This is a genomic window from Arthrobacter sp. NPDC057013, from assembly GCF_042674585.1.
Lineage (GTDB): Bacteria > Actinomycetota > Actinomycetes > Actinomycetales > Micrococcaceae > Arthrobacter.
The window spans coordinates 229,418-286,823 of sequence record NZ_JBHUSE010000004.1 but is presented as its reverse complement, the minus strand read 5'-3'; the positions used below and the strand labels follow the sequence as shown (position 1 = coordinate 286,823).

The window sequence follows — 57,406 nt, the reverse complement described above, 5'->3', positions numbered from 1 at the left end:
GAGAGTGCTGCCTCTTCTATTTCGAGCCGCGTGACTTTCCGTGTGAGCTCATCCAGCTCCGCCGGCATCGAATCAATTTCTGTCCGCAGCCTGGCGCACGCCTCATCCACAAGGTCAATGGCCTTGTCCGGAAGGAACCGGTCAGTGATGTACCGGTGGGAAAGGGTGGCCGCAGCCACCAAAGCGCTGTCCTGGATCCGGACGCCGTGGAAGACCTCAAGCCGCTCCCGCAGCCCGCGAAGAATGGAAATGGCGTCCTCGACGTCGGGCTCGTCAACCGTGACCGGCTGGAAGCGGCGTTCCAAAGCCGCATCCGACTCAATGTGCTTGCGGTATTCGTCGAGGGTGGTGGCGCCGATCATGTGCAGTTCCCCGCGGGCCAGCATGGGCTTGAGCATGTTGCCGGCGTCCATCGATCCCTCGGACGCGCCTGCCCCGACGACCGTGTGCAGTTCGTCCACGAAGAGCAGGATCCTGCCTTCTGCCGCCAGCACCTCGGCCAGCACTGCCTTCAGCCGCTCCTCGAACTCGCCGCGGTACTTGGCACCGGCCACGAGGGCGCTCAGGTCGAGCGAGAAGATGGTCTTGTTCTTCAGCCCTTCCGGCACATCCTGCCGGACGATCCTCTGGGCCAGTCCCTCGACAATGGCGGTCTTGCCGACTCCAGGCTCGCCGATAAGCACCGGATTGTTTTTGGTCTTGCGGGAAAGTATCTGGACGACCCGCCGGATTTCCGCATCGCGGCCGATGACCGGATCCAGCTTTCCGGTGCGGGCGTCCGCCACCAGATCGCGGCCATACTTCTCAAGCGCTTCGTAGGTCTGCTCCGGTGTTGCCGATGTGACGCGCTGATTTCCCCGTACTTGGGTCAGTACCGACAGAAATGCCTCGCGGGTGATCCGGTGATCAGCCAGCACCCTTCCGGCCGCAGTGGACCGTCCCTCCTCCGCCAGGGCAACCAGCAGGTGCTCCACTGAGACATACTCGTCTTTGAGGCGCTTGGCTTCACGTTCGGCGGCGTCCAGGAGTGCGCCCAGCCTGCGGCTCACGTACACCTGGCCCGGTGCCGCTCCAGGACCCGTGACCTTTGGCTTGCGCCTCAGCTCGGCTTCGACTGCGGCCTTCAGCTCATCCACATCCACCTGCATGGCCACGAGCAGGCGCGGGACAAGGCCACTTTCCTGCTCCAGCAAGGCCAGCAGCAGGTGTTCGCCGTCGGTCTCAGTGTGCCCATTGCGTTGGGCTATCCGTTGAGCCTCTGACAAGGCCTCCTGCGACTTTTGCGTCAAACTCTCCATGTTCATTGTGAAGCAGTCCCTTCCACCTGCGTGATTTCAACCAACCGTCGTTCAAGCGAGTCGACCCGCACCAACAGATCGAGTACCAACGGGATTGCCGCGTAGTTCAGCGACAGCTCCGAATGGAGTCTCATGACGCGCGCTATGAGTTCCGGGGCCCGCGGGCTGAACCATGGTCCGCCCGCGGCATCGCCCAGCGGCCGGATCAGATCCAGATCCACGAACCGCATGACGACGTCTGGGTGGACGCCGCTGCTGCGCGCCACCGCCTCGAGATTCAGGCGCCACGGATAGGCGAGCGGATATTCTCGGCTCATAAGAGCCCCTCTCTCGGGTGAAAGTCGGACACAGCGGCAAGCTGCTCGTATAGCTTGCGCACCTCACTGCTCAACCGCGGGGGCACCATGACACGGATCTCCGCGTAGAGGTTCCCGGGCTGGCCCTTCGGGTCGGGCACACCTTGGCCGCGAAGCCGAAGTCTGCGCCCGCTGGAAGACCCGCCGGGAACGGTGATGGTGACCGGCCCCGCAGGCGCGTTGACCTTGATCTTGGTCCCGAGAGCGGCTTCCGACGGCGTGACGGGAAGGTCGAAGTGAATGTCCCGGCCCTTGAGCCGGTATCTGGCGTCCGGCTGGATGCGTACGGTCAGGAACAGATCCCCCGGCGGACCCCCGCCGCGGCTAGCGGCGCCCTCCCCCGCGAGGCGGATGCGCTGGCCGTCCAGCACGCCGGGGGGCACGTCGACGTCATAGTTCCGGGCATCGCCGCCCGGCTGGGCCAGGCGGACGGTGCGGCGTCCGCCACGGATCGCTTCGTCGAGGGTCAGCCGAAGCTCGGCTTCGTGGTCCGCTCCCTGTACCGGACCTGCTCCCTGCTGACGGAACCAGCCACCCAGCAGGTCCTCCCAATCCACGTCGCCACCCAAATCGACGTCGACATTTCCGTACCCGCCGCGTCCCGGCCGCGGACCCGGCCGAGGGCCGCCGGGCCCCCACCGCGGACCGCCTCCGGCCGGTCCGCCACCGCTGCCGGCGTACTGCCGGAAATCGGCACCGAAGCGATCGTAACGGGCCCTCGTTTCGGCATCCGAAAGAGTGCTGTAGGCCTCGCCGATTTCCTTGAACCGCTCAGCGGCGTCCGGATCACGATTGACGTCCGGATGATATTTCCGCGCCAGTTTGCGGTAGGCGCGCTGGATCTCGTCAGCGTCCGCCGTCCGGGAGACGCCGAGAACGGTATATGGGTCCTTAGCCACGGTCAGCGTTCACCGCCCGGCTGACAACGACCGCCGCTGGCCTGAGGATGGTGTCCGTGCCGCCGTAGCCCGGGCGCAGTACGCTCAGGACCGTCCCTGGGGGAACCTCGTCCGTTTCCGACACACTGACCACCTCATGAATCCGCGGGTCGAAGGGAACGTTCTCGGCGTCGATCCGCGGGTAGCCAAGGCGGGACAGGGTATCGATGGCCTGGGATCGGATTGCGGCTATGCCATCGACGAGCGGGTCCCCGGCAGCCGGGGCGTGAGCCAAGGCCAATTCCAGATTGTCGAGGACGGGCAGCCACGCCAAAGAGACCGCTGCCCGCTCTTGTGCCCTTACCTGTGCGCCGTCCCGGGCGGCGCGCTTTCGGACGTTGTCTGCGTCAGCCAGCGCACGGCGCCACAGATCCTCCATTTTGGCCAGCGCGTCCGCCTGTTCCGTTGCTTTGATTTCCCTTTCACCGAGTGTGGCGGCCTCTGCCTCGTTACTTCCTGGAGCCGGCCCTGCCTGGTCGCTCATGGCCGTTCCTAGCCACGGTCGAATTCCGCGTCGACGATGTCATCCTCATCTACATCGTTGGACGCTGCGGGCTGAGATGCGGATTCCTGACCCGCCCCTGCGGTGGCCGCGGAGGCAGCCGAGGCGCTCAGCGCTGACTGCAGCTGCTGAAGCTCGGAAATCAGTTCCCTGGCGGTGCCAACGTCTGCCTGGTTGCTGACGGCGTCGCGCGCCTGACCAACGAGCAGTTCCGCTCGGGCCTTGTCGTGCACCGGAACTGCGTCACCCAGCTCATTGACGGCCCGCTCAACGCGGTAGGCCACTGCATCGAGTTCGTTGAGGGTGTCGATCCGCTCCCGGTTCTGCAGGTCCTCGCTTCTGTGGGACTCAGCCTCCGCAATCATGCGCTCGACTTCCTTGGTGTCGAGGTTGGAGCCTTCGCTGATGGTGATGCCCTGTTCCTTGCCCGTGTCCTTGTCGCGGGCGGTAACGTTCAAAATGCCATTGGCATCTACATCGAACGTGACTTCGATCTGCGGTTCTCCGCGGGGCGCTGGCCGGATATCAGTCAGCTGGAACCGGCCCAGCACCCGATTATCCGCCGCCAGTTCCCGCTCCCCCTGCAAGACCACCACGTCCACGGCGGGCTGGTTGTCGTCCGCGGTAGAGAACACTTCGCTGCGCCGTGCGGGGATGGTCGTGTTGCGCTCGATGATCTTTGTCATGACACCGCCGCGGGTCTCGACCCCCAGGGAAAGCGGCACAACGTCCAGAAGCAGGACGTCCGAGACCTCTCCTTTAAGCACACCGGCCTGGATCGCCGCACCGATAGCCACGACTTCATCCGGATTGACGCTCATGTTGGGATCTTTGCCGCCGGTCAGGCGCCGGACGACGTTCTGCACAGCGGGAATGCGGGTGGAGCCACCGACCAAAATGACTTCATCGATGTCGTTGGCGGTGACCTTGGCGTCCGTCATGGCCTGCTTGACAGGATCCATGGTGCGTTCCACCAGGTCATGGGTGATGTCTTCAAATACGGAGCGCCTAACGGTGGTCGTCAGATGCTTGGGGCCCGTGGCGTCGGCAGTGATGAAGGGAAGGTTCACCTGGGTCTGGGTCACAGAACTTAGCTCGACCTTCGCTTTCTCGGCAGCCTCGAACAGGCGCTGCAACGCCTGGGGGTCCGACCGGAGGTCGATGCCCGCCTCCTTCTGGAAGTCGTCGGCCAGGTAATCGACAAGCCGGCGGTCAAAATCGTCTCCGCCGAGATGCGTGTCCCCCGCCGTGGAGCGGACCTCAACAACCCCGTCCCCCACGTCCAGCAGGCTCACATCAAAAGTTCCGCCGCCAAGATCGAAAACCAAAACCGTCTCATGCTGACGTTTATCGATGCCGTAGGCCAGGGCCGCTGCAGTAGGTTCGTTGATGATGCGCAGGACTTCCAGCCCGGCAATCCTGCCCGCGTCCTTGGTCGCAGTGCGCTGTGCGTCGTTAAAGTACGCGGGAACCGTAATGACGGCCTCCGTCACCTTTTCGCCCAACTGCTTCGCGGCGTCGTCCACTAACTTGCGGAGAACGAGGGCGCTCACCTCTTCGGGTGCGACTTTCTTGCCCTGAACCTGAAAACGCGCCACGCCGTTGTCGTCCGCGACGACGTCGAAACTCACGGCCTTGGCCTCATCCGTGATCTCGTCAAAGTGTCGGCCGATGAACCGTTTGGCCGACGTGATGGTTCCCTTGGGATTGAGAATCGCCTGGCGTCGGGCCAATTGCCCCACAAGCCGTTCCCCGTTGTCCGTATACGCGACAACCGACGGAGTGGTCCGGGCTCCTTCGGCGTTGGGTATAACGCGGGCTTCCCCTCCTTCCCAGACGGCGATCACCGAGTTGGTTGTTCCAAGATCAATTCCCACTGCTTTGGCCATGACTAACTCCGGTCCTAGAGGGCGCGCGACTGGTCCTGTGGCGACGTCCGCCCGAGGTTTCACCACATGACTCCACGCCCTGTCCTGCTGGGCCGGGCGGCTCACAGGGATTTTGTCACGGGGCCTTATAGGGTTGAGTCTGCCCCTTGCACGGGAGCGACGGCATGCCCTCGAGGGTCCAAATATGCTCCCGGGAATTGCCCTATCGGGATAGATTGCACAGGCGTAGTCTGGAGATCGCTGGGATGATTGGGGTTCCGCCGCCACGCATCTCGCCCACGAACGAGGCCCTCAGCCGCGGACAGAGAGACCGGCAGGTAACGTGGAATGTTCGATCGATTAAGGGCCGAGGAGACTCTCCTCAAGGCCGCACAATCTGTTTCTTCACTGGAATTTTGCCATGTGGCAGCTTGCTTTCTAGTGGTGGACGGTCATCTGCTTCCGCGCCCGAACCGGGCGCCGACGGCCCAGGACCCCGATGTCCGCCGGTCCGACGCCAGGGATGCCGAACTTCCCTCCACGGGGCCGGGGTGGCGATACGCACTCTCGACCTATGACGGCAGTGGAGAACTGAACGGGTGCCTTGTCCTGCAGGCCCGCACAGCTCCGAGTCCGGCGCAGATGATCGAGCTACACGCAACGGCGGCAACTCCCCCCGGCGAAGTCGAGGAAGCGGCAAGAGCACACCAGCAGGAGCACGCGGCCCCGCTCTCCAATGCCGCCGACGTGGACAATCGCCTGCGTATCCTCACGGCAACGGTACTGCAGCTCGAAACCCGGACGTCGATCCAGAACGCCCTCAATGGCACTCTTACAGCCCCCCTCGGACAAATGAGCTCCCGGGAGTCCCTTCTGGCGGAAGTGCTGTCAGTGCTGACGGGGCACCCGGTCTGCATCGAGGACGCGTTCGGCAACATCCGCGCCGCGGCCGGTACCAAATCCGGGCGTCCGTATCTCCGGCCCAGTGCGGCCGACAGGTCCCGGACGGTGCAGCTCTGGCACGCCTTCGGATTGCCGGTCCAAGAACCCCGAGGGCTCGTGGCGCTGGTTCTGCCGGACCGGGACGTGCTCGGAGCAATGTGCTTGCTCGAGAACGGCAGGCCCTACACGGCCGATGACGTCTTCGCTTTGGAGTATGGAACGCGGCTCTTGCAGATCGAGTTGTCGCACCGCCGCATCATTGCCCAGCTGGAACTGAAACTGGGGCGCGACCTGGTGGATGAACTGGTGTCGGGAATGGATGAAGACACCGCAGCCATGCGTGCCGAGGCGATGGGATATGACATCACGGGCCCGCAGCACGTCATCGTTGCTCAGTGGCAACCGCCAAGAACCGACGATACGGTCGTGGTCGCCCTGCGCAGAACGCTGCGGGAACTGCAGACGCCTGCCCTCGTTTCACGGCGCTCGGACATAACACTTGCCGTGGCTACGGGAGATCCGCTCGATACAAAGCTCTTTACCGTTGCGGCAAGGACTCTGCGCAGCGCCACCGGAGCCGTGGGCATCGGAGGTCCAAGCCACGATGTCACCCAGCTCCCACGCTCTTACGCGCAGGCCCTGCGTGCGCTGCACATCCGGGTACATTCCATCGACCCCTACGGACTCACGCGCTACGACCAGCTGGGGATCTACCGCATCCTTGACATGCCCGGCAGCGAAACTGACCTCTCCGGCTACGTCGCGGAGTGGCTAGGTGCACTGCTGAGTAACGACGCCCGCAGGGGATCCGATCTGGTGCACACCTTAGCGCAGTATCTGGATCATGGCGGCAACTACGACGACACGGCCGACAGCCTTGCCATTCACCGGAGCACGCTGCGATACCGGCTGAAGTCAATCCGGCAGGTCACCGGTTTAGACCTTGCTGACCCCGAGACCCGCCTCAACCTGCACGTTGCCACGCGAGCCTGGCGCCTACGTCCGCACGAACGCGATGAGCCATTGCACGGCTCAGATCAAGCGCGAAATAAAAGCGCGCACCAGTTGCCTCGGATTTGATCTGGGGGACTCAAATTCGGGCCGTTTTTAGGCGTCTCGGGGCCATGCGGGCGCCACGGCGGCGGAGGAGACTCAGACTGGTATATGTCGCCATAGACGTCCAGAGAAGGCAACGGGAATCCAATGAGCATGAGCAGACGAACGGCCGCCGAGGGCAAGGCCCCGCTCCCGTCGCCAGGACGCATGAGGGCGGGGACCGCCATTCTCGGCGCGGGGCTACTCATATTCGGGTCGGCGTGCACAGCGTCGCCTCCGGCTCCGCCATCACAGTCCGTCAGCGCTGGGGGTTCCAGTTCCACAGGGGACCTTTCAGCCGTTCCTGGGATCGTCAGAGAAGTTGAGCCCTCTGTGGTCACGATTCAGACATCAGGGGGCATCGGCAGCGGAGTGGTCTACCGCAGCGATGGCACCATCGTCACGGACGCCCACGTGGTGGAGGACCAGCAAAAGAAGCCGTTCAAGAGCGTCAGGATCCACTTCGCAGACGGATCCCAGGCACCGGCCACCGTCGTCGGTGTTGACGACCCAACCGATGTGGCAGTGGTGAAGGCTGACCGGGGCAACCTTCCGGCAGCCAAGTTCTCGACGACGCTTCCCGAAGTTGGGCAGCTGGCAGTTGTTCTTGGCAGTCCGCTGGGGCTGGAGCAGACCGTCACGGCCGGCATCGTTTCCGCACTTCACCGTAATATGCCACCGTCAGAGGGATCGCCGCAGGGGCTTATCGACCTCATCCAGACGGACGCGCCCATCTCCCCCGGCAATTCCGGTGGAGCCGTGGTCAACAGCAGCTCTGAGATCATCGGGCTCTCAGAAGCGTATCTCCCGCCCAGTTCGGGGGCCGTGTCCATCGGGTTCGTGACTCCCGCGGCGACGGTGACCGACGTAGCGGACCAGATTCTGAAGAGCGGGGTGGCCACGCACGCGGTCCTGGGAATTATTCCGACCGACATCTCTCCTGAGGTCGCAAGCCGCTTTGGCCTCCCCACCACGTCGGGCGCGCTGGTCATCGAAGTTGCCCGCGGAGGACCGGCAGCCAAAGCGGGATTGCAACCAGGAGACATCATCACGCAGTTCGATGGGCAGAAGATCGCGAGTGTGACCGACCTCCTGGCCGCTATCCGCAAGAAAGAGCCGGGGCAGCAGTCCGATGTCGAGTTCCAGCGCGGGCAAGACACGAAAACATCGAAAGTCACACTGGGGAGCACCGCCAAGGAATAGACCCTGTTCGAAGGCGCTGGGCCGGCAAGTTTACGAATGAACCATTTCCAGAAACAGAGGTTTGGCTATGTCTGACGTACTGGCACAGCAATTGTTTAAAGGATCAGGAACTGCGCTGATTGTCCGGGGCATTGCTGCCATTCTGTTCGGTATCTTAGTAGTCGTCTGGCCCGGTGTTTCCCTACTCGCACTGGTGATCCTCTTCGGAATCTACGCTGTCTTTGACGGCGTCACCAACATCGTGCACTACGTCAGGCGCATGAGGCGCCGGTCCGCCGTCTGGCAACTAGTAGGCGGCATCATCTCCGTGCTGGCGGGTCTCGTCGCGTTCATCTGGCCGGGCACCACCGCCCTTTCGCTGGCGCTCGTAATCGGTGTGTGGGCAGTTATTCTCGGTATCTCCCAGATGGCTCTCGCCTTTGAAACCAGAAAGACCGTCGGGCTGTGGTGGCTCTGGCTGATCACAGGCATCGTCACCACTCTTTTCGGCCTCTTCCTGGTCTTCTTTCCCGGCCCGGGCATACTGAGTCTCCTGGGTCTGCTCTCGTCCTTCGCAGTTCTCTTCGGAATACTTCTGATCGCCTCCGGAGTCGGACTGCGCAGGCTGGGCGAAAACCCGAATACAAGGCTCTCGATGGGCTAAGAGCCTGCAACCGGCCGGACTGACGTAGGAGCCAACATGATTCCTGGAATTCGTGATCCGCATCTGGCGCGGACTCGTCCCGTTCGGGTGCGCACACCCCAAGGCTGCGAGGAATGCCTGTCGTTGGGCACGGCATGGGTTCATTTGCGTTTATGTCTCACCTGCGGCCATGTCGGGTGTTGTGACTCCTCACCCATGCGGCACGCCCGAGCCCATGCCACCGAGTTGCATCCAATCGTTCGTTCTCTGGAGCCCGGCGAGGACTGGCGCTGGTGCTATCCCCATGAGGCATTCGTCTAGGCTACCGGCGGGCGCAACCAACTGATGCAACCCGTCGCAGGATCGACGCCGATGGAAACGCCGGATGTCGCCGGCGCCTACCCGCGGCTCAGCCAGGCCCAGACCGAATTGTTGGGCCGCGCCGGCACCCGCCGGGCTACCGCGGCCGGAGAAGTCCTCATCCAGGAGGGGACGGTTGCGGCTGATTTCTTCGTCGTACTGCAGGGTACGGTACTGGTCGTCGAGGGGCTACACGCCGCCGGTGGTAGACAGCCTGCTGAGCTTGGCCCTGGCACGCGGATCCTCGAAGTTCACGGTCCGGGACGCTTCCTCGGGGAACTGGGCCTGGTGGAGGGGCAACCGGCCTTTGTCAGCACTGTGTCCGCCGAGGCGGGTGAAGTGCTTCAGATCAGCGGGGATGACCTGCGCCGTGCCGTGCTGACGGACGCCGCGGTGGGCGAGACCATCCTGCGAGCATTTCTTCAGCGCCGGATCCTGCTGATCAGCGCGGGCGCGGGCACCCGCATCGTGGGATCCCGCTTCAGCCGTGACACCCTTCGCCTCCTGGAATTTGCAGCCGCCAACCGTCTGCCTCACCGCCTGGTTGATCTGGAGGATGATGAGCAGGCGCAGGGCATCCTGGACAGGGCCGGGATACTCGCAGATGAGCTGCCGGCGGTGGTGCTAAACGCCTCGCAGGTCCTCAAGAACCCGTCAAACGCAGACTTGGCCCTTGCCATGGGTCTACGGGCGGTGAAGGAGCATTCGGCTTCGTACGATCTCATGGTGATCGGAGCCGGTCCCGCCGGCCTGGCGGCCGCCGTCTACGCGGCTTCGGACGGATTGTCAGTCGTCCTTAAGGAAGGCTTCGCGATAGGTGGGCAGGCCGGCACGTCGCCGCGGATCGAGAACTTTCTCGGCTTTCCCGCGGGAATCTCAGGCGGTGAGCTCACTGAAAGAGCAATCGTTCAGGCCCGCAAGTTCAGAGTCCAGATCAACGTCGCCTGCCGGGCACGCACCATCGAATTGAAGGACGGCGAGATCCGCGCCGGGTTCCACGAGAGCGGCCCTGCCTCCTCACGGGCAGCGCTGCTCGCAACCGGGGTTCACTACCGCCGGCTGCCAGTCCCCGGGCTGGAGAAATTCGAGGGGATCAGTGTCTTCTACGCCGCCACTGTCCATGAAGCCAGGCTCTGCGGATTGCAGCCGGTGGCCGTCGTCGGAGGTGGAAACTCCGCAGCACAGGCCGCCCTTTTCCTGGCCGGAATGGGAGCACCAGTGCGGCTGGTGGTGCGCGGGGCAGACCTCCGAGCGGACATGTCGGGGTACCTCGCGGAACGGATCGAAGAACACCCTGGCATAGAGGTGCTGCTGGGAGCCAACATCGTGGGCGTGGACGGTTCTGGCGCCCTTGAGCGGATCGTCGTCCATCTGGCGGCCACAGGCGAACAGCGCATCTTCGACTCCAGGTATCTCTTCATTTTCATCGGGGCCAAGCCGCACACAGAATGGCTGCAGGGTAAGCTCGCACTGGATGGCCACGGCTTTGTTCTCACCGGGGCTGACCTCCAGGACCTTCCTCCTGAGTTCAGCCATCTGGGCCGCAGCCGGCTGCCCTTGGAAACCAGCATCCCGGGGATGTTCGCGGCCGGTGATGTTCGGCATGGGTCGGTGAAACGCGTAACGGCTGCCGCCGGTGAAGGCTCAACGGCAGTCGCAATGATCCACGAGCACCTGCGCCTCCTTCGGGATGGACCAGCCAGTGCGCGTCAGGGCAATGGACATTGAAAGTCCAAGAAGACAGTCCCAATCCCCTAAGAAGCCGACAAGCCCGGGCAACGGGGAGGGATGCTAATCAAGGTCGACATAGGTTCCCCGACGTCCGCCCGCCATGGGTGATTTCTGGGCGGGCGGGGCCATACGGCATCCATGGCGGTCAGAGCAACTCCCGGATGAGGCTGTCGCCGGTAGATCCTGGCCGAACGAGCACGGGAAGCCGGCAGGGTCACGAGCCGCGGCGGCCCGGATCAGACCCCACGGAATCAGGCATCGGTAACCTGTGTCCACGCGGCGGTCAAATCCGATTTCTGGCCACGGACACTGAACCATAGGAGGGTTGGCATGCCGAAAATTTCGGGCGACGTGAACCCAGCGAGTGCACGTACGCTGGGAGTGCTCGCCGAACCGGAGGTCACCGCCGAGTTTGCCGAGCGAAACGGCCGCGAAGTGGGCCATCTGCTCAACCTTGCCGATGAGCGCCACGACTGGTCCGTGATGATCGAGTACCAGGATTTTACGGCTGGCAACGGCTTGGCGCCGATGCTGGACTCCTTGGCAACGCACCGGGTCCGCCGAGCATGGGATGTCATGGTCTGCCTGACCGATCTTCCGATTCGTCTCGAAGGCCGCACTGTGGTCGCGGAAGTCGCGCTCGGGGAGTCAATTTCCCTGGTTTCCTTGCCCGCGCTCGGCGCTGTCAACATCGACCGCCGGGTCCGCACTGCCGTCGCCGACCTCGCATGGGCGATACACCGCCACTTCGATCCCGACGATGACATCAGCGAATTCGGTCCGCCCTCACTGCACCAATCGCGGCATATCGAGACCGCCGTTCTTGACGACGGGCCAATTGGGTTCCGCTACGTCTCAGCAACCCGCCTAGGCCGCGGACGGTTGCTGGCGGGTATGCTGCGGGCGAACCGTCCGTGGCGGCTGGTCTTCGGGTTGAGGAGCGCAATGGCCGCTGCCATCGCCACAGGCGCCTTCGCGCTGGTCACGAACACAATCTGGCAACTCGCAGACCTGCTGGGTGCGCCGAGGCTGACGTTGCTGACGGTCCTTGCTATCAGTTCGATGGTGTTCTGGATCATCACCCAACACGATCTATGGGAAAGGCCCCGGCGCGACGATCTCGTCGAACGATATAAGGCTTCCTTGTATAACACTTCTACAGTGTGGTCGTTGATGATCGGCGTCGTGATCAGCTACGTCCTGCTGTTCGTGGCTGTGCTGTTGGCCGCGGCGTTCGCTATCGACGACGGCCTATTGGCGCTGACCCTGCAACATCCGGTGGCTGTTTGGGATTTTGTGGAAGTCGCCTGGATGACGACATCAGCGGCGCTCATCGGTGGAGCGTTGGGCTCGGGATTCGAGTCAAAGGACGACATTCTTCGGGCGGCGTACGGCCAGCGGGAACGTCATCGTCGCCAGTCGGTCGCCGAGGGCGAATAATCCCGCATTGCCGGAGGCAGCCCAGCCTATCCTTGTTTCGTACTCGGCAGATGTGCGACGGCATTTGGCCCGGGGCAGCGTTGCTGCGCCAGGGCCCTTTCCATCAGCGCGAGCAATCTCTGTCAATCTTCCAAGGCCCACGACCAGGTCCCAAGGGTTCCGTGCCGGGTCTGCCTACTTGGGGATTGTGATCCCCAGTCTGGCCATGCGGCGGTAGATGGTCGCCCTGCTGATGCCCAATTCGGCTGCCGCCCCGCTTACTGTAGCCCCGTGCTTGGAGAGACAGCGGACGATCTCATCACGTTCCATCGCCTCGATCCGAGTCAGGTGCGGGCTGCTCCCCCCGCCCAGAAGGTGGGCAGGCAGATGGCTGACGTCGATGGTCTCCGTCTGGACAGCGGCGGCGTGGATGACGTTGAAAAGTTCGTCAATGTTCTCCGGCCAGCTATGGGCAATCAATGCTTTTTCTGCGGCGGGAGTGAAGTTGATTTCCCGCAGGCGGGTTTGGCGGGCACCGTATCTGGCCAAGTGCAGGACATCCTCGCCGCGTTCCCGCAGGGCGGGAACGGAAATCACGGTATCGACCATGCCTGCCAAGGGCTGCGGGATGCCGTCGTGCGTCGCAGCTGTAACGGCCCACGCTAGCGTTGGCGTGCTCCCGCTCTGGGAGACGGGAAGCGCCCGAATTGCGCTGTCGGCTTGGGCGTGGAGTTCTTGTGCTGCCCACGCGGGCAACAGGTCTACGTTTTCGACTATGACAGCGGTTGCTGGTTTGCCCAGTTCGGGGGCCCACAAGGACAGCCAGGCGTCGACGTCGCCGGGCGCGGGGGCGGCCGCCGAGATGATACGGCTCCCGGGGTGAATTCGCCGCAAGGCCTGCGCCAGCAGAGTTGCGCGCCCCGTACCCTGCTCGCCTACGGCGGCAACAACCCGTCCTGCTGCCAAGGCCTGAGTCGCCTGATCGAGGGCGTTTGTCCAAACTGACGACATTTTCCGCACTGTTCCGGCTGCTGGCTCGAGTTTGCCTCGCTGGATGCGAAAGACGCCGCCCTTTGGTCCGGCCTTTTCTTTGCGGCCCTGTGACCTTGCGAGCATCAGGGCCGAGGTGTTGCCCGCAGCTGATTCCGCCAACGCCAGGAGCAATTGCGGGGATGACCGGGACCAGGTGGTGATGTTGACGCTCCCTTCCAGCAATCCGCTGACCGGATCGAAGACAGGAACTGCCGCGCAGGTGTAAGTCCGGAGGCTGGCACTGTAGTGTTCTTCAGCGCGGACAAGGGTCGGGATGCGGTCCGCCAGTGCTAATCCCATGCCGTTGGTCCCGGCTTCCCTTTCGGAGAATGCGAACCCCGGCGCCAGATGGACCTTGTCGAGCGCCCGCAAGAGGGAGGTGTCTCCGCTGAAGCGGTTGAGGAGCAAGCCGTTGGCATCGGTGAGCATCAGGCTCAAGGGTTCGTTCGCCAGAGTGCTGTAGAGGCCGGTGAGCACTTCCTGACCGCACTGGAAAAACAGGGAGTCAGTCCCTGCGGAGCCAGCCCATGTCGGATCCACTACTTCGGCGGAAACGCCGTACGCCTCGCTCCGCTGCCAGGAAGCGAGGAGGCGTTTGGCAGGAGTGGCGAGCTTGCCGGCGTAATCTTGCGCCAGGCCGAGAATCCCCTCGTCCTTGTTCGGCATCATCGCCGTCCTCCTCGTCCTCGTCTCCATACTTCGAAGTTACTTTGTCTCGCGATCCCGATCGGAAGAGGACCGTCTCAAAATGAGACACACGCCACATATTGACAGCTCTCCCACCAGTCTAGTCTCGATGGTGTGGCGACTACGGCAGTCGCCAGAAGGAGACCGCACATGTACAGCAAGGACGGCGAGAACTACTTCATCGTCGATGCCCACATCGCATTGTGGGACGCCCGCCCGGAGAACCAGCGGAATATCCAGGCCAAGCAGTTCATCGATTGCTTCTACGACTATCACCGCAACCTCGGTCCGGACGAGGAACACTGGTCCTACGAGGAATTCCTTTACCAGGGCGGCGAACGCCTCATGAAGGATCTGTTCATCGACGGCCACGTGGACCACGCGATCTTTCAGCCGGCCTATCTCGGGGCGTTCTACAAGAACGGGTTCGCCCAGGTAGAGGAGGCATACGGCCTGGCCGCGGCGAATCCGGACAAGCTCACGTACAACCACTGCTATGACCCCCGCCAAGGCGAGGCCGGCCTTGACCGGCTCCGCGCCGACCACGAAAAGATGGGCTTCAAAGGGGTAAAGCTCTACACCGCCGAGTGGCACGGCGAGTCCCGCGGATACAAGCTCTCGGATCCCTGGTCGTACAGGTATTTCGAGGAGTGCCGCAAGCTCGGCATCAAGAACATCCACATCCACAAGGGGCCTACTGTCCGCCCACTGGACCGGGACGCTTTCGACGTCGCCGACGTCGACCACGCCGCCTCCGACTTCACCGACCTGAACTTCGTGGTCGAGCACGTCGGCCTGCCCCGGCTCGAAGACTTTTGCTGGATCGCCACCCAGGAACCCAACGTCCACGGCGGCCTCGCGGTCGCGATGCCCTTCATGCACACCCGGCCGCGGTACTTCGCCCAGATTATGGGCGAGCTCATCTACTGGATAGGCGAGGACCGGATCCAGTTCTCCAGCGACTACGCCATCTGGTCACCCCGCTGGCTGATTGAGCGGTTCGTTGACTTCCAGATCCCGGAGGACATGACCGAATACGCCCCGCTCACCACCGCCCAGAAGAAAAAGATCCTGGGACTGAACGCCGCGAAGATGTACGACATCCCTGTGCCCGCAGAGCTCCAACTCCCCAACGCGGGCGAGACTAAGACGGGACCGCGGCAGCCGGAACGCGCCGACCTGGCGGCGGCGGTATGACGGCGGCACTGACGGAGCGCACCCTCCGGCACAGGGATGTGGCGGTGACAGCAGAGGACATCCGCCAGGCGCTGGGGGCCGTGCTGGATCCCGAGCTGGACGAGCCCATCACCGATCTGGGCTTCGTCCGTTCCCTCGAGATCACCGGCTCCCCGGCCGGTGCCGTGGTGACCGTGCACCTGCGCCTGCCCACGTCATTCTGCTCGCCGAACTTCGCCTACCTGATGGCGTCCGACAGCAAGGACGTGATCACGGCGCTGCACGGGGTGGCGGCGGTGGTGGTTGAGCTCGATGACCACCACGACTCCGACCTCATCAACGCCGGCCTCGCGGCCGACGCAGGATACCGCGGCACCTTCGGGTACGAAGCCGAGGACAGCCTGGAGGAGCTCCGGTGGACATTCCGCCGCAAAGCGCACACCGCAGCGATGGAGCGCTGCCTCACCGAACTGCTGCGGGCCGATCCCACACTGGCAGAAGAGAGCGTCGGAACGGTACGGCTTGGTGACCTGACCGCCGGCCGGACCAAAGACGCTCTACTACGACGGCGGACGGCGCTTGGGCTGCCGACGCAACCTTCCGCCGTCGTCCTCGTTGACCATAACGGCGTACCCTACCCGCCCGACAACGTCCCGATGGCCCTGCGTCGGGCCCGTTCCACCCGCATTTCCATTGACGGCAATGCGCACTTCTGCCGCGGCCTGCTCCGGACACGCTACGCCGGCTCCGGCGCGGACCAGACAGACCGGCCCGAAGGAGCCGAGCCTGCCGACCATCACCACCTGCTTCCATTCACAGTCAAGGAGATCCACCCATGAACACCATGCGAGCCGTCCAGGTCGTCGGCTACCACGAAGGCCTGAAGATGACCGAGGCGCCCATTCCGGAAGTGGCCGGGGCCTGGGACGTCGTGGTCAAGATCGGCGGAGCGGGCGTGTGCCGGACGGACCTGCACATTCTCGAGGGCCAGTGGGCCGAAAAGTCGCAGGTCCACCTGCCGTACACCATCGGCCACGAGAACGCCGGGTGGGTGCACGCAGTCGGTAGCGCCGTCACCAATGTGAAGGAAGGCGATAAAGTCATCCTGCACCCCCTCATCACGTGCGGTCTGTGCCGCGCCTGCCGCTCCGGCGACGACGTTCACTGCGAAAACAGCGGGTTCCCGGGCATCGACACCCACGGCGGGTACGCCGAGTACCTCCTCACCTCCGCCCGGTCCGTGGTGAAGATCGACGACTCCCTGGAACCCTCGGACGTGGCGGCCTTGGCCGACGCCGGGCTGACCGCCTACCACGCCGCGGCGAAGGCGGCCAAGAGGCTGACTCCACGGGACAACTGCGTGGTGATCGGCGCCGGCGGGCTGGGCCACATCGGGATTCAGGTGCTGAAGGCCCTCACGCCGAGCCGGATCATCGTGGTGGACCGCAACGCGGCTGCCCTTGAGCTGGCGAAGTCGATCGGGGCCGATGAAGGGGTCCTTGCGGACGGCACGCAGGTGGAACAGGTGCGGGCCCTCACCGGCGGCAACGGTGCCGAGGTGCTGATCGACTTCGTGGGCGAAGGCGGCGCGACGTCCGAGGGCGTTGCGATGCTGCGGGAGGCCGGCGATTACTTCGTGGTGGGCTACGGCGAGAACATCAGCGTGCCCACCATCGACATCGTTTCCGCGGAGATCAACATCATCGGCAACCTCGTCGGCTCCTACAACGACCTTCAGGACCTGATGGCCTTGGCGGCACGGGGCGCCGTCACCCTTCATACCCAGAAATACGCCCTCGACGACTTCCAAGAGGCGATCAACGACCTCGACGCGGGCAAAGTGCGCGGGCGGGCCATCCTGGTGCCCTGACGAACAGCCGGAGAGCTCGCGCATCAACAGGTAGAGAGAATCGACATGAAATCATACGTTCGGCGCCGAACGCGTACTTGTTACAGGAGACCATCATGAGGGTGGAAGACTTTCAGACCACAGCAGCGCGCCCGGGCACCGCGTGCCCTGAGGACGCAGCGTTCGGAACAGCAGTCCTGGAGACTATCGCCCAGCGGGTGCGCTGGACCGCCGCCGCCATCGTGGATGCCGCCAACCGCGGACGGGCCAACACCAGCGGCATCAAGGTCGGCGGCCATCAGGCCTCCAGCGCCTCCATGGTGGAAATCATGACCTCCCTCTGGTTCTCCGAGCTGACCGCGGCGGACCGCGTATCAGTCAAGCCCCACGCCTCCCCTGTCCTGCACGCCATCAATTACCTCCTGGGCGACCTGGACGAAAGCAAACTCAGCACACTTCGGCAGAAGGGCGGCCTGCAGAGCTACCCCAGCCGGTCAAAGGATCCTGACACGGTGGACTTCTCCACCGGGAGTGTGGGTATCGGGGCCACGGCCACCATCTGGGCGGCCATGTCACACCGCTTCGTCAGCGACAGGTACGCTGAATCCCGCAAGTCCGGGCGCTTTATCGGACTTCTGGGTGACGCCGAACTGGACGAAGGCGCCATCTGGGAAGCTGTCGCCGACCCCGCGGTGGCGCAACTCGGCGAATTGCTTTGGATCGTCGATCTGAACCGGCAGTCATTGGACCGGGTGGTACCCGATTCCCAGATCATGCGCCTGCGGGGCATGTTTGAAGCCGCCGGCTGGCAGGTCCTAACCCGGAAGTGGGGAACCCGTGTGCAGGAACTCTTCACCCGTTCCGGCGGTGTGGATCTACGCCGCCGGCTGGAGACCATGCCCAACGAGGAATACCAGCGGCTGCTCCGCTCCCCCGACTCGGAGATCTTCGACCGTCTGCGCGCCAGCGGTTCAACCCCGGCCATGGAAACCCTGCTCAGTTCGCTCACCGCCAGGGAACAGGCTGTGGCGGTACGTGATCTCGGCGGACACGACATCGGACTGCTGCTCGACACTTACAACCAGGTCGACCCCACCCGTCCCACCGTCATCTTTGCCTACACGATTAAGGGCCGCGGCCTTGCCACCGAAGGACATCCGAACAACCACTCAGCGCTGCTGTCCAAAGATCAGATGGAAACACTGGCGGGGATCTCCGGGATGGCTCTTGACGATCCATGGCGCAAATTCCTGCAGGGCACCGTCGAAGAACGGGCCTGCGCCCAGGCATCCCTCCGCCTCAAGCGCAGGCAACCCGCACTGGCACCGTCCCTCCAGATCCCCGCTTCCCTGCCATGGGGCTACGGCGACAGAATTTCCACCCAAGCCGCACTGGGACGGTTCCTGTCCGACCTGAAAAGGGCAGCGCCTGAGGTGGCCCACCGTGTCGTCACCTGCAGCCCCGACGTTGCCTCCTCCACCAACCTCGGCGGCTGGATCAACAAAACCGGAGTCTGGTCCGTCGGTGAACGCCAGGACTGGTTCGCGGACGACCCGGAACGGGTCCTCCGCTGGATTGAAAACTCCCACGGCCAACACATCGAACTCGGCATCGCCGAAACCAACCTCGTGGGCCTCGTCTCCGAACTCGGAACGACCTGGAGCCGCTGGGGCCAGCCGCTGATTCCTCTCGCCACCATCTACGACCCGTTCGTGGCCCGCGCCCTCGAACCGTGGTCCTTTGGCATGTACGCCGGAGGCCAGTCCATCCTGATCGGGACGCCGTCAGGGGTGACCCTGGCCCCGGAGGGCGGCGCGCACCAGTCCCTCACCACTCCGTCCATCGGATTGGAACAACCAGAGTGCACAGCCTGGGAGCCAGCCTTCGCCCAGGATCTGGAATGGTGCATGCTCGAAGCCATGAGCCGGATCGGCATTCCCGGAGGACGCTCAGCCTACTTCCGGCTCACCACCCGTCCGCTGGATCAGGCTCAGTCCGCCATGCCGACGGACGCGCTGCTGCTGGAGCGGCGTCGCAGGCAGGCGGTGGCCGGCGGTTACCGGCTGAGCGACCACGACCCGGTGGAGGACAGGGTCACTCTGGTCGGCGTCGGAGCGATCATGCCCGAGGTCATCGCCTCGGCCACACGGCTGAAGGCACTTGGCATCATGGCCGGCGTCGTCTGCCTCACCAGCCCTGACCTGGTCTTTGAATCCCTCCAGCGCCGAAACTCAGTAAACCAAGGAACCAAGGCGATTGGATTCGACATCATCGACGGCCTCTTTCCACGACACGCACCCGCGCCCCTCGTCACGGTCCAGGACGGACACCCTCACACTTTGTCCTTCCTGGCCGGAGCCCGAGGCGACCGCACAGTCTCCCTGGGAGTAAAGGATTTCGGGCAGTCCTCTGATCTGCACGACGCATATCGGATCCACGGCATCGACCAAGCATCCATCGTCAACGCGGCGCTGAACCTGGTGCGCTAGCATCGGCCGTCAACGGTACGGGGGGCCGGGAGACATTCGTCTGTCGGGTCAGGAAGAGGGGCCACGTCACGCTGAACTGGTCCCCCGGAAGTTGGACTGGCTAATTAAGCCGAAGGTGCGAGGGCTTGGGCCCGGTATTCCAGCGGCCAAGTCCTTGAGTCAGCGGATCGGCCGCTCAAGGGTGCGCTACTGATGCAGACGCGGGTCTGCGATAACCGCACGTTCCGCGCGAAGGAGGACCGGCTGCTGGCGGACCGCCACGTCAAGGCCGAAGTCAATCCGCGGCCGTTGAACCTGTCAAGAGGCCGCGGCAGCGTGTACCGGCTCCATGACGCCACCGGACCGTGCACGCACCGTTCCACCTCTCTGCCAAGTTCCCCTTGACTTCTCTGCTGACCGTCGTCAGTCTTTCGACCATAGGAGGGGGCATCCGTCTGCCCCTAGCCCAGTGGAGGTTACTGATGTTCCGTGCCAGGTCGCTGATGCGTTCCCCGACCTCCCGAGACCGGGTTACAAGCCTTGAGCTATTCTTCGATCTGGTCTTTGTCTTCGCGCTGTCGCAGCTATCCCATCATTTGCTGGAGTATCCCTCGTGGGTGGGGGCCGGTGAGACATTTGTGCTTCTTCTTGCGGTCTACAAGGTGTGGGTGTACACGACCTGGGCTGCCACATTGCTGAACACTTCGCACCCTGAGGTGCAGTGGATGCTGCTGATCGTCATGCTTGTCACACTGTTCATGAACGCCTCTATCGGCTCAGCTTTTGGCGCCTTCGGCTGGCTCTTTGCTGCGAGCTATCTCCTCGCACAGCTGGGCCGGGGTGCGTGGATGCTTACTGTCGGACTTGTCCGGACCACCCACGACCATTTCGTGCGCACGCTGATCTGGGGGTGTATGAGCGCGCCGTTTTGGATTGTCGGCGTCTTTTTCGGTCCGGGTCCGCGTTTGATGTTCTGGGGCGTCGCTGCCGCGATCGATCTGGGCGGCCATATGCTGGCGCACCGGTTGCCCGGCCGGAAAACCGAAGGGAGACGGGTCCCGCTCCCGGGAGAGAGGATCTTTGAGCGGTTCGGGTTGTTCTACCTGATCGCGCTCGGCGAGACGATCCTTTCAACTGGCCTGGCGATTGCAGGCAATCTGGAGGACCCCTTGATATTTCTGACCGGGACCGTCAGTTTGGCCGGAAGCGTCGCGATCTGGTGGTGCTACTTCCATGGCCTCGAACAGGACATTCTGGAAAAGCTTGCTTCTGTCGATGATCAGTTCCGGCCCGGCATTTTGGCGGGCAACACCTTGGTCGTGTTACTGGCAGGACTTATCCTGGTGGCGGTTGGCGATCAGCTCGTGATCAGCGACCCGGGCGCCCGCCCCGATTTGGCTACCGTTCTGCTTCTTTTTGGTGGGCCGGCTCTCTTCCTTGCCGGCCGGGGCTTTTTTATTCGACAGGTACTGGGCCAACGCCAGCCATCTGACCTGGCCGGCATCGGAGCCTTGGTGGTGCTGGCAAATGTGAGCGTTCTCCTTCCTGCCTTCGTTGCCGCTTTGGGGGCCGTTCTTCCACTCGTAGGCGTAGCAGTTTCCGACGCCGGGCACCGCCGCCGAGCGCAACTGGGAGCCCGCTGACGGCCTATTGAATGCCAGGGCACGTATCCTGGGCCGGCTTGACAGCCTAGGACGGCTTTTGCCTGTTCCCTCCCCCGCTGTCCCGCCTTGCACCGTTACATCATTCGCAGCCCGGGTCCCGTTGCGGGCTGAGAGGGTGTTGTCAGCGGGACCGATCAGGCGGCAGGTAATTGCTGATACAGGCACGACGGCGGGTCCTTCTTAACGTGGATTCCGTCAACTTAACGTGGATTCCGTCAACTACCGCCCCTTGACCGCGGCCGTTGTGGCCATAATTGTGCACCACTGTGAGGTTCGATGAGGAAGGTCAGCACCGTGATGGCTCCCACACGCCACAGTGCGTGCGGATGGGTGCTGGCATTGCAGCGGCCCAGCCCGGCCTGTGTTCCGTCAGTTGTTCCAGTCCACGCCACATGGTGCGGGGCGGAGCTAGCTCCTGGCGCAGGATAGGTGGAGTTGGCCGTGTTGGCATGCTCTAATCCGAACAACCCGCCGAGCGTGCCCGTCAGGAGGGCTGCCGTTCCCCGGGACGATGACAGAACTGATATCGCTCGCGGTTGCGCCCAGAGCGTGAGCAGCGTCCAGGCACCGGGGCCCCCGATTTCCCCGGGCCCGCACCCCGCGCACTGCTGCACCCGGGAATAAATCCGTTTTCCCAACGTTGAGTCAAGTACACTCAACTCTCTGACGGAGGCTTCATGGCTGCATTTTTTGGACCGGCCGAGTCCGGCCACGGCTCGTTCGACGAATTCCTTGCCCGTTACCTGAAGGGCCAGCGCGCGGCCGGCCCCGGGCACCCGATGGACATCACCCGGCTGCTGAGCCGGCGGACCCATGATGTGCTCGCGCGTGCCGCACAGTTCGCGGCGCAGCATGGTCACATCCATGTGGACGCGCTGCACATCCTGCGTGTCATGGTCGAGAGGGAACCGGCCGCTGACTACATCCGCCACGCAGGCGCGGCACCTGCTGCCATCGCCACGGCGGCCGAGGAGCGTCTACCAGAGCAGGCAACCGCCAGGGCGGAAACGACGCCGGCCCTGACGCCGTCAGCCCAGCGAGCCCTACTCGACGCCTACCAGGTTGCCCGGGCTTTCGGCTCAACCTACATCGATCCCGAACACGTGTTCTTCGCACTCGTCGTCAACCAGGAGGCCCCGGCCGGGCAGGTGCTCGCCGCGGCCGGGGTGACGCCGGAGTCCCTGCAGTCCGGTCCGCGCGAGCAATCCGCTCGGCGCGGGACGACGCCGACCGGCGCGGAGCCCGGACTGTCGGAGGCAGCTCCCGCCGGGTCTGACACCCCAACCCTGGACACCTACGGCCGCGACCTCACGGCACATGCTCGCGAAGGCAGCCTGGACCCGGTGATCGGCCGGGGCGCCGAGATCGAGCAGGCCATCGAGATCCTAGCCAGGCGCACCAAGAACAACCCTGTGCTGGTCGGGGAAGCCGGCGTGGGCAAGACCGCAATCATCGAAGGGCTGGCCCAGGCGATCATCGCAGGCGCCGTGCCCGAACAGCTCCGCGGCAAGCGCGTCATTGCCCTGGATTTGCCGGCTATGTTGGCCGGAACGCGGTACCGCGGGGACTTCGAGGAGCGCCTGACCAAGGCGATGGACGAGGTCGGTTCACACGCCGGGGAAATCATCCTGTTCATTGACGAACTTCACACGGTCGTCGGAGCCGGCGGCGCGGGGGAAGGCGGCATGGACGCAGGGAACATCCTGAAGCCGCGGCTGGCCCGTGGTGAACTTCATCTCGTCGGCGCCACCACCCTGAGCGAATACCGCACGGTGGAGAAGGACGCGGCACTCGAACGCCGCTTCCAGCCCGTACAGGTCGGCGAGCCGAGCATCGAGGACGCCGTACAGATCCTCGACGGCCTCCGCGGACGGTACGAGGAACACCACGGCGTCCGCTACACCGACGAGGCGATCCGCGCCGCCGTCGAACTCTCCGCACGCTATGTGAGGGACCGTTTCCTGCCCGACAAAGCCATCGACCTCATCGACCAGGCGGGTGCACGGCTGAGCCTCAAACTCGGCTCACAGACCGACGTGGCTGTCCTCCGCGAGCAGCTCGCAACCTTGGAAAAGTCCAAGGACGATGCCGTCGCCGCGGAACGCTATGAAGAGGCCTCGCGGCTGCGGGATGAGATCGAAGCAGTGAATGGAAAGCTTTCCGCTACGATTTCCAATGCACCTGAAGCGTCCGACGTTGCCGAGGCGGTCGTCGGTGAAGCGGAGATCGCAGGGATCATCTCCCGGTCCACTGGAATCCCGGCCAGCCGGCTCACGGAAGACGACCGGGAACGCCTGGGCAGGCTCGAGGAGGAACTGCATCAGCGGATCGTCGGGCAGGACGACGCCGTGACGCTGATCGCGAAGGCGGTCCGGCGCAGCCGCACCGGCATGGGGGACGCGGACAGGCCTGTCGGCAGCTTCCTGTTCCTCGGCCCGACGGGTGTGGGCAAGACCGAACTCGCCAAGGCCCTGGCCGGGTCGTTGTTCGGGGATGAGAATGCAATGGTGCGCTTCGACATGAGCGAGTTCGGCGAACGGCATACCGTAAGCCGGCTGGTCGGAGCTCCTCCGGGCTATGTCGGCTACGGTGAAGCCGGGCAGTTGACCGAACGCGTCCGTCGTAACCCATGCTCCGTAGTGTTGCTCGACGAAGTGGAGAAGGCCCACCCGGATGTGTTCAACCTGCTGCTCCAGGTGCTCGACGACGGGCGGCTTACCGACGGACAGGGCCGCATGGTGGACTTCCGCAACACCGTGATCATCATGACCTCCAACCTCGGCTCGGAGTTCCTGGCCAGCAAGGGCGGCGCGATGGGCTTTGTATCCAAGGCGGACGAGGGCAACGGCTTCGGCTCAGAGAAGGCGCTGCGGGACCGGGTGTTGGGCCGGCTGCGCGAGACGATGCGGCCGGAGTTCCTCAACCGGATCGACGAGATCGTCCTGTTCCGCAAGCTGGACCAGGCGCAGTTGCGCCGGATCGTTCGGCTGATGCTGAACCAGACGGAAGCCCGCCTGCAGCGCCAGGGCATCACTCTTGAGGTCAGCGAAATGGCTGTCGACTGGATCGCCGATCGCGGCTACGAGCCCGAATACGGAGCCCGGCCGATGCGCCGCGTGATCCAGCGCGAGCTGGACGACCGGATCGCGGATCTGTTCGTGGCGTCGGACCTTCAGTCCGGCGGCCATGTGGCCGTCTCGGTCGACGGGCACTCACTCGTCGTCGAGGCCCGCCATGAGGCGATGCCGCTGGCGGCGTAAGCCACCTCCGGATCCGCCACCGGGCGGATCCGTACACGGCCGGGTACACACGCGCTCCCTGTGTGCCCGGCCAAAGTTGTCGCCCGTGCGCCGTATCGCCAAGCCGTGTGTCCAGGACGCGCTGTGGCGCGGGATGTGTCCACCTCGTCCAGAGCAGCGTGACGAGCGCCAAAGGACACCGGCACCGGCGACGGCACCGCCCACGCGCTCAAGCACCTGGGCCCCCGCGATTAGACAGGCATACGCGGCCGTAACTCCGCACGCAATCGTTGACAATCGACAGACGTGAGCGTATCGTCGACAATCGACGACGAGTATCGTATGTCGTCGACAATCGACGAAAGCGCAAGCTTTCGAGATACAGGAGGAATCATGGCATTTGAAAACAAGCCGAAGTTCGTTACATTCGACATGAACGGAACGCTCATCAAATTTGCGATCAACGACACGATGCGTGACGTCCTGGGCGAGCGCTTGCGAGCCGAGATCGCCGACGAGTACCTGCGGGTCTGCAAGGCGTACCGGATCGACGAGTGCATGGGCGCCTACAAGCCCTTCGACCAAGTCGTCGCCGACTCCATGGAGCGCGCGTCCCGCAAGGTCGGCATCGAGTTCCGCGCCGACGAGGCGCAGGAGGTCTACGACCGGATCCCCACGTTCGGCCCCTACCCCGGAGTCACGGCGGCGCTGAACCGCCTGGCGGAGGCCGTTCCGCTGGTCATCATCACCAACAGCGACACCGCGGTTGCCGAGCAGCTTGCGGCGAACCTTAAGGCCCCGTTCGAGGTCATCATCACCGCCGAGCAGATGGGCTGCTACAAGCCGCGGCTCGCCGCGTTCGAGTACATGTTCGAGAAGCTCGGCGTGACCCCGGACGAGCTCGTGCACGTCTCGGCCAGCCCGATGTACGACCACCGCCCGGCAGCCATCATGGGCATCGAAAAGAAGGTCTACGTCGACCGCGGCTTCGAGCACGACGAGCACTGGCTCGGCTACGAGCGGATCACCGACATCGCGGACCTCCCGGCCCTCTTCGGCCTGCCCCGTCCCGACGCCTCCTGAGCGAAGGACTGAGATGGTCATTCACAGCAAGGCGATTGGATCATGAGCCTTCCACTACCTCAGACGGTCCAGGGCGGCACTGCTCTGGAAAGGCTGGCAACCCTCGGGCTGGAGCTGCCGGTCCTCGCGGCCAACGCGTACTATGTGGACCACAATAGAGTCGGCGACAGCATTCATATTGCGGGCCAACTGCCCTTCAAGGCTGGCGTCCTGCTGGGTCAGGGCGTTGTCGGCCGGGACGTGGACCTCGAAACAGCGAAAGAGCTTGCCCGTCATGCCGCGCTGAATTGCCTTGCCGCCGCTGTCCAGGCCGTGGGCGACCTGGACCGGGTCCGGGTCGTGCAGATGCTGGTCTTCGTAGCCAGCCCGCCGGACTTCGGTCTCCAGTCGAAGGTTGCAGAGAGGGCCAGTGAACTGCTCATCGAGGTCCTTGGCGAGAACGGACGCCACGCCCGCACGGCGATAGGTGTCGCCGGGCTGCCACTCAACACCCCTGTCGAGATCCAGATGGTCTGCACGCCGGCATAGGGACAGATACGACGGCGGCGTTGTCCGGGCCCGCCGCAGGAGTCCCGAACATTCAGCATTCGAGGATGTCAGTATCGCGGCCCTCGATCATTCATCCACAGAATCATGAGGAGTACAGCGTGAACCGCATTCAACGAGCACTCGAAGCTCTCGTCGAGCGGGTTGATACCCCCGCGCCGGTCGTGCTGGCCGACGTGCTGCAGGACAACATCGACCGGATGCAGGCCTTCGCCGCCCGGCACAACCTGGACGTCAGGCCCCACGTCAAGACGCACAAATGCGTGGAGATCGGCCGGCGCCAGGTCAAGGGCGGGGCGGTCGGAATCACGGCGGGCAACGTGGGTGAGGCCGAAGTCTTCGCCGCGGCGGGATTCCACGATATCTTCATCGCCTACCCGATCTGGCCTTCTGGCACGAAAGTGGCGCGGATCCGCCGGCTGGCCGAGACCACCCGGTTGCGGGTCGGCGTCGACAACGCGGCGGCCATCGGCGCCCTCGCCGACGCAATGGGGGCCGATGCCGGGCGGCTGGAGGTCATGATCGAGGTCGACTGTGGTGCCCGCCGGTCCGGTGCGCCGGCGGAGGCTGCGGGCGACCTCGCGCTTGCCGCCCGGCACCGCGGCCTGGTGCCGGTGGGTGTCTTCACCTACCCGGGCCACGGCAGCTCCGGCCCGGATGCCCGCAAGCGCGCGGCGGATGACCAGGAGGCCGCGCTCACCACCGCTGTGCGGAGCCTGAGCGCAGAACGCATCACGGCGGAGGTTGTCAGCGCCGGCTCCACGCCAACGGTGGAGTTCTCCACCGGCAGCAGCGTGATCACCGAGATCCGACCGGGCGAGTACGTGTTCAATGACTTGAACAACGCCCGGCTGGGCGCCTGCACCGAGGATCAGATCGCATTGTTCGTCGCCGGCACGGTAGTCAGCGACTGGGTTCCCGATCAGGTCATCCTCGATATCGGAACCAAGGCCATCAGCCGCGAAGGCAGCCCCGAGATCGGCTACGGGGCCATTCCCGGCACCGCCGCAGTCCTGTCAAGGCTCAACGAATACCACGGATTCCTCCCGCTGCCAGCCGGAGGGTTCCGCCCCCGCATCGGCACCGTGCTTCCTATCGTCCCGAACCACGTTTGCCCGGTGGTGGTCAATTTCGAGGATTACATCGTCACCGACAGCACAGGCACCTCACTGCAGCGGTGGCGTATCGACGCCCGCGGATTCCTCAACTGACCGTCCCGGACGGGAATCCCGTCCCCAAGCCCCCAACCAAAACAAACCCACCTCACACGATGGAGTGTCTGACATGAGACTTGATAAGACCACGGCAGTGGTGACCGGCGCCAGCAGCGGAATCGGGGAGGCAGTGAGTTCCCACTTCCGCCGCGAAGGTGCGCGGCTGCTCCTCACCGGCCGCAGGGAGCAACCCGATAGCGCCCAGCCCGAGGACCTGTACGTCCCTGGAGACCTTAACGACGAGGCGTTCGTCCAGTGCCTGGCCCAGCAGGCCGCTGAATCCTTCGGCACCGTCGATGTCGTCGTCCTCAACCACGGACTGCAAGTCAGTGGCCCGCTCACGGAGATGGCCCATGAGGATGCAAAGAACGTAATCCACAGCAACCTGCTCAGTGCGTTCCTGATGATGAAGCACTTCGCGCCGCTGATGCCCGCCGCAGGCGGCTCGTTCGTCCTCGTCAGTTCACGGCTCGGCATGGTCGGCAAACCCGACGAAGTCCTGTACTCCGCGGCTAAAGGCGGCCTCATCATGCTTGCCAAGGGCGCTGCGATCGAATGGGCCCCGCGCCACATTCGCGTCAACGTCGTCGCACCCGGCTTGACCGTCACCCCGGTCATCAAAGCATCGTTCCAGCGGAGGCCCGATCCCGAGGCCTACCGCCGCGAGCGGGAGGGCCAGATCCCGCTCCAACGCCTCGCCACCCCCGAAGAGATCGCCGACGCCATCCTTTTCATGGCATCACCGGAATCCTCCTACATCACCGGAGCCGTCCTCCCCGTCGACGGCGGATACACCGCCGCCTGAACTCTTCAACGCTTCACAAACAAAGAAGGCCAACAATGAAAGCCCTTGCGGCAACACCCCGAAACGGAGAGGTCGGCTTCTGGATGGCCGGACTCGCGGACACCAGGCCCACGTACCCCCACTTCACAGGCGACGGCTCAGTAGACCTGGCCATCATCGGCGGCGGCTACACAGGCCTGTGGGCCGCCTACTTCGCCAAAAAGCTCGAGCCCTCACTCTCGGTCGCGGTTTTCGAGGCAGAACAGGTAGGCTACGGCGCATCCGGACGGAACGGCGGCTGGCTGTCTGCCATGATTCCAGGAAACCGCGCCACGTTTGCCCGCGTATCCCGGGGCGGGCTGGACGCGAGCCGGGCCTTCCAGCAGGAGTTTATTGCCGGCGTCGACTCCGTCCTGGATATTCTTCAGGCCGAGGGCATTGATGCGGATCAGCATAAAGGTGGCGCGCTCGTCGCTGCCCATACCAAGGCAGGGCTGGGCCGGCTGGCCACCAGGCGCGACGCCGACTTGAAGTATGGGGTGACCGAAGACGAGGTCCACCTGCTCGGCCGGGACGAGTTCCAAAGCCGGGTCAACATCTCCACCGTCCACGGCGGACTCTTCTACAAGCACTGCGCCCGGATCCAGCCGGCCAAACTTGTCTACGGACTCGCGGACACCGTGAGTTCCATGGGTGTGAGCATCTACGAACGCAGCCGGGTAGGCAGCGTCGACGGCAAGACACTCAGCCTGGACAACGGGCGGATGACCGCGGCCAAGACGTTCATCTGCACCGAAGGATACTCCGGTCCACTGCTTGGCAGCAGGACGCTGATACCGATCAATTCCTCGATGATCGTGACCAAACCGCTGTCCGAGGGGGCATGGCAGCAAATTGGCTGGAACGGGCAGCAGTGCCTTAACGACTCCGCACACACTTTCATCTACTCCCAACGCACAGCGGACGGCCGCATCGCTATCGGCGGCCGGGGAGTACCATACCGCTACGGCTCCGGCACCGGGGGTGCCGGTTCAACTGCCCAGTCAACGATCGACCTGATCTCTACAAAGCTCCGCTCCTTCTTCCCCGGCATCCAGTTCGAAGTGGACCACGCCTGGTCGGGAGTCCTAGGCGTCACCCGTGACTGGAACGGCGGGGTGAACTGGGACCCAATGTCCGGGATCGGATCTTCAACCGGATACGCAGGGCACGGCGTCACGGCAGCCTACGTGGGCGGGCGAACTCTCGCGGAACTGGCTTTCGAACGGAAGACGCAGCGCACCACACTTCCCTGGGTTGGCTACCGCGCACGGAAATGGGAACCGGAGCCCGTCCGCTGGCTGGGTGTTCACGGCATGTGCCGGCTTTTCGGTCTTGCTGATCAATGGGAAGAGCGCAAGGATCTCGCCAAGACCTCGCTCCTGGCCAGATTCGGCAGCAGGCTCGCGGGACTGCACGAATAGTGCGCCACGCAGGTCCTTCACTAGAACCCCCGCGGAGGGAACACCATGAAGACCTGACCAAGATCCAGGCCGCAGCGGCGGAGTACGAGAGGTCACTCTCGATCCTCGAGTCGGTGCCATCACCGATGCCAAACACAACAAGGAGAGGTTGCTGCCATCATGCAAACCATCAGTGACAGAATCATGGGCTTCGCCCGCCAAACAGCGGATTCCCTGCTGTTCATGAATGAAGACTTCAGGGTGCTCTAAGCAATGGACGGAAAACTTGCCGTCATCGGCCTCGGCAGCATCGGAAGCATGGCACTCTGGCAAGCCTCGCGGCTTTCCGATTCCGTGGTCGGCTTCGAGTCACACACTCCCGCACACGCACGCAGCGCCGTAGGCGGGGACACCCGGCTGTTCCGCATGATTTACCGCGGAAGCCCCGGGTACTACCCCATCCTGGAGCGCTCACGGAACCTCTGGGCAGAGCTCGAAGCAGAAACCGGACTGGAAATCCTCACTCGTTGTGGTGGACTTTCCATCGGCACCACCGATGGGCCCTACCTCCGCAGCGTCCTGGAACCCACCCGGATCAACCGGGCCGCCCACCAGATCCTGACTGGGGAGGAAATGGCCGAACGCTACCCCCAACACAACCTCAGGGCCGACGACTCCGCAGTATTCGACCCAAATGCCGGTGTTCTTCGGACCGACCGGGCGGTAACGGCAGCCATCGCCGCCGCACGGGCCAACGGAGCAACGGTCCTCAACAACACTCCCGCCAGCAGCATCAGGGAAACCAATGACGGCGTTGTCGTCACCTCCGGCGACACCTCCTGGACCTTCGAGCACGTTCTCATCGCCTCGGGGGGTTGGTCCCAGCAGCTCATGCCCGACTACCTGAAAGCGCATACGGAAACACGCAGAGTTTTCCTGTCCTGGTTCGTTGCCCGAGACGCAGCCCAGTTCACCCCGGAAAAGTTTCCGACTTTCAGCCGGATGTACGAGGACCGCGCCATGTACGGAGCGCCCGCCGTTGACGGAGCGCCCGCCGTTGACGGAGTCACCGTAAAAGCCACCTTGGACGGCAGGGGCACGGTCACAACCGACCCCAATGGTTTCCCCCGGGAACTCTCGACAGCCGAAACCGCCGAGACTTTCGATACCGTCACCGAATTCTTCCCCGGCCTCATTCCGACGATTGTCCGCTCCGACGCCTTTCCGGACCTCTACACCGAGGACCGGAACCCGCTGCTGGGCTGGCTCAGCGAGTCAAGCAGGATCTACTGCGCCACAGGCTTCTCCGGAGGCGGATTCAAGAATGCCAGTGGCTACGGCCACATCGCTGCGTGCGAAGCGCTCGGCAAGCAGTCATTCGACGGCCTGGACTTCGTGCGCCCCGAGCGATTCAAGACGCGCTAGGCCTCCGTCCAATTCTCTGCCCTCAACTACTGAAAGGGTGACATGACCACTTCATTGAGCCCACCACTCTTCACACCCAACTGTTCATTGACGGCGTATGGCAAGAGGCAACCAATGCAGCTACCTTTCCCGGTGCAGAGCCCCGCGACGAACGAGATCATTGCACATACTGCCAACGGCGGTCCTGAAGACGTTGGCTCTGGAGGCGGCGGTATAATCGACAATCGACGAGGGAGGCGGCAGATGGACCGTAAGTTCGAGTGGCAGGAACAGCGGACAACCACGCCGGACGGTGTCTACCGCGTGCTCCGTACCGCCATACTTGACGGAACTGTGCCTCCAGGGGAACAGCTGCGCGAGACACACATCGCTGCGGACCTCGGCATCAGCCGGTCCCCACTACGTGAGGCGCTCACCAAACTTGAGGAGGAAGGGCTGGTCATAAAGGTCCCCTTCCGAGGATCATTCGTTGTGGAAGTCAGTGCCCGCGACGTAGCGGACATCGCAGCGATCCGAGTCCTCGTCGAGCCCTATGCTGCCGAGCTCTCGGCTCCCTCATTGCGGGGTCCCGAGCAGCTTCGACTAAAGCAAACCGTCGAGGAACTGTACCGGGCCACCGACACCAATGACATCCCAGGCAGCATTGACGCTCATCTTCGCTTCCACAGGCTCTTCTACGAATTTTCGGGAAACGCCGCGCTGCGAAGCATGTGGAACGGGTGGGAGAACAAGCTGCGCCTGTACCTGGCGGTTGACCACCGTACCTACAGCGACCTTCATGACATCGCTGTTGAGCACGAAAAACTCGCCGAGCTTGCCCTGGAAGGCGACTTCGAGGCCTTCCGCCAGGAGACGGTCAGTCAACTGCAGAATGCGCTCCAAGCAGAACCTCCAGAGTAGAAGTAAACGGACTTTTCCGGGACGTCAATTCGGGACTCAGTCCACGATCTCCGACACCGCCTCAATGCCAAGCCCGAACGCGACCGTATGCGGACTTTGGCCAATGGCCTTCCGTCATATCGCGACTGGAGCGCGGCCTCATCCGTAACGAAGACCTCGCTCGACCTAACGTCAATGGCTGACCTAGCAAGTAATTGGGTCAACGAAGCTTTCTCAGCAGATGGCCGGCAGCGTGAGGAAGATGCTTTACTTCTTGCCTGCTACGGGCTTTTGGCTCTCGCGACTGGGCTCCAGCATCGATTCCCGGAGCCGGGATTGGGCCAGGGCCAGTCCCCCTTGCGCCGCTCCACGGGCCACCGATAGTCCAACCTCTTGCGACACGACCCTGATCTCCGGGACGACGGGAAGGTTTTGCGCCAGTCGCCTGCGTGTCTCGGGAAGGACTTCGTCCACGAGCGGACTCAGGCGCCCCACAAAATATACGGACTCGGGATCCAGCGTAACTGCAACGGCACCGACAGCGGTGACGATCGCCGTCGTAAACGCCTCCATCACTTCCGCGCGGGACGCCGCTTCCTGCGGCTGGGACCAGAGCGCTTCGATGCCCTCCAGCTCCAGTCCTCGCCCTCTGGAGAATTGGAGGAGACCCTTTGTGCTTAACAGCCCGTCGAGGGTTTCGCTGCCAACGCCTGAATAGAGAACACCACCGAGGCCACCGAAAGTAGGGGTCCGCCCCTGGGCGATCTCATGATCAGTACAAGTGGCGAACGCCAGCACGGTACTAAGCATGAACAAGGCAGCGTTACCTATGCTCGCATCATCGTTCAGGATCCCCCGGAGGGACGCACTCGCGTCGCTCTCAAGGATCACGGGAGCGTTCATCCGATCCTCGAGGCAATTCTGGAGAGGAGAATCCATGAAATTCATCCGTGGTGCTGACGTTTCGGACCTCCCAGCGCCATTCGGGACACGGCCGGGCAGTGCGGCGACGATTTGGCGCAATGGCCCCTCTGCGGAATCACTGGTCTTCGCAACCAGGTCCGCCAGCCAGTTGGCAGTTGTTTCAGCATCCCCACCTTCGTGACTGGGGACAATGAGGTGCCTAACCTCGCGACCTCTCAGGTCCGTTGCCAGGACGCAAGTGGTTTGCGCTCCGAAAGAGATACCGACAATGTGCCCCGCCGTGCCCGGCACATCCAGATACGTGGAAGGCCGGCCACGGCGCACAACCGCATCGACTCCCTGCTCGACGAGGAAGCCGTCAAAACGAAGCTCGTCTACCTTCCGAGAGACGGTCGCCTGACTCAGACGCGTCAATTCGATCAGCCTGCTCCGCGTCAAAGGCGCCTCTGAAAGGACTGCATCAAGGACCGAAGCCTTAGTGTAGTCACGTGCCGTGGGGATGATGCTCATAGCACAACCTTAATGAGAGTTCAGACCAAAACCGGGACGTTATGGGGTACCCGATATTCGTTGATACAGGGGCCGTGGTTTTCTTCCGTCGTACTGGTCAGTTGGGGCATTGGCGCGCCCACTGGCACTAGCGGATTGTGGCCTCGGTGATGGCTGATTCGCCCAGGCCCCAGTAGTCCAGTGACTTCTTGTATTCCGGGGTTTCGAGAACGGACTGGATGGCTTTCTGCAGGGCCGGTGTGAGGGGTGATCCCTTTTTCAGTCCTATGGCGACGTTGGTGTTCGTTCGGGTATCCATCCTCGGCGATAGGACAGTGAAGTGGGTGGGCTGCTGGATCGCTGCCCAGGCCAGGGCACCGGCGTCGTAGAAGACGCCGTCAATTCGCTTTGAGTCCAGCTGCGTCAGTGCCTCCTGGACGTTGGGCAGCGTGACGGCGTTGATGGCCGGCTTGCCCTTTTCCTCGCAGGTCCATTTCGAGACGTTGGGCAGGTGCTTCAGCTGCTGCGTGGAGCCCTTGGTCACGGCGATGTTCTTGCCGCAGAGCGTGTCGTTGGTCAGATTGAGTGGGTTGCCGGCGGCTACCGCGACGGCCGAGCCGCCTTTGAGGTAGTCGATCATGTCCAGGACCTGCAGCCGTTCGGGGGTGGCGGACATGGTGGTGGCGGTGAAGTCGTAGCGGCCGCCGTCAATACCGGGAATGATCGTGTCGAATGCCGTGTTCTCGAACTTCAGCTTCAGCCCCAGCTTTTTGGCCACGAGGCGGGCGACGTCCGGATTCACGCCGATCGGGGTGACGTTGTCCTCGGCCAGGAACGTGGTGGGCGGGGAACTCAGGTCCATCGCGACCGTCAGTTCACCCTTGGCTTTGTAGGACTCAGGCAGCAGCGCTACCGCGGCCGCGTCCGGTTGGACACCCTCTGAGATGTCACGGGTGTTCTGCGTCTTGGGGATTTCCGTCGCTTGAGTGCCTGTTGCCGTACTGCCACACGCGGTGAGGGCAAGCAGGACAGCGAGTCCCGCAGTCGCCGCCTGGATTTTGTTTCTGGTCATGATGCAATCCTTCAAAATCGTTTCGCGGGTGTAATCCCAGAATGAGTGGGCTTGTTCAGTGCGATTCCGCCGGGCCCATTCGGGTCCTAGCGCAGTGCCGTGAAGGCACGGCCCATTGCTTCGAGCAGGCGATCGGCATCATCGCTGGAGAAAGGCATTGGGGGGCGGAGTTTCAGGACATTGCCCTGGGCGCCGCATGCCGAGATGAGTATCCGGTCCTGGCGGAGGGCGTTCACGATGCCAGCGGCGGCTTCTCCGGCGGGTGAGAGTGTGGATTGGTCCGTGACGAGGTCGACACCGATAAAGAAGCCGCTTCCGCGGACTTCTGCAACCTGGTCCAGACCCTGGGTGAGGTCCTTGAGTCCGGTGATGATCTTTCCGCCGACCTTGAGGGCGTTGTCTATGAGTGATTCCTCACGGATCACGTCCAGGACGGCCTGAGCCGCCGCGATGGCTACTGAATTTCCCCCGAAGGTGTTGAAGTAGCGGATGTTTTTCCCGAACTCCTGAAGGAGTTCGGGCTTGAAGATTGCTGCCGCGACGGGGATGCCGTTACCCATGGGTTTGCCTATGGTCACGATGTCCGGGACGATACCGTGGCGTTGGAAGCCCCACCATTCCTCGCCGGTGCGGCCGAAGCCCGGCTGGACCTCATCGGCGATGTACAGGCCGCCCACAGCATGGATTTCCTCGACGATGGGACGCAGGAAGCCTGCAGGGCCGGCGAAGACACCGTCGGAGGAGAAGATGCTGTCGGCGATGAAGGCCGCCACTCCGATGCCGTGCCGGTGAAGGTCGGCGATGGCCGCACGCACCTGGTTCCGCAGGTGATCCTCCAGGGACCCCTGATCCAATGGGTATCGCAGGGAGTCCGGGGCGTCGATGACCCGCACGTTCGCACCCAGGGGCACGCCGCTGCCCAGGGACGGTGAGAACGACGCTACTTCGGTTGTCAGTCCGTGGTACGCGCCGGAGGTGACAATGATGCCTTGGTTTCCGGTGGCGTATTTGGCGACGCGCATGGCGAGGTCGTTGGCTTCCGAACCTGTGCACGTGAACATGACATGCCCAAGCTCGGCGGGAAACGTGGAAAGGAGCTGCTCTGAGTAATCGAGGATGGATTCCTGGACGTAACGGGTGTTGGTGTTCAGCGTCTGCATCTGTTCGTGGACGGCCGCTATGACACGCGGGTGGGCGTGACCGACAGACGGGACGTTGTTGTAAACGTCGAGATAGTCATTTCCGTCGCGGTCAAACAACGTCACGCCCTGGCCGCGGACGATTTCCAGGGGTGTGTCATAGAAAAGCCGGTATCCGGGCCCGAGGCTCTTGTCCCGGCGCCGAATATTCTTCTGCATCTGATCCGGGAGTTCACCAAGGCGGTTTGGATCAAAGCCATTGATCATTGCACGCGATGGCTTACGGATTTGAGAAGTGTCCATGGTTTCTCCTTGAAGGCTGTGAGTCTGGTTCAGGATGTGAAAGGCAGTCTTGGTGCAGGGGCCGCGGCTGTGGAAGCGAGCCGGTCCCAGTCAGGCTTGGAGTGGGAGAGCAGATAATCACGCCTTTGCGGCAACTGGCTTGCCCGCCACTGCGTGATCAGGGCCCGCAGGAGCAGACGGGCCTGCGCTGAGACGATCAGGGCCTCCAACTCCTGGTCAGGCAGCGGACGGATGCTCCGATAGCCATCCAAGACGTGCAGTGCGTGTTTCCAGGGTCCGGACGGGGCTGTTCCCAGCAGGTTGGCCATGGTGACGCTGAGGTCGAAGATCACAGGAGTCCGCACGACGTCTCCGAAGTCGATGATCCCGCTCACGTAGTCCGGCCTGTCCGGGTCGATCAGGACGTTGAAGGGACTGAAATCACCGTGGACAACTTGAGAGGTGAGCGTGTCGAGAAGCGGAACCACCTTCTCGTCGAACTGGTCAAAAATGTCCTCAGCCAGGGAGCGTTTGTGCTGCTCATCGACGTAAGCAAGCAGCGGCCGCATCCTGTGAAAGTGCTTCAGGTCCCACAGGAGCATCCGGTCGGCACGGGCATGATCAAACTCCTGCAAAGCAAGGCCCACACGGGCAAGGCTTGAACCCACCAACTGAAGCTGACCAGCCGACGCCGTCTGGCTGGCCAGCACATCTCCAGGCATGTACCGCATCACCCGAAGCACCCGGTCAAAGGGCCCATCAGGCGCCGGAATGAGAACTTGCGGTTCTCCGTTAAGGCTCCTGACCAGACGCTGGACCGGAAGTTCAGGGGCAGCGCGCTCCAAATGTTCCATACATGCCGTCTGAAGCTGGACGATCGCCGGATCCTCATCCGAGGGTGACACTTTCACCAGATAGGTTTCACCTCCGCTCCGGAGACGGAAAGTCTCGTCCTTTTCGGTGGGGATCCGGACCAGCTTCCCCTTCAGGCCGTAGAACTGCTCAAGGAGCACCAGAACCGTTGAGTCAGCGAGCTGGGACTGCTCTGCCAGCAGTCCACTCTCCAATGCGACGGCCTCAATAAACCCGGAGTCGCTATTGACCCAGACTGCCTGGGCCTGGCCGGTGGCCCCCGTGGCCTGTGCCGGGCCGGTACGAAGTGCGGTGGGATCAAAGGAGGGGCCCATCTCACCCTTTCTTTGGTTGAAGGAGAAACTCGGGTGGCCGGCTGTCGTAAGTTGAAGCGCTCGGGCCGGACGAAGTCCAGGCCGTCGCAGGATCGCTTGCCGAGGGCTTCGATCGCATCGCTCTCGCCGTATCCGGTGGCGTTCTTGAAACCAGTGCCGGAGAAGCCTGTGGGGCAGTAGATCCTGCTCCCTTCTTTGAGCCCGCCGAGTAAGGGTGGCCGTCCGTGGTGAAAAGTTCCGGGAAGGCGTCCGAGCGCACGATGCTGGGGAACAGGCTTCGAACCCGGTGACGGAGTCGGACAGGCGCGACGCCTGCCACAGCGCCATGCTTCCAATGCTCCCCAGGGGGATCACGCAAGTTTGCCATCGGTCGCCTAAATCACCTTTTCATCTTCAAAAGCCGGTTCGCCTCAGGAACCGGGTTTAGAGACCGAGGTGCTGGTTGATCTCGTCCAGGGACTTAACAGAGTTGTAGTCGTAGCCCCCGGTAATGGGGTCATAGCCACGGTCCAGCACCCAGAGGTTCCGGAAGCCCATGTCGTGCATTGGGTGCATGTCGTAGCGTGTGTGTGAGGCGATGTGCAGGAAGTCCTCCGGCTTGGCGTTCAGGGTATCGAGCATGTACTCGAAGGCCTGGTACCGCGGCTTGTAGGCCCGGGCCTGCTCAGCGGTCAACACGGCGTGGAAGTCAGCGCCGAGCCTGGGAATGCTGATGTCCAGGAAGCTGTCATCGGCGTTAGAGAGAGCCACCAGCTTGAAGTTATCGCCCATGAGCTTCAGCGGAGCCGGCACGTCCTCGTGGGCACCAAAGCCGCGCACGGCATCAGCGAACTCCGCGCCCGCACCAGGGGTCGGCCCAATGCCAAAAAACTTACACACCCGGTCAAAAGAATCCTGAAGGATCTGCTCGTAGGGCTTGTAATCGCCACAGACCTCGTCGAAACGGTACCCGCGGAAAACCTTCTTGAATGCAGGCCACTGCTCTTCCGGCAAACGGCCCGCTAGCAGCCGGCGGGTTGTGGAATCAGTATCCCAATTGATCAGTGTGCCGTAGATATCAAAAGAGATGTACTTCGGCCGGAAGTTCGTGTCTGCCATGAGTCGTCCGTTCATAGTGGTGGTGGGTGGGGACCTCGGTCGTTGCGGTCATGGGCATTCGTCTGACCGAGCAGGGGTTTTTGATTCCCTATGAATCTAAATCTCCAGACTGTCAATTGTCAACGATTTTCTTTTGGTGACGTTGGCAGGCTCCAACGGTCGCCCTATGGAGAGTTGCCTCACACCGCTCGTGGAGCAAGAAGCTTCGTGGCTCGCTAGCCAGCAGTCCCGACCTACCACAAGGAAGGTTCCTCTCCGGCCGTGGCTGCCCCATGGACCAAACTTCCCGGGCCTTCTGACAGGGGCCATCGCCCCGGGGACAGGAGCCGGAACGCCCCGTCCCCCGCACATCTCGCCCCCACCAAACCGGGCGATCCGGATCGGCCCCGGCGACAATGGCCTCCAGAACGTCCCTTCGGACGCCAGCTTTCTCCTGCCTCACACCGTCAGGTGGACCTGTGCGTAGGGCTGATCAACGAAGGCAATGCGGCGGTTGGACACACCGTGACCGCCAACATGAGCGCTTCATCCATGATCCAGCTTGCGAAGAAACTGCTAATCGAATCCGATACGACCAGCGCTGAAAAAAGGCCAATACTCTGGCCGCGCTCACAACCTCAGTGCGAACTACCCGTGGAACACGGCAACAAGATCCTGCACGTCACCGTTGGTGGGTTGCTGGTAGAGGGCGTCAGCACGTCTGAAACATCGAAGAAAGAGATTTACTTCCGGGCCGCCAGTAGGACAGCTGGAAGCCGCTCAGCTTAGTCCTGCGGGCCGGACGCAATCGGTGCACGTCTGTACAAAGCGACGGATGGCCTGTGGGAATGCTATCTGTCCGTCGGTTTCCGGGGAGAGAAATAGCCCAACAGAGGCTAGCGTGACGGAATCCTCATTATCCGCGGTCCGCAACGAGGGGGTTCCGCAAGAGTGAGGTTGAACGGAAGCAGCAGGCTGTTGGGCGTTCCACTACCGGGCCAGCCCTACCGGGATCTAGTCCAGCCGCACACCCCGGAGCAGCATGAGCGTTCCACCCACCACAATGGCTGAGGCGAGGAAGACTCCGGCGGCACCGAGTCCTGCTGCCACCACACCGACGGTACTCGGCAGCACCACCTGCCCCACCCGGTTCCCGGCCAGCCGGAGGGCAAGCGCCCGGCCACGCTGGCCCGCTGGAGCCTGGGACGAAAGCCAGGACATGGTGAGAGGCTGGCCGATGCCAAGGCCCAGCCCGAGAACGGCCATGACAACAAACAACAGCCAGGCCGGCATGGGAATCGCCGCTGCCGCCAACGCGACCGTAGACAGGGCAAGGCTCACCACCAGCAACCTCATGCGGCCGATCCTTCGCGACACGCGCCCCAGGAGGAGGCGGGAGACCATGGAAAACACCGCCCGGACTGTGAGCATGGCCCCGACAGTTGCGGCGGTCAGGCCGCGGTCGGTACCCAGGGCAGGAAGGTAGACCATGATCAGGTCCACCACTGCCAGGACGGTGGCACTGGTGGCCAAAGCCCGGGCAACACCGGGAGCCCTGAGCAATGTAACAGGACTGGCTTTGCCGCCATCGGCCGCGGCAGCCCTTCTCTTGCCTCCGCTGACCTCCACGGAGACCGCGAAGGTAGTCACAAAAAGCGCCAGGCTCATGCAGACGGACAGGAGGAAGATCGCCTGGGTGTCGGGGCGGATTGAGGCGCCGCCCACCAGTGAAATCGCCATCGGCCCCAGCGCCTGCCCAAGTGATGCCGCGAATGTCAGGTATCCGAATGCCGAATCCATTCGGGACGAGGCCGCGTTGTTGGCTACCACCGCTTGCTGTCCCACAACGCAGGCCAACTGGCCGGCGCCCAGCATTGCGGTTCCGATGACCAGCGCTATGATCGATGATCCTCCCAGCAGCAGGAAGGACGAGCTGGCGAGGACGACGCCGGACCCGATCGCCATCAGCCGGCGTTCACCCAGGCGGTCCACCAGGCTGCCCGTGGGGACGGCGAGCAGCAGGGGAAAGACTGCGTAGCTGGCCGCCAGAAGCCCCAAGGCAAAGTCGGGAACGTTCAACTCGAGGGCGCGGTAGGTGGCGGCCGGGCGCACGAGGAACGTGACGGCCTGGATCAGCGCGGAGTGCGTGAGAAGGCCAGCGGCCGAGCGGCGTCCGAGTTCACCAATCATGAGATGCCAAGACCGTTGCCGGAAATCACGCGGAGTGCCGCATCCCGGGCGGCCATGACATGGTCGAAGGCGGTTTTGGCGGCCTTCTCCGGGTCGCCGCCCGCGACGGCGTCCACCAGCGTCCGGTGCTGGGTGAGGGCCTGGTTCCGCCGTTCCTGGGTGCTGTTGGTGAAGTGCCGGTACCGCTCCATCTGGCTGGAGATCTGGTCATGGAATCGTCGGGCCCACGAGTTTCCGGCGATTTCGGCAATCTTTGCGTGCAGCGCCATGCCTTGGTGCATCGCGTCGTCGGCGAACTCCACCATGGCGGCGTTCCGGGCAAGGATGCCTTGGAGCGCTTCGATGTCCGCCGCGGTTGCTTTGAGGCAGGCATTCCGCGCCATTAGGGATTCCATTGCGGCTCGGACCTCATACAGTTCGGAGATCACTGCCTCGTCCAGTTCCGGAACCAGCACACCGCCGGTGGCCTGCTGCTCCAGCAGGCTCTCGGACATCAGGCGCCTGACCGCTTCGCGTAGCGGCGTGCGGCTGACCCCGAGGGCCGCCGCCATCGCAGGTTCATAAATCCGTTCCCCCGGTTTCAGCTCAAGGGTCAGGATCTGCCGCTTCAGTTCGGCGTAGGCAACATGAGCGCCGGTATTCCGGGCAGGGGCATTAGGCACGAACTCGACCTCCACGAAGAAACATACTTGTATACAGTTATACCAAGCGATGTGAGTGCGTGATGCGAGTATGCGCTCGGAACTAACTGCCCTATCGGGGCCAACCGCACCCGCAGAGCGAATCGGACAGCCGGGAGGTTTAGTGTGTTTCCGCTGTGACGGAACCGCAAATATCCGCGTTCAAGCTGGATGAGTAGAAGCGAAAGGGAGAACTCCACGCCCGTTAGCGAGCCGACATTCCAAGACGGGGTGAGCCTGATACGCGGCAAGTTTTCAATAGTCGCTTGAACGTAGCGCCGCAGCCTCCTTCGACACGGCGGGTTCCCTTGGATTGGGGGCGAACGCTGCACTCCCGAGGGCATTTGGCTCATCAATACTTGTTATCCGGAAGTTTGCCTTCCGCAAATATATGAAGTAGCTCACTGTGGTTACAGGACCTGCACCGAACCGACAGCAGCCAGTAACCAGAAGGACTTCAGCGTGGAAACTCCCCTCTCCCATCTCGCCCACCTCGAAATCACCACCCCGGATGTCGAAGCCTCGGCCCGCTTCTACGAGGAAAAGTTCGGCATGCGCATCATCGACCGCGTGGACGGCAACGTCTACCTGCGCTGCTGGGGTGACTACTACCGCTACAGCCTCGTCGTCACCGAGGGACCCGAAGCCTCGCTCGCCCGGATGGCCTGGCGCACGAACTCCCAGGCCGCCCTTGAAGCTGCCGCCCAGCGCATCGAAGCAACCGGCGTCCAAGGCACCTGGACCGCGGGCGGCCACGGCTACGGCAAGGCTTACGAGTTCACCGGCCCCTACGGCCACCACATGCGCCTCTTCTACGACGTGGAAAAGTTCGTGGCCGAATCCGGCTTCGAATCCACCTATCCGGACCGCCCGGAGCGCCGCAGCAGCCACGCCGCCGCACCCCGCTTCCTGGACCACGTCACCGTCGCCACCTCGGACGTCCGCGGCTTCGCCAAGTGGTATAACGAAGCCCTCGGCTTCCGCGTCATGGCTTTCGTTGACCTGGACGAAGCCCCCATCACTGTCTTCTCCGTGCTGACCACCAACGAAAAGTCCCACGACCTCGGCGTCGTCCTGGACACCTCCAACCGCCCCGGCCGCGTCAACCACATCGCCTTCTGGGTGGACACCACGGAGGACCTGCTCCGCACCGCCGACGTCATGATGGAAAACGGCACCCCGATGGAATACGGGCCCTCCATCCACGGCGTAGGCGAGCAGAACTTCCTCTACTTCCGGGAACCGTCCGGGCTCCGCGTCGAGCTTAACTCCGGCGGCTACCGCAACTACGTCCCGGACTGGGAAGCCAGCACCTGGAAGCCGTCGGAAGGCTCCAACAACTTCTACAAGAACGGCGCCATGCCGCACTCCATGACCGAATCCTTCCCCCCGGCCGAGGGCTTCACCGCCACCGAGGAAGGCGCCTCCCCCGAGATGAAGGAAGCCCTTCTGAACCCGTACGCCAAGCAGGGCCGGGGCTGAGGCACCATGTCCGAAACGCAGTACGCATTGATCCGGTTCCAGGAAGCCGGCGACGGCAAGGCCCGCGTGGGCCTGCTGGTGGAAGACCGTGTCCTGCCGCTGGACGGGGACATCAACTCCCTGATCGAGCACTGGGACACGACCGAGAGCCAACTGGACTCCCTGGCCGCCTCGGCAAACCGGGACACCGGTCTGCCACTGGCCGACGTCGAGGTCCTTGCCCCGGTTGAGCCCGCCCAGGTGCTGCAAACCGGCGCGAACTACCGCAAGCACGTCATCGACCTCGCCGCAGCGCACCGCGAACCGGGCCAGGACGAAGAAGAAGTGCGCGCCAAGACGGCGGACATGATGGACAAGCGTGCCGGCCAGGGCACGCCGTACTTCTTCATCGGGCTTCCGACCGCGATCGCATCCGCCACAGACGACCTCACCCTGCCTGCCTACTCCAAATCCCATGACTGGGAGCTGGAACTGGCGGCAGTGATCGGCAGGACGGCGTTCCGGGTCACGCCTGAGGAAGCCCTTGAGCACGTGTTCGGCTACACCATGGTCAACGACATCACGACTCGCGAGTACGTCTTCCGCAAGGACATGCCCGCCATCGGCTCGGACTGGTACCGGGCCAAGAACGCGCCCGGTTTCCTGCCCACCGGACCGCTGCTGGTGCCTGCCAAGTTCTTCGGCGACCCGCAGGACGTCCAGGTCACCCTGAAGCTCAACGGCAAGGCCATGCAGGACGAGTCCACCCAGGACATGATTTTCGGTGTGGCCAAGCTGGTCAGCGAGGCCTCCCAGATCATGCCGCTACGCCCTGGTGACCTGGTCCTCACCGGCAGCCCGGCCGGCAACGGCCAGCACTGGGGCAGGCTGCTCCAGGACGGCGACGTCATGGAAGGCACCATTACCGGCCTCGGCACCCAGCTCATCCATTGCATGGACGAGGACAAGCAGTGACCACCCAAGACACCACCGCAACCACCGGTACCGGGGAATCGGCCAGCACTGATTCCCCGGTGATCCGGCGTGGGGATCCGCTTGGCAGCATCCGGGCAATGGCCGAGGCCCACAACAACTGGGGCCGCTGGGGACAGGACGACGTCCTGGGCAGCCTGAACTTCATCGACGCAGAGAAACGCGTCGAAGCCGCCGCCCTGGTGAAGACGGGCGAGGCCTTCTCGCTGTCCCAGCCGTTCGACACCAACGGCCCGCAGAAGGGCTGGCGCCGGCGCACCAACCCCGTTCACACTATGACCGACACGGGAGTGGACGCCGAGCGCGGCAACCAGGGCTTCCCGCACGGCTTCGGCGGCGCGGACGATGTCATCGCCATGCCGCTGCAGTGCTCCACGCAGTGGGACGGCCTCGGCCACATCTTCGACCAAGGCCGGGCCTGGAACGGCCGGGCGGCAGGCGACGTGGTCACCTCTGAAGGTGACCTGGTGACCGGCATCCAAACCGCGGCGGCCAAGATCGTCACCCGCGGTGTGCTGCTCGACGTCGGGCGCGCGCTCGGCCCCGAACTGGGAAGGAACGACGGCGAACTGCCGGACGGCTTCGCCATCACCCCGGAACACCTCGAGCGGACCATTAACCTGCAGGGGTCCAGCTCACAGGTCGGCCGTGGAGACATCGTGGTGATCCGCACCGGCCAGTACACCAGGGTCCGCCGCGACGGGTGGGGCGACTACGCCGGCGGCCCTGCCCCGGGGCTGTCCTTCAGCACGGCGCCATGGCTGCACCGCAGTGAAATCGCCGGCATCGCCACCGACACCTGGGGCTTCGAGGTCCGTCCCAACGAGTTTGACGGTGCCTTCCAGCCGCTCCACCAGATCGCCATCCCCAACCTCGGCCTGTTCCTCGGCGAGATGTGGGACCCGGATGGACTGGCGGAGGCGTGCGCGGCGGACGGTACGTACGACTTCCTGCTCACCGCAGCGCCGCTCCCCATCACCGGCGCCGTGGGATCACCGGTCAACCCGATCGCCGTCCGCTAGTCACGGTCCGGTAGCTTCAGTACAACAAAGCACCAGCAGTCAAGCCGTCAATACAAAGGAGTCAGCGATGGCAGCAGTACAGAACGTCGGAATCGTTGGGGCGGGAGCCGCCGGGCTGGCCGCAGCCATCCTGCTGGCCGACGCCGGAGTCCAGGTGGAAATCCTGGAAAAGGCGAACGCCCCGCAGACCCTCGGGTCCGGCATCACCCTTCAGGGCAATGCCCTGGGCATCCTTAAGCAGCTCGGCGTCTGGGACCAGATCGAGGCCAAGGGCTACGGTTTCAGCACCCTGGGCCTGCGCGCCCCGGATCCCTCGAGCACCGTCGTCGCGGTCCTCGAGGACATCCGCACCGGCGGCGACGACCTCCCCGCCACCATGGGCATGTACCGCCCTGACCTCACTGCCATCCTCCGGGAACGGGCTGAGCAGGCCGGCGCGCGCATCAGCTATGGCAGGACAGTCACCGGAATAACGGACGACGGGGGGTCAGTCACTGTGGGCACAGCCGACGGCGGCACGGCCACCTACGACCTCCTGATCGGAGCCGACGGACTCCATTCCGCGGTCCGCAAGGCCATCGGCATCGACGCCGAGCCCCAGCCCACCGGGATGGGCATCTGGCGCGCCTTCGTGGAACGGCCGGAGGAGGTGGTCCGCACCGACCTGACGTATGGCGGGCCCTGCTTCATCGCCGGCTACTGCCCCACCGGCCCGAACACCATCTACGCCTACCTGGTGGAGAGGGCCCAGGAGCGCAAGCACGAGGACGGTCCCCGCGTCATGGGTGAACTCGCCGCGGCCTACGGCGGACCGTGGAAGGAGATCCGTGCAAACCTGGACCAGAGCGCCCGCATCAACTACACATGGTTCACCACCCATCTGGTGGACGGCCCGTGGAACCGCAGCCGCACCGTGATCATCGGCGACGCCGCCCACAGCTGCCCGCCCACGGTGGCCCAGGGTGCTGCCATGGCCCTCGAGGACGCTACCGTGCTTGCAGAGCTGCTGATCAACGCAGACGACGTCACCGAAACCCTGTTCAAGGAATTCACCGACCGCCGCCTGGACCGGGCCAAGGCAGTAGTCACCGCCTCCGTCCAGCTGGGCCAGTGGATGCTCGACGGCGTCCGCGCTGCCGACGTGCCGGGACTGATGCACTCGCTCGCCGTCATGCTGAAGGAACCCGCATGAGCACCGGGTCCGTTGAATCCCCCACGGTGGACGTCCACGCCCACATCCTGCTTCCGGCACTGCAGCAGCTCGTGGCGGAGGCCGATCCGGAGGGCTTCGGCGCCCAGCAGGAACTGGAGGTGCGGCGCAACGGACCGGAATCCATGGCGGCTTCGGGCAGGATGATCAAGGAGCGCTGGCCGCAGCTGACGGATCTTGACCGCCGGCTCGCGGACATGGATGACCAGGGGGTGGACGTACAGCTGGTCTCGCCGTCGCCGTCGCACTTCTACTACTTCGCAGCCCAAGAGCTGGCCCTGCGGCTGGCCAAAGCCGCCAACCAGGCGGTGCAGGACTTCGTGGACCGTGCGCCGGAGCGGCTCAACGGCCTGGGCCTGGTCCCGCTCCAGCATCCCGCCCTGATGGTGGAAGCCCTGGAGCACGCCGTGCTGGGATGCGGTCTGCTCGGTGTGGAGATCGGCTCCTTCGCCGCCACCCCCGGGGGGCCTGGGCGCAGCACCGTGGAGCTGTCCGACTCCAGGCTGGAACCGTTCTGGGCGCGGGCCGAGGAGCTGGGCGCACTGGTGTTCCTGCACCCGTTCGGCTGCTCGCTGGATGAGCGGCTGGACCGCTTCTACCTCGCCAACACGGTCTCCCAGCCTGCCGAGAACGCGGTGGCACTGTCCCACCTGATCTTTGGCGGCGTCCTGGACCGGCACCCGGGCCTCAAGGTGCTCGCAGCGCACGGCGGCGGCTATCTTCCAACCAGGCTGGGCCGTTCCGACCACGCGTGGCGCGTCCGGCCCGAGTCCCGCGGCTGTGCCCAGCCTCCGTCGTCCTACCTGAAGAAGCTGTACTTCGACTCGCTCGTCCACAGCGCTGCTGAGCTGCGGGCGCTCGTCGCCGCCGCGGGGCCGGAGCAGGTACTGCTTGGCTCTGATTACCCGTTCGACATGGGTTCGGACCAGCCAGTTGCCGAGGTTGTCGAGGCGAAGCTTCCCGCGGAAGACGAGGCCCGGGTGCTGGCCGGCAACGCAGCGGGCCTGGGCATCACACCCGCGTCAGTTCACGCCGCCCGCACCGCTTAGGAGTCTTTTATGGTCAAGATTGCACGCTGGAACCACGACGGCGGGACGCAGTCCGGCTTCGTTGACGGCGGAACCTGCTACGCCCTGCCCGCAGGCCAGGGCGTCCAAGCCCTTTTGGACGCCGGACTGGAACAAACGCTGAGCCTTGCCCGGCAGACCATCGGTTCCGGCCCGGCCGTTCCCTTGGCCGACGTGAAGCTGCTCGCCCCACTGGTGCCCGCCACCATCCGGGACTTCGTGGCCTTCGAGGAACACGTCGAAGGGGTACGGAAGAGCATCGACGGCGTCGCCGGCGTGGTGCCCGAATGGTACGAGGCGCCCACTTTCTACTTCACGAACCCGCATACGGTGACCGGCACCGGCGAGGTGATCGGTATTCCCGCGGGCTGTACGGACCTGGACTTTGAGACGGAAGTCGCCGCCGTCGTCGGGCATGTCTCCGGAAGCGACGGCAGGAACCTGACCACCGCCCAAGCCCACCGGCACATCTTCGGCTACACCGTGCTCAACGACTGGTCCGCGCGGGATCTGCAGCGCCGGGAGATGAAAGTCAGCCTGGGGCCGTGCAAAGGCAAGGACTTCGCCAACACACTGGGCCCATGGATTGTCACCGCGGATGAGTTCGAGGACCGGCACGACGCCGAGGGATTCCTGCCGATCTCCATGTCCGTGGAAGTCAACGGGGAAACCATCGGCCAGGACCTGCTCTCCAACATGGGCTGGCCGTTCGCCGAGCTGGTCGCTTACGCCTCGCAGGATTCGGTGGTGCGTCCCGGCGACGTGCTGGGCTCCGGCACCTGCGGCAGCGGCTGCCTCGCCGAGCTCTGGGGCCGGAACGGCGCCCAGACTCCCCCGCCGCTGAAAACCGGCGACGTGGTCCGCATGACGGTGGAAGGTATCGGCAGCATCGAGAACACAGTGGGCTCCCGACGCGAGGCCGTGACCAGAACCCCTGCCCGGCAGCGTCCGCGCAACAGGGTTGCCACCGCGGTTGAATCCGGAATCTAGGATGGTTTCCCTTCAGCTCGGCAACCGGACTGTGGTGATCACCGGCGCAGGCCAGGGCCAGGGCGCGGCCGAGGCGCGCCTGCTGGCGGAGGCCGGAGCACGCGTCATCGCCACCGACCTGGCGGAGGTGCCGCCGGCTGGGTTGGCGGGCTTGGCTTCGTCTTCTTCCGCCTCGCTGGTGTACCGGCAACTGGACGTGAGCGACGCCTCCGGCTGGTCCAACCTTGCCGCCTGGATCCAGTCCGAGGGCTGGCAGGTGGACGGGCTGGTCAACAACGCCGGCATTACCCAGCGCAGCCGGCTGCTGGACGTCTCCGTGGCTGACCTGCAGAAAGTCTACGAAGTGAACGTGGCCGGCAGCCTGTTGGGGATCCAATCACTGTCGCCGTTGATGGGCAGCGGGACTTCGGTTGTTAATGTCGGCTCTGTGGCCGGCCTGACGGCACACTATCCGGTGGCCTACACCGCCAGTAAGTGGGCGCTGCGCGGGCTCTCCCAGGTCGCAGCCATGGAGCTCGGGCCACACGGGATACGGGTGAACACGGTCCACCCGGGTTTCATCGAAACACCCATGACGGCGAGCGCCAAACCTGAGTTCCGGCAGACCACCCTCGCAGAGACCCCGCTCGGCCGTACCGGAAGCGTGGAGGAGGTGGCCGCCGTCGTACTCTTCCTGCTCAGTCCATTGTCGTCGTTCGTGACAGGGGCCGAGATCCCGGTGGACGGCGGCCAGTCAGCCCACGGCGGTGCCAAGTCCGTCTCAGACGCCCTGCGCTAGCCCGGCAGCACTGCAGACCAGCCACCGTCGACCATCAGGTTGGCCCCGGTGACGTACGACGCTTCGTCGGAGGCCAGGAACAGCGCGCACTTGGCGACCTCTTCCGGCGCGCCGATCCGGCCCAGCGGGATGCTGCCGGCGATGGTCCGCATGGGGTGGTCGGCGGCGAGGAGGTTCCCTTCAGTGGCGGCAGTGCGGATCATACCGGGGCTGACAGCATTGACCCGCAGTCCGTGAGGTGCCCCTTCCGCTGCAAGTTGTTTGGTCATGGCCACAATCGCACCTTTGGTGGCGGTGTGCGCCAGACGGCCGTTGGTCATGGAACCGGTAACGCCTGCCGTGGATCCCACCAGGACTATGGCGGCGTTGTCTGCCCGGACCAGCTGCGGCCAGAAGTACCTGACCGGCAGGAATACCACGTCCATCTCGTGTTCAACGTTCCACTTCCAGTCGGCAAACGTCAGCTGCGCCACCGGTGCGAAGCGCGTGACCGCTGCGTTCGCGTAGAGGATGTGAACCTGGCCATGCTCGGCCGCAACATCCGTGGCCCAGGCCGCTACCGCCGCTTCATCCGTAAGATCCACCCGCCTGCTGCTCATCCGGCCCCCGGCCCCGGTGACAGCAGTGACCGTGGCCGCGGCGCCGTCGTCGTCCATGTCGCAGCCTGCAACGAAGGCTCCCGCTGCGGCGAAGGCAAGCGCGGCCGCCCTGCCCTGGCCGCTGGCCGTTCCGGTGATAACGGCGGTTTTGCCGGCCAGGCGCTGGCTGGAGACAGGCATATGGAGTCCTTCCGAAAGCGTGTTCTCTCGACTTTCGCAGGGATCCGCAGGGAGCGGAACGGCGGGTTGGCTCTACGTGGTATCCGCCGCACTGATAGTCACCGGACGGGAGGTGACGGGAAAGAGATCGTGCAGCCGGGCGCAGGAGCGCTGAACCACCGAACGCAGCCAAACACTGGCCGGGTCCTCCGTCTGGGACGGATGCCAGTACATGGCCTCCACCAGGGACGCTTCGGCGTCCTCGGCGAAGCCCAGCACCGCGATCTCCGCGCCGCGCTGGGACCGCGCGGCCAGCATCCCCGGGACCAGCGCCACGAGATCCGTTCCCTCGACCAGAAGCGGCAGGGACAGGAACCCGGCCACCACGGCAGCCACCCGGCGCTGCAGGCCCCGCGATTCGAACAGCTTGTCCGCCGGGGTGCTGATGCCCTCCCCGAAATAACCGACGGCGTGCGGCATTCCGGCGAGGTCCCCGAGGGTTAAGCGGGGCTGCTGGAGCAGGGGGTTTCCTGCGTCGGCAACGGCCACGAAGCTGTCGCGGAAGAGCTGTTTGCTGGCTCCCTTCATATGGTAGCCAGTGGGCCCGACGAGGAGGTCGATCTTGGAATAGTCGGCCATCTGGCCCTGGATGCCGGTCTTGGCGGTGGGGACAAAATCCACGGAAACGCCGGGGGCCTCCTCGCGCAGGATCCCCCGCAGCGGACCCACAATCAGCGCCGCTGCGTAGTCCGATGCCGCGATCACGAATTCCCGCTCGCTGGTCGCGGGGTCGAATCCGGACCGCACGCGCGTGGCCCGCTGGATGTGGAGCATCGCTTCATCAACCAGCGGGACCAGGGACTGGGCAAAGGGCGTGAGGTCATACGTGCGGCCGTTGCGGACCAGGAGTTCGTCGTCGAAGTGGCGCCGGAGCCGTGCCATGGCGGCGCTGGTGGCAGGCTGGCTGAGCTGGAGCCTTTCCGCCGCCCGGGTGATGTTCCGCAACTCCAGCAGCACCTGCAGGTGGGGCAGCAGGTTGAGGTCCAGGTTCTTCATACCCACAGGTTAGCCGGGCACGGCTCCGGATCGCCTCCGTGATCAGGCACCCTGCCCGGTCAGACCTTCGGCAACCTTGCGGGCGCCGCGCACCGCGATGGCCACGCTCATCAGTGTGGGGTTCATCGCCGTTGCGGTTGGGATAAGCGCGTTTCCGCCCACGAGCAGGTTGCTGTAGCCCCACACCCGGGACCAGGGATCAGCAACGGAGGTGCCGTCGTCGGTCTCCCCCATGCGCATGGTGCCCTGGTAGTGCAGGCTTGAACCGTTCGGCATCAGGCGCGGCTCGGCAACGAACACTCCCAGGGCCTTGCCGGCGCGCCGCAGCCGGTCCGTGGCCTCGGCAATCTCCTTCTCTTCCCGCTCCGTGAGCGCGTACTCTATGGTCATGTTCGGGAGGCCGCGGTAGTCCGGCTCCTTGTCGTCGAAGGTCACTGCGTCCTCGAAGCGCGGGTGCTTGCGCATGCCGTAGCCCATGTTGACGTAGCCCCACCGGTTCTCTGCGTAAGGGGTTCCCGGCTCCATGGGGAACGGGGTGGACTCGGAATACATGACCTGGACGGAGAATGGGTGGTCCGGCTCGGAGAATGGGATACGGTTCACTGCGGCGACCGGGTCTGCCGGGTTCTGGGCGCGGCGGGCGAGCTCGGCGTCGAGGTCCTCTTCGGTGGCATAGCGACTCATCTTGTCCGGGTCCAGTGCGACCGTGGAGATGACCACCGGGTGCTCGGTGAGGTAGTGGCCAAGCGCCTGCGGCCGGACCCCGGAGGCCCACAGCAGCTGCGGGGAACGGAACGCATCGGCGGCCACCACTACGACGTCAGCCGGCACGAAGGATTCCTCCCCTGTGCGAAGGTCCTGGGCGGTCACCCCGGTGGTCCGGTGTCCGTCCAGTTCCACGCGGCGCACCAGCGTGAGGTCGCGGAGTTCGAACCGCTTCGAGAGCGGGCTGTCCTTGTCCACGAGGGGTCCAAGGACGACGTCGGCCCCTGCCCAGCGCACGGACCCGTCGGGTTGCGGGTCGCCGGCGACCGGGAGGGTGCCCACGCCGTAGCCTTCGGGCAGTTCAGCCGCGAACTCCTCGTCCAGCAGGGACCGGATGGCCTCCCCCACCTTGGAATCGGCGAAGGCGGCGCTGTGGACGTGCAGCAACCGCTTGGCATCTTCGACTAGCCCGTCCCATTCCTCGTCAGCCATGAACGGGATCTTTTCGCTAAAGGCGGGTGACGGCGTCGCACAGGTCCAGTGGGCACCCTGGCCGCCGACATTAGTGGCAGCAGCCGCCGCGGGGAAGGACGGGGCGTGGGCAGAGCCTGCGCCACCGAAGTCCAGCAGATGGGTGCCCTGGCGGGCGGTGAACATGCCCTCGGTGACCGTGCCCGCCGGGATGCCCAGCGATTCCCTGAAGGCGCCGGACTGTGGCCCCTGCGACATCTCGCGTGCGCGTGCCTTTTCCGCCGGATCGGGGATGTTCCGGACGCTCTCGCCGGGAACACCGCTCAGCTGCGGCCCGGCCTCGAACATCACCACCCGTGCGTTCGGGACGCGTTCCAGGAGCACACGGGCATAGGCAGAGCCGATTGGCCCGCTGCCGACGATCGCGATGGTGGGGTGGGACATGATGTCTCCTTTGAAATCAGGCCGAGAGGGTTTCGGAAGTGGTGAGCGGAGCAGGGACAGGTTCGTCGGAGAGGCGGCCGTGCGGGAGCAGGACCGCTGCGATGATGCCCACGGCGTAGGCTGCGGCGAGGGCGATGAAGACGGGGGTGAAAACGGAGCTGTAGATCTGCGCGACCTGGGTCTGGACCTCCGGGGCAACCCCGTGGACCAGGTGCGGGGTCAGGGTGGAGGCGTCCAGGCCGGCGGGCAACATGGCGGCCACGCCGAAGCCGATCGCGCCGCCGATGACGGCGGTCGCAACGGTTGACCCTACCTGCCGCACCAGGTTGATGGTCGCGGTGATGGTGCCGGTCTGGCTGGCCGGGGCCGCCCCCTGGACCACCGCGACGATGAGGCTCATGAACGCTCCGGTACCCATTCCGACGGTACCCATGACAATCATGGGCACCCAAAGCGGAAGTCCGGCAGGCAGCAGTGCCATCACAAACAGCCCTGCTGCGCCAAGCGAGGTGCCAATGATGGGGAAGATCCGGTACCGCCCCGTCCGGCTGGCCAGCCATCCGGTGAGCAGGTTGCCGATCAGCATGCCGAATACGGTGGCGATGGGCACCAGGCCGGACACTGTGGCGGTGGTCTGGTACGCCATCTGGAAGTACGTGGGCAGGTAGGCGGTGATGGAGAAGAGTCCGACGCCGATGATCGCCGAGAGCGCGGCGCCCGCCGCGATCGTGCGGTTGGCGAAGAAGTCGAGCGGCACGATGGGCTCGGGAGCGCGCCGCTCGATGACGAAGAAGAACACGAAACCGGCGGCGCTGACAGCGAACGCGGCTGCGGCGGCAGGGCCGGCGGTCCGTTCGGCGGCCCACGTGACAGCCAGTACCAGAGCCACCAGGGACATAGTGAAGACCGCCGCACCGGCAACGTCGAAGTGCCTCGGGGCGGGACCCCGTTCCAGATGCGGAACAGCGGTTAGTGCGAGGCCAAGGGCAGCCGCACCCACAGGTATGTTGATCCAGAAGACCCATTGCCAGCCCCAGTTATCGGTGATGGCCCCGCCCAGCACCGGGCCTATCAGGATGGCAATCGGGAAGGCCGCGCCGATGATGGCCATGTAGCGGGGCCGTTCCCGCTGGGTGGTGACCCGCGCGATGATCGTCTGGGACATCAGCTGCAGGCCCGCGGAGCTCATGCCCTGGAGGACGCGGGCTGCGATCAGCCACGTGATGTTCTGGGCGAAACCGCAGGCGAGGGAAGCGGCCAGGAACACCGCCAGGGAACCGAGGAAGATCCGGCGCGCTCCCAGCACATCCCCCAGCTTGCCGAGTACCGGCAGCAGCACCGTGCTGGCGAGGGTGTACCCCACAACAACCCAGCTCATCAGCTGCAGCGCGCCGAGTTCGCCGGCAACAGTGGCGAGGGAGGTGGAAACGACAGTGTGGTCCAGGGCTCCCAGGAATGAGACCGTCAGCAGGGATATTACAAGGAGGCGGAGCCTCAAAGGCGAAAGTGGCATGGTGATCTACCCGATCGATCGGGCCGTCGGCGCGACGTGTTGTGCCTCCGCCGCACCCTTCACGGCGGAGAACGGGTCCGGATGGAACCCCGGCGCCACTACACATACTACCCCACTTTAGTCTGAAAGCAACAAAAGATTGCTCTTATTCGACGTGAAGAAGGGTTGATTCCATCAACGCCGCCGTGAGGGTCAGGTCTCCGAGCATGCCATCCAGGTCCGTGACCGGTTCGCCGGACGAGCACGCCTGGAGTGCGCGCCGCAGGCCAGCCGGGCAGACGATTCATAGCGCGCCGGGGCCCGCAGTGTCCCGTCTGCGCGGGACGTCTCCACGCGAGTCAGCAACGCCGCCTGGTCCACGGTCACTTCGCTCCGTACCTCACCAAGGGCCAGCAGCTGCAGCAATCCGCCCGGATGAAGGCCGGACTCCGTCGCAAGGAGACTGACAGGAAGTGCCCCTCCCGGGGCCGGGGCGTCAAGGAGCACCATCCTGGCCCGGCCCACTGCCGAGCCTGCCCGGAGGGTCAACGGCCCGGGGCTCAGGGAACGGGCCCAGCCTAGACCGTCACAGACCACGGCACCCAGTCCGGAAGGGGCGGCGGTGCACTCCACGGTGACGACTGCGGCCGGGCTCCCGTTTCGTGCCCGGACGGCGTCGGCGACGACGTCCGGGCGCAGGCGCGGGCGTTCAATGATCACAGGAATGCCACCCGGCCACTCGCCGGAGCCAAGGACTTCCCGCGGCAGGACGTCCGGATCCGCTACCACCACTGCCGCCGCTCCCGCCTCCCGCGCCTCCAGCAGCCCCTGCCACCAGTTCCTCGAGCCCGGCATCACCACCACCGCACCCCGGATGGCGTCTGTCAGCTCCGCGCTCACAGGCAGCTCGGCAACAGCGGCAACATAGGAGGGCAACGCCGTGAAGACCCCACGCCTTGCAGTAGTTGAACTCACGCCTGCACCCCTTCGAGCACTTTGGCGGCGGCAGCGTCGGCAAGGCCGATCGCATGATGCGCCTCTGCCAGCAGATCGTCATACTCCACCCGGGCGGCACCCTCGAGAAGCGACCCGAACAGGCGCCACTCCGCCACATACCCGTCCTCCGGATCCCGCCGGCACTCAGTCCATTCGCCGTCAACGCTCCTGATCCTGGTGGCGGCACTTCCCGCGTGGACGAACGCCGGCGGGAAGTCGACCTCGACGCGGTCATGGGAGGTGGCGATACTCATCCGCCAGAGGGTATCCGGCCCCTGCGGGAGCATCGTGAGGGCCAGCTGGACCAGGACCGCGCCGGGCCGGTAGCCCACGAGGTACCCAATGGGCGGCACCATACTGGCGTAGACCACCTCATCAATGCCCGGGGCGATGCCCCGCACAGCGGGAAGGTCATGGATGGCAAGGCCCGTCAGCAACTGCCGGAGGACATCGGATGCCACCGAAGGATCGTTCAGGTCGGGAAGCTCTCCGCGGCGGGCAGCCTGGATTGGTTCGCCTTCCGCGACCAGCCGGTGGTATCTGGCGTTCGGGGGCAGTGCGAGAGTCAGGGAGACTGCCTGCACCCGCCCTTCATGGGCGGCCAGATGGTTTCTGGCACGGCCCCATGCCGGGTCGAACAGGTGGTTGGTTCCTACCAGGAGGATGGTTCCGGCGGCCCTGCAGGCTGCGATGACGGCATCCGCATCCTCCCTGCTGGTGGCCAGCGGCTTTTCGCAGAAGATGGCGCGCTTCCCCGCGGCCACGGCCGCGAGGATCTGGCGCGCATGTTCACCGGGTGGGCTGCAGACAGCGACAACGTCGACGTCCGGGTCTGCCAACAGGTCCTTCTCGCCCGCCGAGCAGCGGGCATCAAGCCGCCGGGCCAGTTCCCGCGCTCGTCCGCTTCCGGCGTCGGCAATGTGGGCGACATCGAACTGGGCTGCCAGTCCCCCGAGGACCGGCAGATGCAGCGCCGCGACGCCCGGCCCGGCTCCGAGTATTCCTACGTTCCAAGGCATCGTCGCCTCCCTTCTTATGTCGTTATTATGCTTAAGTTAAGCAAGTTCTAGCCATAGCCTCCTCCAAATCAGACGTTAGTGGGGTTGGATGTGAAAGAATTGCTGTCATGACGACAGACTCCACGCTCCGCTTCGGGGCGCAGACGGACGAAGTGACGAGCCTCCTGCGGATCGTAAATCTGGTGCGGACGGGCGAGGCCACCACGCGGCCTGAAATCGGCAAAGTGACAGGCCTGGGCCGGGGCGTCGTCAGCCAGCGCGTGGACCAGGCAATTTCGATCGGCTTCCTTGGCGACGGCGAGTTTGGAGCGTCATCCGGAGGCAGGGCGCCGCGCACCCTGCGTTTCCGGGCGGAACAGGGCAGGCTCCTGATATGCGCCCTGGGAGCGGCCCATATCAGGGTCGGTGTGGCCGCCCTCGACGGTGACATCCTGGCCCACATGCACCGCGCCTGGGATATCGCCCAAGGCCCGGAAAGGACTATCGGCGCCGTGATGTCCCTCGTGGATGAAGTACTCAAGGGACATCCCGAGGTACCCGTATGGGGCGTGGTGGTGGGTCTCCCCGGGCCAGTGGACTTCGCTTCAGGCCAGCCCGTGGCGCCTCCGATCATGCCGGGCTGGAACGGCTACGACGTCCGCACTCCTTTCGAGGAACGCTTCAAGGCCCCGGTCTGGGTGGACAACGACTCCAACCTGCTGGCCATGGGCGAACGTGCCCGGCGGCGGGACGCCCTGGCGGACCTGATTTACTGCAAGATCGGCTCCGGCGTCGGAGCAGGCCTGTTGTCCGCGGGCCGGATCCACCGCGGCGCCAACGGTGCGGCCGGCGACATCGGCCACGTCAGGGTTTCGGATTCCGATGCCCAGTGCCGCTGCGGCAAGACCGGTTGCCTGGAGGCTGTGGCCGGCGGATGGGCCCTCGTCCGCGATGCGGAACAGGCCATCAGCGAAGGGACCGACAGCTCCCTCGCCGGCAAGGCAAAGAAGGGGGACCTGACCCTTGAAGACATCACACTCGCCGCCCAGGGTGGTGATTCCCTGGCCATCACACTCATCCAGAAGTCTGCCCGCGTGGCAGGCGAGACCATTTCAGCCCTCGTGAACATGTTCAACCCCGGCGTCATCGTCATCGGCGGGGCCATCGCGTCCGCCGGCGAGGTCTTCCTGGCGGAGGTCCGCCAACGCGTCTACGAACTGTCACTGCCGCTGGCCACCCGCGACCTCACCATCACCCTCTCGGTGAATGACGAGCGGGAACCGCTGCGCGGCGGGGCTGAACTGGCCCGCGAGCAGCTGTTCGATGTCACCTTCCCCCGCTGGTTTGCCGAGGGCCGGCCCTCACCGGAACGGGCCACCGTTCCGGCGTAGGCGGCGGCTCAGGCCACGTCGCGGGAGGCGGCCCCTTCCGGCGTCCGCTGCGTATCCAGCCGCGCCTCCAAATGGAACGGCAGGACCAGCGGTGAGCCCGGACGCGCCTGAAGGTAGGGCACCAAGAGCTGGAAGCTGACGGACACGGCGTGAACGCCGCTGGGAAGGGTGCGTCCGCCGGCCAAAACCAGCCGGTCCTGGATGAACCACCAGCCCCGCTCTTCCTGGAGTGCAGCCCCGGATACGGCGCGGCTCCCCAACAGCACAGTCAAGTCATCCGTCGCAACGGGAACGCCGTCGATTTCCACCGCCACAGCGCTGACGCTGGAAAGGGGCATGGAGCGGATCCAGGGCAAACCGACCCGAAGCTCGAATCCCTCAGAGGCAATGGCCAGCGCGTCATCGCGCAAAGCGGTTTCCAACATGGCTCCCATCCTTTATCCTGAAAGTGACATAAGTTTGTCATTAAGAAGCATAATAGGGAAGGTGACGTATGGCCCCCGATATTCCTTCCGGCTGGACTTTCTGTGCCAGCTCGTTCAATTGGGCACCTGAGATCCTCGCTGCCCGCCGGACTGCCGCTGAGATCGTCACCGGCATAGCTCGCCATACCGCGGGAACGATAGAACTGGAGCCGGGACTCGTATGGCGTTCCTTCCCGGCGCCAGAGGATGCCGAGGTGGACGCTCTGCGCAGTTCCCTGGCCGCGGAG

The 57,406-nt window shown here is 64.3% G+C and carries 49 protein-coding genes (2 of these 49 cut by a window edge); 29 read left to right on the top strand and 20 right to left on the bottom strand.

Going from position 1 to position 57,406, the window contains the following annotated elements:
* The 5 genes in view from clpB to dnaK are tightly spaced (at most 8 nt apart) and all read right to left on the bottom strand, a layout consistent with a single transcriptional unit that may run on beyond the window.
* Positions 1 to 1,304, bottom strand: the 5' end (the start) of a protein-coding gene (clpB, locus tag ACFTSA_RS08540) for an ATP-dependent chaperone ClpB (RefSeq protein WP_377950843.1). Its footprint begins 1,333 nt before the window's first position; only the first 1,304 of its 2,637 coding nucleotides appear in the window; its start codon is at positions 1,302 to 1,304; its stop codon lies beyond the left edge, outside the window.
* Positions 1,301 to 1,615 carry a chaperone modulator CbpM gene (locus ACFTSA_RS08535; protein WP_377950842.1) on the bottom strand — a complete coding sequence of 105 codons (315 nt, stop codon included), beginning with the start codon at positions 1,613 to 1,615 and terminating at the stop codon, positions 1,301 to 1,303. The genes clpB and ACFTSA_RS08535 overlap by 4 nt, the downstream gene beginning before the upstream one ends.
* Positions 1,612 to 2,553 (bottom strand): DnaJ C-terminal domain-containing protein, encoded by a 942-nt coding sequence (locus tag ACFTSA_RS08530; RefSeq protein ID WP_377950841.1) that lies wholly within the window; start codon positions 2,551 to 2,553, stop codon positions 1,612 to 1,614. Before ACFTSA_RS08530 ends, ACFTSA_RS08535 begins: the two co-directional genes overlap by 4 nt.
* A complete protein-coding gene (locus tag ACFTSA_RS08525) occupies positions 2,546 to 3,076 on the bottom strand; it encodes a nucleotide exchange factor GrpE (protein ID WP_377950840.1) in 531 nt (176 codons plus the stop codon). The genes ACFTSA_RS08530 and ACFTSA_RS08525 overlap by 8 nt, the downstream gene beginning before the upstream one ends.
* 8 nt (positions 3,077 to 3,084) lie before the next feature.
* Positions 3,085 to 4,983: a molecular chaperone DnaK gene (gene dnaK, locus ACFTSA_RS08520; RefSeq protein WP_377950839.1), complete on the bottom strand. Its 1,899-nt coding sequence runs from the start codon at positions 4,981 to 4,983 to the stop codon at positions 3,085 to 3,087.
* 327 nt (positions 4,984 to 5,310) lie between these two features.
* Here dnaK and ACFTSA_RS08515 point away from each other — a divergent pair, with 327 nt between their 5' ends.
* From ACFTSA_RS08515 to ACFTSA_RS08490, 6 genes are all read left to right on the top strand, one after another.
* Entirely contained in the window at positions 5,311 to 6,984 is a 1,674-nt protein-coding gene (locus ACFTSA_RS08515) for a PucR family transcriptional regulator (RefSeq protein WP_377950838.1), read from the top strand.
* A gap of 348 nt (positions 6,985 to 7,332) precedes the next feature.
* Positions 7,333 to 8,202: a S1C family serine protease gene (locus ACFTSA_RS08510; protein WP_377950837.1), complete on the top strand. Its 870-nt coding sequence runs from the start codon at positions 7,333 to 7,335 to the stop codon at positions 8,200 to 8,202.
* A gap of 67 nt (positions 8,203 to 8,269) precedes the next feature.
* A complete protein-coding gene (locus ACFTSA_RS08505) occupies positions 8,270 to 8,845 on the top strand; it encodes an HdeD family acid-resistance protein (RefSeq protein WP_377950836.1) in 576 nt (191 codons plus the stop codon).
* 36 nt (positions 8,846 to 8,881) lie between these two features.
* Positions 8,882 to 9,145, top strand: coding sequence for a UBP-type zinc finger domain-containing protein (locus ACFTSA_RS08500; protein ID WP_377950835.1), 264 nt, complete (start codon positions 8,882 to 8,884; stop codon positions 9,143 to 9,145).
* Between the two features lie 51 nt (positions 9,146 to 9,196).
* Positions 9,197 to 10,912: an FAD-dependent oxidoreductase gene (locus tag ACFTSA_RS08495; RefSeq protein ID WP_377950834.1), complete on the top strand. Its 1,716-nt coding sequence runs from the start codon at positions 9,197 to 9,199 to the stop codon at positions 10,910 to 10,912.
* 333 nt (positions 10,913 to 11,245) lie between these two features.
* Positions 11,246 to 12,355, top strand: coding sequence for a hypothetical protein (locus ACFTSA_RS08490; protein ID WP_377950833.1), 1,110 nt, complete (start codon positions 11,246 to 11,248; stop codon positions 12,353 to 12,355).
* Between the two features lie 174 nt (positions 12,356 to 12,529).
* On the opposite strand, the gene ACFTSA_RS08485 is transcribed toward ACFTSA_RS08490, so the two are convergent.
* Positions 12,530 to 13,843, bottom strand: a complete 1,314-nt coding sequence (locus tag ACFTSA_RS08485) for a helix-turn-helix domain-containing protein (RefSeq protein ID WP_377950832.1) — start codon at positions 13,841 to 13,843, stop codon at positions 12,530 to 12,532.
* Positions 13,844 to 14,203: 360 nt separating this feature from the next.
* Here ACFTSA_RS08485 and ACFTSA_RS08480 point away from each other — a divergent pair, with 360 nt between their 5' ends.
* The 13 genes from ACFTSA_RS08480 to ACFTSA_RS08420 all read left to right on the top strand — a co-directional run bounded on the left by ACFTSA_RS08480 (position 14,204) and on the right by ACFTSA_RS08420 (position 31,843).
* Positions 14,204 to 15,250, top strand: coding sequence for an amidohydrolase family protein (locus ACFTSA_RS08480; RefSeq protein WP_377950831.1), 1,047 nt, complete (start codon positions 14,204 to 14,206; stop codon positions 15,248 to 15,250).
* Entirely contained in the window at positions 15,247 to 16,068 is an 822-nt protein-coding gene (locus ACFTSA_RS08475; RefSeq protein WP_377950830.1) for an iron-sulfur cluster assembly protein, read from the top strand. The genes ACFTSA_RS08480 and ACFTSA_RS08475 overlap by 4 nt, the downstream gene beginning before the upstream one ends.
* Positions 16,065 to 17,099: an NAD(P)-dependent alcohol dehydrogenase gene (locus ACFTSA_RS08470; protein ID WP_377950829.1), complete on the top strand. Its 1,035-nt coding sequence runs from the start codon at positions 16,065 to 16,067 to the stop codon at positions 17,097 to 17,099. The genes ACFTSA_RS08475 and ACFTSA_RS08470 overlap by 4 nt, the downstream gene beginning before the upstream one ends.
* Positions 17,100 to 17,194: 95 nt before the next feature.
* Positions 17,195 to 19,567, top strand: a complete 2,373-nt coding sequence (locus ACFTSA_RS08465) for a 1-deoxy-D-xylulose-5-phosphate synthase N-terminal domain-containing protein (protein ID WP_377950828.1) — start codon at positions 17,195 to 17,197, stop codon at positions 19,565 to 19,567.
* A gap of 461 nt (positions 19,568 to 20,028) precedes the next feature.
* Positions 20,029 to 21,189: a low temperature requirement protein A gene (locus ACFTSA_RS08460; RefSeq protein WP_377950827.1), complete on the top strand. Its 1,161-nt coding sequence runs from the start codon at positions 20,029 to 20,031 to the stop codon at positions 21,187 to 21,189.
* Positions 21,190 to 21,887: 698 nt separating this feature from the next.
* Complete coding sequence (locus ACFTSA_RS08455) at positions 21,888 to 24,470, top strand: ATP-dependent Clp protease ATP-binding subunit (protein WP_377950826.1); 2,583 nt, start codon at positions 21,888 to 21,890, stop codon at positions 24,468 to 24,470.
* Positions 24,471 to 24,842: 372 nt separating this feature from the next.
* Positions 24,843 to 25,532: a haloacid dehalogenase type II gene (locus ACFTSA_RS08450; protein WP_377950825.1), complete on the top strand. Its 690-nt coding sequence runs from the start codon at positions 24,843 to 24,845 to the stop codon at positions 25,530 to 25,532.
* Positions 25,533 to 25,574: 42 nt separating this feature from the next.
* Positions 25,575 to 26,060: a RidA family protein gene (locus ACFTSA_RS08445; RefSeq protein ID WP_377950824.1), complete on the top strand. Its 486-nt coding sequence runs from the start codon at positions 25,575 to 25,577 to the stop codon at positions 26,058 to 26,060.
* Between the two features lie 119 nt (positions 26,061 to 26,179).
* Positions 26,180 to 27,289, top strand: a complete 1,110-nt coding sequence (locus ACFTSA_RS08440) for an alanine racemase (protein WP_377950823.1) — start codon at positions 26,180 to 26,182, stop codon at positions 27,287 to 27,289.
* 73 nt (positions 27,290 to 27,362) lie between these two features.
* The gene (locus ACFTSA_RS08435; RefSeq protein ID WP_377950822.1) at positions 27,363 to 28,097 is read left to right on the top strand and encodes an SDR family NAD(P)-dependent oxidoreductase; all 735 of its coding nucleotides are present in this window, start codon (positions 27,363 to 27,365) and stop codon (positions 28,095 to 28,097) included.
* 35 nt (positions 28,098 to 28,132) lie between these two features.
* A complete protein-coding gene (locus ACFTSA_RS08430; protein ID WP_377950821.1) occupies positions 28,133 to 29,539 on the top strand; it encodes an NAD(P)/FAD-dependent oxidoreductase in 1,407 nt (468 codons plus the stop codon).
* Positions 29,540 to 29,791: 252 nt separating this feature from the next.
* Positions 29,792 to 30,943: an FAD-dependent oxidoreductase gene (locus tag ACFTSA_RS08425; protein ID WP_377950820.1), complete on the top strand. Its 1,152-nt coding sequence runs from the start codon at positions 29,792 to 29,794 to the stop codon at positions 30,941 to 30,943.
* Between the two features lie 243 nt (positions 30,944 to 31,186).
* Entirely contained in the window at positions 31,187 to 31,843 is a 657-nt protein-coding gene (locus ACFTSA_RS08420) for a GntR family transcriptional regulator (protein WP_377950819.1), read from the top strand.
* Between the two features lie 246 nt (positions 31,844 to 32,089).
* On the opposite strand, the gene ACFTSA_RS08415 is transcribed toward ACFTSA_RS08420, so the two are convergent.
* From ACFTSA_RS08415 to ACFTSA_RS08395, 5 genes are all read right to left on the bottom strand, one after another.
* Entirely contained in the window at positions 32,090 to 33,256 is a 1,167-nt protein-coding gene (locus ACFTSA_RS08415) for an ROK family protein (protein WP_377950818.1), read from the bottom strand.
* 127 nt (positions 33,257 to 33,383) lie between these two features.
* Entirely contained in the window at positions 33,384 to 34,307 is a 924-nt protein-coding gene (locus ACFTSA_RS08410) for an ABC transporter substrate-binding protein (protein WP_377950817.1), read from the bottom strand.
* Between the two features lie 86 nt (positions 34,308 to 34,393).
* Positions 34,394 to 35,749: an aspartate aminotransferase family protein gene (locus ACFTSA_RS08405; protein ID WP_377950816.1), complete on the bottom strand. Its 1,356-nt coding sequence runs from the start codon at positions 35,747 to 35,749 to the stop codon at positions 34,394 to 34,396.
* 29 nt (positions 35,750 to 35,778) lie between these two features.
* Positions 35,779 to 36,915, bottom strand: a complete 1,137-nt coding sequence (locus tag ACFTSA_RS08400) for a phosphotransferase (protein ID WP_377950815.1) — start codon at positions 36,913 to 36,915, stop codon at positions 35,779 to 35,781.
* 423 nt (positions 36,916 to 37,338) lie between these two features.
* Positions 37,339 to 38,013 (bottom strand): haloacid dehalogenase type II, encoded by a 675-nt coding sequence (locus ACFTSA_RS08395; RefSeq protein WP_377950814.1) that lies wholly within the window; start codon positions 38,011 to 38,013, stop codon positions 37,339 to 37,341.
* Positions 38,014 to 38,517: 504 nt separating this feature from the next.
* On the opposite strand from ACFTSA_RS08395, the gene ACFTSA_RS08390 reads away from it, so the two are divergent.
* Positions 38,518 to 38,781 carry a hypothetical protein gene (locus ACFTSA_RS08390; protein WP_377950813.1) on the top strand — a complete coding sequence of 88 codons (264 nt, stop codon included), beginning with the start codon at positions 38,518 to 38,520 and terminating at the stop codon, positions 38,779 to 38,781.
* Between the two features lie 225 nt (positions 38,782 to 39,006).
* Here the strand turns inward: ACFTSA_RS08390 and ACFTSA_RS08385 are convergent, their stop codons facing one another.
* Complete coding sequence (locus tag ACFTSA_RS08385) at positions 39,007 to 40,182, bottom strand: MFS transporter (protein WP_377950812.1); 1,176 nt, start codon at positions 40,180 to 40,182, stop codon at positions 39,007 to 39,009.
* A complete protein-coding gene (locus ACFTSA_RS08380; protein ID WP_377950811.1) occupies positions 40,179 to 40,844 on the bottom strand; it encodes a GntR family transcriptional regulator in 666 nt (221 codons plus the stop codon). Before ACFTSA_RS08380 ends, ACFTSA_RS08385 begins: the two co-directional genes overlap by 4 nt.
* Positions 40,845 to 41,324: 480 nt before the next feature.
* Between ACFTSA_RS08380 and ACFTSA_RS08375 the strand changes: the two genes are divergently transcribed.
* The 7 genes from ACFTSA_RS08375 (at position 41,325) to ACFTSA_RS08345 (ending at position 48,383) form a co-directional block, all read left to right on the top strand.
* Positions 41,325 to 42,344, top strand: a complete 1,020-nt coding sequence (locus ACFTSA_RS08375; protein WP_377950810.1) for a VOC family protein — start codon at positions 41,325 to 41,327, stop codon at positions 42,342 to 42,344.
* Between the two features lie 6 nt (positions 42,345 to 42,350).
* The gene (locus tag ACFTSA_RS08370) at positions 42,351 to 43,298 is read left to right on the top strand and encodes a fumarylacetoacetate hydrolase family protein (RefSeq protein WP_377950809.1); all 948 of its coding nucleotides are present in this window, start codon (positions 42,351 to 42,353) and stop codon (positions 43,296 to 43,298) included.
* A complete protein-coding gene (locus tag ACFTSA_RS08365; protein WP_377950808.1) occupies positions 43,295 to 44,338 on the top strand; it encodes a cyclase family protein in 1,044 nt (347 codons plus the stop codon). The genes ACFTSA_RS08370 and ACFTSA_RS08365 overlap by 4 nt, the downstream gene beginning before the upstream one ends.
* A 67-nt stretch (positions 44,339 to 44,405) precedes the next feature.
* Complete coding sequence (locus tag ACFTSA_RS08360) at positions 44,406 to 45,530, top strand: FAD-dependent monooxygenase (protein WP_377950807.1); 1,125 nt, start codon at positions 44,406 to 44,408, stop codon at positions 45,528 to 45,530.
* Positions 45,527 to 46,597 (top strand): amidohydrolase family protein, encoded by a 1,071-nt coding sequence (locus ACFTSA_RS08355; protein WP_377950806.1) that lies wholly within the window; start codon positions 45,527 to 45,529, stop codon positions 46,595 to 46,597. The genes ACFTSA_RS08360 and ACFTSA_RS08355 overlap by 4 nt, the downstream gene beginning before the upstream one ends.
* A gap of 9 nt (positions 46,598 to 46,606) precedes the next feature.
* Positions 46,607 to 47,605, top strand: a complete 999-nt coding sequence (locus ACFTSA_RS08350; RefSeq protein WP_377950805.1) for a fumarylacetoacetate hydrolase family protein — start codon at positions 46,607 to 46,609, stop codon at positions 47,603 to 47,605.
* 1 nt (position 47,606) lies between these two features.
* On the top strand, positions 47,607 to 48,383 hold the full coding sequence (locus ACFTSA_RS08345; protein ID WP_377950804.1) for an SDR family NAD(P)-dependent oxidoreductase: 777 nt from the start codon (positions 47,607 to 47,609) through the stop codon (positions 48,381 to 48,383).
* Here ACFTSA_RS08345 and ACFTSA_RS08340 read toward each other — a convergent pair.
* From ACFTSA_RS08340 to ACFTSA_RS08315, 6 genes are all read right to left on the bottom strand, one after another.
* Positions 48,380 to 49,162, bottom strand: a complete 783-nt coding sequence (locus ACFTSA_RS08340; RefSeq protein WP_377950803.1) for an SDR family NAD(P)-dependent oxidoreductase — start codon at positions 49,160 to 49,162, stop codon at positions 48,380 to 48,382. The genes ACFTSA_RS08345 and ACFTSA_RS08340 overlap by 4 nt on opposite strands.
* A gap of 72 nt (positions 49,163 to 49,234) precedes the next feature.
* A complete protein-coding gene (locus ACFTSA_RS08335; RefSeq protein ID WP_377950802.1) occupies positions 49,235 to 50,197 on the bottom strand; it encodes a LysR family transcriptional regulator in 963 nt (320 codons plus the stop codon).
* A gap of 42 nt (positions 50,198 to 50,239) precedes the next feature.
* A complete protein-coding gene (locus tag ACFTSA_RS08330; protein WP_377950801.1) occupies positions 50,240 to 51,817 on the bottom strand; it encodes a GMC oxidoreductase in 1,578 nt (525 codons plus the stop codon).
* A 16-nt stretch (positions 51,818 to 51,833) separates the two neighbouring features.
* Positions 51,834 to 53,330, bottom strand: a complete 1,497-nt coding sequence (locus ACFTSA_RS08325) for an MFS transporter (RefSeq protein ID WP_377950800.1) — start codon at positions 53,328 to 53,330, stop codon at positions 51,834 to 51,836.
* Between the two features lie 192 nt (positions 53,331 to 53,522).
* Complete coding sequence (locus tag ACFTSA_RS08320; RefSeq protein WP_377950799.1) at positions 53,523 to 54,284, bottom strand: hypothetical protein; 762 nt, start codon at positions 54,282 to 54,284, stop codon at positions 53,523 to 53,525.
* Entirely contained in the window at positions 54,281 to 55,324 is a 1,044-nt protein-coding gene (locus tag ACFTSA_RS08315; protein ID WP_377950798.1) for a Gfo/Idh/MocA family protein, read from the bottom strand. Before ACFTSA_RS08315 ends, ACFTSA_RS08320 begins: the two co-directional genes overlap by 4 nt.
* Positions 55,325 to 55,431: 107 nt before the next feature.
* Here ACFTSA_RS08315 and ACFTSA_RS08310 point away from each other — a divergent pair, with 107 nt between their 5' ends.
* The gene (locus ACFTSA_RS08310) at positions 55,432 to 56,694 is read left to right on the top strand and encodes an ROK family protein (protein ID WP_377950797.1); all 1,263 of its coding nucleotides are present in this window, start codon (positions 55,432 to 55,434) and stop codon (positions 56,692 to 56,694) included.
* Between the two features lie 8 nt (positions 56,695 to 56,702).
* On the opposite strand, the gene ACFTSA_RS08305 is transcribed toward ACFTSA_RS08310, so the two are convergent.
* On the bottom strand, positions 56,703 to 57,119 hold the full coding sequence (locus tag ACFTSA_RS08305; protein WP_377950796.1) for a DUF6379 domain-containing protein: 417 nt from the start codon (positions 57,117 to 57,119) through the stop codon (positions 56,703 to 56,705).
* Between the two features lie 68 nt (positions 57,120 to 57,187).
* On the opposite strand from ACFTSA_RS08305, the gene ACFTSA_RS08300 reads away from it, so the two are divergent.
* Positions 57,188 to 57,406, top strand: the beginning of a protein-coding gene (locus ACFTSA_RS08300) for a restriction endonuclease subunit R (RefSeq protein WP_377950795.1). 792 nt of this gene lie beyond the right edge of the window; 219 of the gene's 1,011 nt are visible here — the first part of the coding sequence; its start codon is at positions 57,188 to 57,190; its stop codon lies beyond the right edge, outside the window.

What these genes read in the sequence shown, in the direction of transcription:
- ACFTSA_RS08525 (WP_377950840.1), bottom strand. Translation starts at nt 3,076, where the DNA reads ATGAGCGACCAGGCAGGGCCGGCTCCAGGAAGTAACGAGGCAGAGGCC.
- ACFTSA_RS08495 (WP_377950834.1), top strand. Translation starts at nt 9,197, where the DNA reads ATGGAAACGCCGGATGTCGCCGGCGCCTACCCGCGGCTCAGCCAGGCC.
- ACFTSA_RS08420 (WP_377950819.1), top strand. Translation starts at nt 31,187, where the DNA reads ATGGACCGTAAGTTCGAGTGGCAGGAACAGCGGACAACCACGCCGGAC.
- ACFTSA_RS08515 (WP_377950838.1), top strand. Translation starts at nt 5,311, where the DNA reads ATGTTCGATCGATTAAGGGCCGAGGAGACTCTCCTCAAGGCCGCACAA.
- ACFTSA_RS08355 (WP_377950806.1), top strand. Translation starts at nt 45,527, where the DNA reads ATGAGCACCGGGTCCGTTGAATCCCCCACGGTGGACGTCCACGCCCAC.
- ACFTSA_RS08325 (WP_377950800.1), bottom strand. Translation starts at nt 53,330, where the DNA reads ATGCCACTTTCGCCTTTGAGGCTCCGCCTCCTTGTAATATCCCTGCTG.
- ACFTSA_RS08370 (WP_377950809.1), top strand. Translation starts at nt 42,351, where the DNA reads ATGTCCGAAACGCAGTACGCATTGATCCGGTTCCAGGAAGCCGGCGAC.
- ACFTSA_RS08475 (WP_377950830.1), top strand. Translation starts at nt 15,247, where the DNA reads ATGACGGCGGCACTGACGGAGCGCACCCTCCGGCACAGGGATGTGGCG.
- ACFTSA_RS08340 (WP_377950803.1), bottom strand. Translation starts at nt 49,162, where the DNA reads ATGCCTGTCTCCAGCCAGCGCCTGGCCGGCAAAACCGCCGTTATCACC.
- ACFTSA_RS08350 (WP_377950805.1), top strand. Translation starts at nt 46,607, where the DNA reads ATGGTCAAGATTGCACGCTGGAACCACGACGGCGGGACGCAGTCCGGC.
- ACFTSA_RS08305 (WP_377950796.1), bottom strand. Translation starts at nt 57,119, where the DNA reads ATGTTGGAAACCGCTTTGCGCGATGACGCGCTGGCCATTGCCTCTGAG.
- ACFTSA_RS08405 (WP_377950816.1), bottom strand. Translation starts at nt 35,749, where the DNA reads ATGGACACTTCTCAAATCCGTAAGCCATCGCGTGCAATGATCAATGGC.
- ACFTSA_RS08480 (WP_377950831.1), top strand. Translation starts at nt 14,204, where the DNA reads ATGTACAGCAAGGACGGCGAGAACTACTTCATCGTCGATGCCCACATC.
- ACFTSA_RS08335 (WP_377950802.1), bottom strand. Translation starts at nt 50,197, where the DNA reads ATGAAGAACCTGGACCTCAACCTGCTGCCCCACCTGCAGGTGCTGCTG.
- ACFTSA_RS08535 (WP_377950842.1), bottom strand. Translation starts at nt 1,615, where the DNA reads ATGAGCCGAGAATATCCGCTCGCCTATCCGTGGCGCCTGAATCTCGAG.
- ACFTSA_RS08490 (WP_377950833.1), top strand. Translation starts at nt 11,246, where the DNA reads ATGCCGAAAATTTCGGGCGACGTGAACCCAGCGAGTGCACGTACGCTG.
- ACFTSA_RS08455 (WP_377950826.1), top strand. Translation starts at nt 21,888, where the DNA reads ATGGCTGCATTTTTTGGACCGGCCGAGTCCGGCCACGGCTCGTTCGAC.
- ACFTSA_RS08430 (WP_377950821.1), top strand. Translation starts at nt 28,133, where the DNA reads ATGAAAGCCCTTGCGGCAACACCCCGAAACGGAGAGGTCGGCTTCTGG.
- ACFTSA_RS08410 (WP_377950817.1), bottom strand. Translation starts at nt 34,307, where the DNA reads ATGACCAGAAACAAAATCCAGGCGGCGACTGCGGGACTCGCTGTCCTG.
- ACFTSA_RS08450 (WP_377950825.1), top strand. Translation starts at nt 24,843, where the DNA reads ATGGCATTTGAAAACAAGCCGAAGTTCGTTACATTCGACATGAACGGA.
- ACFTSA_RS08415 (WP_377950818.1), bottom strand. Translation starts at nt 33,256, where the DNA reads ATGAGCATCATCCCCACGGCACGTGACTACACTAAGGCTTCGGTCCTT.
- ACFTSA_RS08500 (WP_377950835.1), top strand. Translation starts at nt 8,882, where the DNA reads ATGATTCCTGGAATTCGTGATCCGCATCTGGCGCGGACTCGTCCCGTT.
- ACFTSA_RS08445 (WP_377950824.1), top strand. Translation starts at nt 25,575, where the DNA reads ATGAGCCTTCCACTACCTCAGACGGTCCAGGGCGGCACTGCTCTGGAA.
- ACFTSA_RS08400 (WP_377950815.1), bottom strand. Translation starts at nt 36,915, where the DNA reads ATGGGCCCCTCCTTTGATCCCACCGCACTTCGTACCGGCCCGGCACAG.
- ACFTSA_RS08465 (WP_377950828.1), top strand. Translation starts at nt 17,195, where the DNA reads ATGAGGGTGGAAGACTTTCAGACCACAGCAGCGCGCCCGGGCACCGCG.
- ACFTSA_RS08435 (WP_377950822.1), top strand. Translation starts at nt 27,363, where the DNA reads ATGAGACTTGATAAGACCACGGCAGTGGTGACCGGCGCCAGCAGCGGA.
- ACFTSA_RS08345 (WP_377950804.1), top strand. Translation starts at nt 47,607, where the DNA reads ATGGTTTCCCTTCAGCTCGGCAACCGGACTGTGGTGATCACCGGCGCA.
- ACFTSA_RS08395 (WP_377950814.1), bottom strand. Translation starts at nt 38,013, where the DNA reads ATGGCAGACACGAACTTCCGGCCGAAGTACATCTCTTTTGATATCTAC.
- ACFTSA_RS08330 (WP_377950801.1), bottom strand. Translation starts at nt 51,817, where the DNA reads ATGTCCCACCCCACCATCGCGATCGTCGGCAGCGGGCCAATCGGCTCT.
- ACFTSA_RS08360 (WP_377950807.1), top strand. Translation starts at nt 44,406, where the DNA reads ATGGCAGCAGTACAGAACGTCGGAATCGTTGGGGCGGGAGCCGCCGGG.
- ACFTSA_RS08505 (WP_377950836.1), top strand. Translation starts at nt 8,270, where the DNA reads ATGTCTGACGTACTGGCACAGCAATTGTTTAAAGGATCAGGAACTGCG.
- ACFTSA_RS08385 (WP_377950812.1), bottom strand. Translation starts at nt 40,182, where the DNA reads ATGATTGGTGAACTCGGACGCCGCTCGGCCGCTGGCCTTCTCACGCAC.
- ACFTSA_RS08425 (WP_377950820.1), top strand. Translation starts at nt 29,792, where the DNA reads ATGGACGGAAAACTTGCCGTCATCGGCCTCGGCAGCATCGGAAGCATG.
- ACFTSA_RS08310 (WP_377950797.1), top strand. Translation starts at nt 55,432, where the DNA reads ATGACGACAGACTCCACGCTCCGCTTCGGGGCGCAGACGGACGAAGTG.
- ACFTSA_RS08460 (WP_377950827.1), top strand. Translation starts at nt 20,029, where the DNA reads ATGTTCCGTGCCAGGTCGCTGATGCGTTCCCCGACCTCCCGAGACCGG.
- ACFTSA_RS08470 (WP_377950829.1), top strand. Translation starts at nt 16,065, where the DNA reads ATGAACACCATGCGAGCCGTCCAGGTCGTCGGCTACCACGAAGGCCTG.
- dnaK (WP_377950839.1), bottom strand. Translation starts at nt 4,983, where the DNA reads ATGGCCAAAGCAGTGGGAATTGATCTTGGAACAACCAACTCGGTGATC.
- ACFTSA_RS08315 (WP_377950798.1), bottom strand. Translation starts at nt 55,324, where the DNA reads ATGCCTTGGAACGTAGGAATACTCGGAGCCGGGCCGGGCGTCGCGGCG.